Source organism: Caballeronia zhejiangensis (assembly GCF_022879815.1).
Taxonomy (GTDB): Bacteria; Pseudomonadota; Gammaproteobacteria; order Burkholderiales; family Burkholderiaceae; genus Caballeronia; species Caballeronia zhejiangensis.
Window position 1 is genome coordinate 344,766 of record NZ_CP084286.1, and the last position, 55,472, is coordinate 400,237.

General features: G+C 62.9%; 55 protein-coding genes and 1 pseudogene (2 of these 56 cut by a window edge). 27 read left to right on the top strand and 29 right to left on the bottom strand.

Annotation, left to right across the window (positions count from 1 at the left end):
* Positions 1-1,312: the 5' portion of an alanine/glycine:cation symporter family protein gene (locus tag LDZ23_RS27745; RefSeq protein WP_008345922.1), read on the bottom strand. Its footprint begins 272 nt before the window's first position; 1,312 of the gene's 1,584 nt are visible here — the first part of the coding sequence; it begins with the start codon at positions 1,310-1,312; its stop codon lies off the left edge, out of view.
* Positions 1,313-1,577: 265 nt separating this feature from the next.
* On the opposite strand from LDZ23_RS27745, the gene LDZ23_RS27750 reads away from it, so the two are divergent.
* Complete coding sequence (locus LDZ23_RS27750; RefSeq protein ID WP_033536907.1) at positions 1,578-2,066, top strand: DUF2165 family protein; 489 nt, start codon at positions 1,578-1,580, stop codon at positions 2,064-2,066.
* A 7-nt stretch (positions 2,067-2,073) separates the two neighbouring features.
* On the opposite strand, the gene LDZ23_RS27755 is transcribed toward LDZ23_RS27750, so the two are convergent.
* The 6 genes from LDZ23_RS27755 to LDZ23_RS27780 form a co-directional block, all read right to left on the bottom strand.
* The gene (locus LDZ23_RS27755) at positions 2,074-3,021 is read right to left on the bottom strand and encodes a TauD/TfdA dioxygenase family protein (RefSeq protein WP_008345924.1); all 948 of its coding nucleotides are present in this window, start codon (positions 3,019-3,021) and stop codon (positions 2,074-2,076) included.
* Between the two features lie 38 nt (positions 3,022-3,059).
* Positions 3,060-4,076: an ABC transporter substrate-binding protein gene (locus LDZ23_RS27760; protein ID WP_008345925.1), complete on the bottom strand. Its 1,017-nt coding sequence runs from the start codon at positions 4,074-4,076 to the stop codon at positions 3,060-3,062.
* Positions 4,077-4,245: 169 nt separating this feature from the next.
* On the bottom strand, positions 4,246-6,441 hold the full coding sequence (locus LDZ23_RS27765) for a TonB-dependent siderophore receptor (protein WP_008345926.1): 2,196 nt from the start codon (positions 6,439-6,441) through the stop codon (positions 4,246-4,248).
* Between the two features lie 228 nt (positions 6,442-6,669).
* Positions 6,670-7,053 (bottom strand): DUF1801 domain-containing protein, encoded by a 384-nt coding sequence (locus LDZ23_RS27770; RefSeq protein WP_008345927.1) that lies wholly within the window; start codon positions 7,051-7,053, stop codon positions 6,670-6,672.
* 31 nt (positions 7,054-7,084) lie between these two features.
* Positions 7,085-7,624 (bottom strand): DUF4142 domain-containing protein, encoded by a 540-nt coding sequence (locus LDZ23_RS27775; protein ID WP_008345928.1) that lies wholly within the window; start codon positions 7,622-7,624, stop codon positions 7,085-7,087.
* Positions 7,621-7,965, bottom strand: coding sequence for a hypothetical protein (locus tag LDZ23_RS27780; protein WP_162483417.1), 345 nt, complete (start codon positions 7,963-7,965; stop codon positions 7,621-7,623). Before LDZ23_RS27780 ends, LDZ23_RS27775 begins: the two co-directional genes overlap by 4 nt.
* Here LDZ23_RS27780 and LDZ23_RS27785 point away from each other — a divergent pair.
* Complete coding sequence (locus tag LDZ23_RS27785) at positions 7,862-9,577, top strand: ATP-binding protein (protein ID WP_033536880.1); 1,716 nt, start codon at positions 7,862-7,864, stop codon at positions 9,575-9,577. The two genes, LDZ23_RS27780 and LDZ23_RS27785, sit on opposite strands and share 104 nt — an antisense overlap.
* A 3-nt stretch (positions 9,578-9,580) precedes the next feature.
* Here LDZ23_RS27785 and LDZ23_RS27790 read toward each other — a convergent pair whose 3' ends face one another.
* On the bottom strand, positions 9,581-10,489 hold the full coding sequence (locus LDZ23_RS27790) for a LysR family transcriptional regulator (RefSeq protein WP_008345931.1): 909 nt from the start codon (positions 10,487-10,489) through the stop codon (positions 9,581-9,583).
* Between the two features lie 114 nt (positions 10,490-10,603).
* Between LDZ23_RS27790 and metE the strand changes: the two genes are divergently transcribed.
* The 3 genes from metE (at position 10,604) to LDZ23_RS27805 (ending at position 14,028) form a co-directional block, all read left to right on the top strand.
* A complete protein-coding gene (gene metE, locus LDZ23_RS27795; protein WP_244808308.1) occupies positions 10,604-12,895 on the top strand; it encodes a 5-methyltetrahydropteroyltriglutamate--homocysteine S-methyltransferase in 2,292 nt (763 codons plus the stop codon).
* A gap of 131 nt (positions 12,896-13,026) precedes the next feature.
* The gene (locus tag LDZ23_RS27800) at positions 13,027-13,611 is read left to right on the top strand and encodes a glutathione binding-like protein (RefSeq protein WP_008345933.1); all 585 of its coding nucleotides are present in this window, start codon (positions 13,027-13,029) and stop codon (positions 13,609-13,611) included.
* A gap of 81 nt (positions 13,612-13,692) precedes the next feature.
* Positions 13,693-14,028, top strand: coding sequence for a hypothetical protein (locus LDZ23_RS27805; RefSeq protein ID WP_051078958.1), 336 nt, complete (start codon positions 13,693-13,695; stop codon positions 14,026-14,028).
* 4 nt (positions 14,029-14,032) lie between these two features.
* On the opposite strand, the gene LDZ23_RS27810 is transcribed toward LDZ23_RS27805, so the two are convergent.
* The gene (locus LDZ23_RS27810) at positions 14,033-14,410 is read right to left on the bottom strand and encodes a DUF3022 domain-containing protein (RefSeq protein ID WP_008345934.1); all 378 of its coding nucleotides are present in this window, start codon (positions 14,408-14,410) and stop codon (positions 14,033-14,035) included.
* 139 nt (positions 14,411-14,549) lie between these two features.
* On the opposite strand from LDZ23_RS27810, the gene LDZ23_RS27815 reads away from it, so the two are divergent.
* Together LDZ23_RS27815 and LDZ23_RS27820 are read left to right on the top strand one after the other, a co-directional pair.
* Positions 14,550-14,729 carry a hypothetical protein gene (locus LDZ23_RS27815; RefSeq protein ID WP_033536881.1) on the top strand — a complete coding sequence of 60 codons (180 nt, stop codon included), beginning with the start codon at positions 14,550-14,552 and terminating at the stop codon, positions 14,727-14,729.
* Between the two features lie 39 nt (positions 14,730-14,768).
* Complete coding sequence (locus tag LDZ23_RS27820) at positions 14,769-14,990, top strand: hypothetical protein (RefSeq protein ID WP_008345935.1); 222 nt, start codon at positions 14,769-14,771, stop codon at positions 14,988-14,990.
* Between the two features lie 217 nt (positions 14,991-15,207).
* On the opposite strand, the gene LDZ23_RS27825 is transcribed toward LDZ23_RS27820, so the two are convergent.
* The gene (locus LDZ23_RS27825) at positions 15,208-16,479 is read right to left on the bottom strand and encodes an MFS transporter (RefSeq protein ID WP_051078959.1); all 1,272 of its coding nucleotides are present in this window, start codon (positions 16,477-16,479) and stop codon (positions 15,208-15,210) included.
* Between the two features lie 9 nt (positions 16,480-16,488).
* Positions 16,489-16,695 carry a hypothetical protein gene (locus LDZ23_RS27830; protein ID WP_033536882.1) on the bottom strand — a complete coding sequence of 69 codons (207 nt, stop codon included), beginning with the start codon at positions 16,693-16,695 and terminating at the stop codon, positions 16,489-16,491.
* 131 nt (positions 16,696-16,826) lie between these two features.
* On the opposite strand from LDZ23_RS27830, the gene LDZ23_RS27835 reads away from it, so the two are divergent.
* Together LDZ23_RS27835 and LDZ23_RS27840 are read left to right on the top strand one after the other, a co-directional pair.
* Complete coding sequence (locus LDZ23_RS27835; RefSeq protein ID WP_008345938.1) at positions 16,827-18,821, top strand: protein-L-isoaspartate(D-aspartate) O-methyltransferase; 1,995 nt, start codon at positions 16,827-16,829, stop codon at positions 18,819-18,821.
* Between the two features lie 132 nt (positions 18,822-18,953).
* Complete coding sequence (locus LDZ23_RS27840) at positions 18,954-19,376, top strand: RcnB family protein (protein WP_008345939.1); 423 nt, start codon at positions 18,954-18,956, stop codon at positions 19,374-19,376.
* 480 nt (positions 19,377-19,856) lie between these two features.
* On the opposite strand, the gene LDZ23_RS27845 is transcribed toward LDZ23_RS27840, so the two are convergent.
* Positions 19,857-20,561 carry an MgtC/SapB family protein gene (locus LDZ23_RS27845; protein ID WP_008345940.1) on the bottom strand — a complete coding sequence of 235 codons (705 nt, stop codon included), beginning with the start codon at positions 20,559-20,561 and terminating at the stop codon, positions 19,857-19,859.
* Between the two features lie 178 nt (positions 20,562-20,739).
* Between LDZ23_RS27845 and LDZ23_RS27850 the strand changes: the two genes are divergently transcribed.
* From LDZ23_RS27850 to LDZ23_RS27860, 3 genes and pseudogenes are all read left to right on the top strand, one after another.
* Positions 20,740-22,536 (top strand): thiamine pyrophosphate-requiring protein, encoded by a 1,797-nt coding sequence (locus tag LDZ23_RS27850; RefSeq protein WP_008345941.1) that lies wholly within the window; start codon positions 20,740-20,742, stop codon positions 22,534-22,536.
* Positions 22,537-22,545: 9 nt separating this feature from the next.
* Positions 22,546-22,680, top strand: a pseudogene (locus tag LDZ23_RS27855) (hypothetical protein); the annotation flags it as partial.
* The gene (locus LDZ23_RS27860; RefSeq protein WP_244808309.1) at positions 22,677-23,669 is read left to right on the top strand and encodes an SDR family oxidoreductase; all 993 of its coding nucleotides are present in this window, start codon (positions 22,677-22,679) and stop codon (positions 23,667-23,669) included. The pseudogene LDZ23_RS27855 and the gene LDZ23_RS27860, both read left to right, overlap by 4 nt.
* 21 nt (positions 23,670-23,690) lie before the next feature.
* On the opposite strand, the gene LDZ23_RS27865 is transcribed toward LDZ23_RS27860, so the two are convergent.
* Genes LDZ23_RS27865 through LDZ23_RS27875 form a run of 3 tightly spaced genes read right to left on the bottom strand, consistent with a single transcriptional unit; the run spans position 23,691 to position 27,180 of the window.
* Positions 23,691-25,082 carry a hypothetical protein gene (locus tag LDZ23_RS27865; protein ID WP_008345944.1) on the bottom strand — a complete coding sequence of 464 codons (1,392 nt, stop codon included), beginning with the start codon at positions 25,080-25,082 and terminating at the stop codon, positions 23,691-23,693.
* Positions 25,079-26,005 carry an alpha/beta fold hydrolase gene (locus tag LDZ23_RS27870; RefSeq protein ID WP_008345945.1) on the bottom strand — a complete coding sequence of 309 codons (927 nt, stop codon included), beginning with the start codon at positions 26,003-26,005 and terminating at the stop codon, positions 25,079-25,081. The genes LDZ23_RS27865 and LDZ23_RS27870 overlap by 4 nt, the downstream gene beginning before the upstream one ends.
* Complete coding sequence (locus LDZ23_RS27875) at positions 25,972-27,180, bottom strand: zinc-dependent alcohol dehydrogenase (RefSeq protein ID WP_034470047.1); 1,209 nt, start codon at positions 27,178-27,180, stop codon at positions 25,972-25,974. Before LDZ23_RS27875 ends, LDZ23_RS27870 begins: the two co-directional genes overlap by 34 nt.
* A 155-nt stretch (positions 27,181-27,335) precedes the next feature.
* Between LDZ23_RS27875 and LDZ23_RS27880 the strand changes: the two genes are divergently transcribed.
* Positions 27,336-27,920, top strand: coding sequence for a ParB-like protein (locus tag LDZ23_RS27880; protein ID WP_008345947.1), 585 nt, complete (start codon positions 27,336-27,338; stop codon positions 27,918-27,920).
* Positions 27,921-27,923: 3 nt separating this feature from the next.
* On the opposite strand, the gene LDZ23_RS27885 is transcribed toward LDZ23_RS27880, so the two are convergent.
* Positions 27,924-29,177, bottom strand: a complete 1,254-nt coding sequence (locus tag LDZ23_RS27885; RefSeq protein ID WP_235366302.1) for a hypothetical protein — start codon at positions 29,175-29,177, stop codon at positions 27,924-27,926.
* A gap of 608 nt (positions 29,178-29,785) precedes the next feature.
* Between LDZ23_RS27885 and coxB the strand changes: the two genes are divergently transcribed.
* From coxB to LDZ23_RS27925, 8 genes are all read left to right on the top strand, one after another.
* The gene (gene coxB / locus LDZ23_RS27890) at positions 29,786-30,763 is read left to right on the top strand and encodes a cytochrome c oxidase subunit II (protein ID WP_008345950.1); all 978 of its coding nucleotides are present in this window, start codon (positions 29,786-29,788) and stop codon (positions 30,761-30,763) included.
* Positions 30,760-32,745, top strand: coding sequence for a cytochrome c oxidase subunit I (gene ctaD / locus LDZ23_RS27895; protein WP_008345951.1), 1,986 nt, complete (start codon positions 30,760-30,762; stop codon positions 32,743-32,745). The genes coxB and ctaD overlap by 4 nt, the downstream gene beginning before the upstream one ends.
* A complete protein-coding gene (locus LDZ23_RS27900) occupies positions 32,742-33,356 on the top strand; it encodes a cytochrome c oxidase subunit 3 (RefSeq protein WP_008345952.1) in 615 nt (204 codons plus the stop codon). The genes ctaD and LDZ23_RS27900 overlap by 4 nt, the downstream gene beginning before the upstream one ends.
* 1 nt (position 33,357) lies before the next feature.
* Entirely contained in the window at positions 33,358-33,795 is a 438-nt protein-coding gene (locus tag LDZ23_RS27905) for a hypothetical protein (RefSeq protein ID WP_008345953.1), read from the top strand.
* Positions 33,780-35,102 carry a c-type cytochrome gene (locus tag LDZ23_RS27910; protein ID WP_034470050.1) on the top strand — a complete coding sequence of 441 codons (1,323 nt, stop codon included), beginning with the start codon at positions 33,780-33,782 and terminating at the stop codon, positions 35,100-35,102. Before LDZ23_RS27905 ends, LDZ23_RS27910 begins: the two co-directional genes overlap by 16 nt.
* Positions 35,103-35,206: 104 nt before the next feature.
* On the top strand, positions 35,207-35,431 hold the full coding sequence (locus LDZ23_RS27915; protein ID WP_008345955.1) for a hypothetical protein: 225 nt from the start codon (positions 35,207-35,209) through the stop codon (positions 35,429-35,431).
* Between the two features lie 221 nt (positions 35,432-35,652).
* Entirely contained in the window at positions 35,653-36,528 is an 876-nt protein-coding gene (locus tag LDZ23_RS27920) for a glucose 1-dehydrogenase (protein ID WP_008345956.1), read from the top strand.
* Positions 36,529-36,628: 100 nt separating this feature from the next.
* Positions 36,629-36,970 (top strand): hypothetical protein, encoded by a 342-nt coding sequence (locus LDZ23_RS27925; protein ID WP_081851799.1) that lies wholly within the window; start codon positions 36,629-36,631, stop codon positions 36,968-36,970.
* Here the strand turns inward: LDZ23_RS27925 and LDZ23_RS27930 are convergent.
* The 6 genes from LDZ23_RS27930 to LDZ23_RS27955 form a co-directional block, all read right to left on the bottom strand.
* Positions 36,924-37,160 (bottom strand): hypothetical protein, encoded by a 237-nt coding sequence (locus LDZ23_RS27930; protein ID WP_008345957.1) that lies wholly within the window; start codon positions 37,158-37,160, stop codon positions 36,924-36,926. The genes LDZ23_RS27925 and LDZ23_RS27930 overlap by 47 nt on opposite strands.
* A gap of 26 nt (positions 37,161-37,186) precedes the next feature.
* Entirely contained in the window at positions 37,187-38,191 is a 1,005-nt protein-coding gene (locus LDZ23_RS27935; protein WP_008345959.1) for a chemotaxis protein CheB, read from the bottom strand.
* Positions 38,192-38,241: 50 nt separating this feature from the next.
* Positions 38,242-42,405 (bottom strand): CheR family methyltransferase, encoded by a 4,164-nt coding sequence (locus tag LDZ23_RS27940; protein WP_008345961.1) that lies wholly within the window; start codon positions 42,403-42,405, stop codon positions 38,242-38,244.
* Positions 42,406-42,681: 276 nt separating this feature from the next.
* Positions 42,682-43,341 (bottom strand): recombinase family protein, encoded by a 660-nt coding sequence (locus LDZ23_RS27945; protein WP_051078960.1) that lies wholly within the window; start codon positions 43,339-43,341, stop codon positions 42,682-42,684.
* Between the two features lie 189 nt (positions 43,342-43,530).
* Complete coding sequence (locus tag LDZ23_RS27950; RefSeq protein ID WP_008345964.1) at positions 43,531-43,758, bottom strand: hypothetical protein; 228 nt, start codon at positions 43,756-43,758, stop codon at positions 43,531-43,533.
* Positions 43,759-43,925: 167 nt separating this feature from the next.
* Positions 43,926-44,168: a DUF6723 family protein gene (locus LDZ23_RS27955; protein WP_033536913.1), complete on the bottom strand. Its 243-nt coding sequence runs from the start codon at positions 44,166-44,168 to the stop codon at positions 43,926-43,928.
* 268 nt (positions 44,169-44,436) lie between these two features.
* Between LDZ23_RS27955 and LDZ23_RS27960 the strand changes: the two genes are divergently transcribed.
* Positions 44,437-44,691 carry a hypothetical protein gene (locus tag LDZ23_RS27960; RefSeq protein WP_144403779.1) on the top strand — a complete coding sequence of 85 codons (255 nt, stop codon included), beginning with the start codon at positions 44,437-44,439 and terminating at the stop codon, positions 44,689-44,691.
* 5 nt (positions 44,692-44,696) lie between these two features.
* Here the strand turns inward: LDZ23_RS27960 and LDZ23_RS27965 are convergent, their stop codons facing one another.
* Positions 44,697-45,329 carry a LysE family translocator gene (locus LDZ23_RS27965; protein ID WP_008345968.1) on the bottom strand — a complete coding sequence of 211 codons (633 nt, stop codon included), beginning with the start codon at positions 45,327-45,329 and terminating at the stop codon, positions 44,697-44,699.
* A gap of 98 nt (positions 45,330-45,427) precedes the next feature.
* Positions 45,428-46,174, bottom strand: a complete 747-nt coding sequence (locus LDZ23_RS27970; protein ID WP_008345970.1) for a glucose 1-dehydrogenase — start codon at positions 46,172-46,174, stop codon at positions 45,428-45,430.
* Positions 46,175-46,334: 160 nt separating this feature from the next.
* Here LDZ23_RS27970 and LDZ23_RS27975 point away from each other — a divergent pair, with 160 nt between their 5' ends.
* The gene (locus tag LDZ23_RS27975; RefSeq protein WP_008345972.1) at positions 46,335-47,159 is read left to right on the top strand and encodes a class I SAM-dependent methyltransferase; all 825 of its coding nucleotides are present in this window, start codon (positions 46,335-46,337) and stop codon (positions 47,157-47,159) included.
* Here LDZ23_RS27975 and LDZ23_RS27980 read toward each other — a convergent pair.
* From LDZ23_RS27980 to LDZ23_RS27990, 3 genes are all read right to left on the bottom strand, one after another.
* Complete coding sequence (locus tag LDZ23_RS27980; protein WP_008345973.1) at positions 47,156-48,769, bottom strand: FAD-dependent monooxygenase; 1,614 nt, start codon at positions 48,767-48,769, stop codon at positions 47,156-47,158. The two genes, LDZ23_RS27975 and LDZ23_RS27980, sit on opposite strands and share 4 nt — an antisense overlap.
* Positions 48,770-48,857: 88 nt before the next feature.
* A complete protein-coding gene (locus tag LDZ23_RS27985) occupies positions 48,858-48,995 on the bottom strand; it encodes a hypothetical protein (protein WP_235366310.1) in 138 nt (45 codons plus the stop codon).
* 145 nt (positions 48,996-49,140) lie between these two features.
* Positions 49,141-49,995 (bottom strand): sulfite exporter TauE/SafE family protein, encoded by an 855-nt coding sequence (locus LDZ23_RS27990; RefSeq protein ID WP_008345977.1) that lies wholly within the window; start codon positions 49,993-49,995, stop codon positions 49,141-49,143.
* A gap of 123 nt (positions 49,996-50,118) precedes the next feature.
* Between LDZ23_RS27990 and LDZ23_RS27995 the strand changes: the two genes are divergently transcribed.
* Both LDZ23_RS27995 and LDZ23_RS28000 read left to right on the top strand, forming a co-directional pair.
* Positions 50,119-51,009: an IclR family transcriptional regulator gene (locus LDZ23_RS27995; RefSeq protein WP_008345979.1), complete on the top strand. Its 891-nt coding sequence runs from the start codon at positions 50,119-50,121 to the stop codon at positions 51,007-51,009.
* A gap of 961 nt (positions 51,010-51,970) precedes the next feature.
* The gene (locus tag LDZ23_RS28000; RefSeq protein WP_008345981.1) at positions 51,971-52,306 is read left to right on the top strand and encodes a contractile injection system protein, VgrG/Pvc8 family; all 336 of its coding nucleotides are present in this window, start codon (positions 51,971-51,973) and stop codon (positions 52,304-52,306) included.
* A gap of 78 nt (positions 52,307-52,384) precedes the next feature.
* Here the strand turns inward: LDZ23_RS28000 and LDZ23_RS28005 are convergent, their stop codons facing one another.
* Together LDZ23_RS28005 and LDZ23_RS28010 are read right to left on the bottom strand one after the other, a co-directional pair.
* Entirely contained in the window at positions 52,385-52,531 is a 147-nt protein-coding gene (locus tag LDZ23_RS28005) for a hypothetical protein (RefSeq protein ID WP_008345983.1), read from the bottom strand.
* Between the two features lie 1,065 nt (positions 52,532-53,596).
* The gene (locus tag LDZ23_RS28010; protein ID WP_244808269.1) at positions 53,597-54,670 is read right to left on the bottom strand and encodes a porin; all 1,074 of its coding nucleotides are present in this window, start codon (positions 54,668-54,670) and stop codon (positions 53,597-53,599) included.
* A 427-nt stretch (positions 54,671-55,097) separates the two neighbouring features.
* Here LDZ23_RS28010 and LDZ23_RS28015 point away from each other — a divergent pair, with 427 nt between their 5' ends.
* Both LDZ23_RS28015 and LDZ23_RS28020 read left to right on the top strand, forming a co-directional pair.
* The gene (locus LDZ23_RS28015) at positions 55,098-55,415 is read left to right on the top strand and encodes a non-heme iron oxygenase ferredoxin subunit (RefSeq protein ID WP_008345991.1); all 318 of its coding nucleotides are present in this window, start codon (positions 55,098-55,100) and stop codon (positions 55,413-55,415) included.
* A 1-nt stretch (position 55,416) separates the two neighbouring features.
* On the top strand, positions 55,417-55,472 hold the start of the coding sequence (locus tag LDZ23_RS28020; protein ID WP_008345993.1) for a recombinase-like helix-turn-helix domain-containing protein. The gene runs 253 nt beyond the window's last position; the window shows 56 of its 309 coding nt (coding positions 1-56); it begins with the start codon at positions 55,417-55,419; the stop codon falls past the right edge of the window.

Sequence of the window (55,472 nt, forward strand, 5' to 3'; positions counted from 1 at the left end):
ACACGAGCGAGCCGACGACGCGAATGCCGATGATGAAACCTCTGCTTCGTGAAATGAAGTTGGCCGAGATTTCGGCGAACGAAATCATGCCGAGCAACGTCGTGAACGCAAAGAGGCCGTAGCACACGCACATCACGATCTTGACGACATGCGCGACCGAAACCGGCACGAGCGTTTCGACCGATGCGAGATAGACCGTGATCTTCGATGCCCTGACCGACTCCCACGCCTGACCGTCCACCGTGCCGGTCCATACGTGCGCCATCACGACGATGAAGCCGGTCATCGTGCAGATGACCATCGTGTCGAAGAACACGCCGAGGCTCTGCACGAAGCCCTGTTCGCAAGGGTGATCGTTGTCGGCGATCGCCGCGGCCATCGTGATGGTGCCCTGCCCCGCTTCGTTCGACATCAGCCCGCGCTTGACGCCTTGAGCGAGCGCCGTGCCGATCGCGCCGCCGAAGAGCGCATGCGGCGCGAATGCACCGACGATCACCTCATGAAAGAAGTAGGGAATCAGCGGCAGATTGATGACGATGATGACGAGCGACATCAGACAGAAGAGCGTCGCCTTGATCGGCACGAGCACATCGGTATAAGCGGTCACGCGGCGAATGCCGCCCATGATGATGAACGAGCACGCTGCGATGAGCACCGCCGCGATGACGTAATACACCGTCGACTGACGCCCGAGATGCGTGCCGGTCACCGTATCGGCGATGGTGCCAATCGCGGTGAACACGTTGAACGTTTGCGGCGGCACATTGAAAAGCGCATAGACGATGAATACGAGCGACAGCAACGTGCCGACGAAGCGCTTGTCGCCGAGAATGCGCCGCCCATAGAACGGCAAGCCGCCGACGAACTCGTCGTGCTTTTTCTCCTTGAAGAGCTGCGCGAGCGTCGATTCCATGAACGCGGTCGCCATGCCGAAGAACGCGGCCACCCACATCCAGAACAACGCGCCCGGTCCGCCGACGGAAATCGCGCCCGTAATGCCGACGATATTGCCGGGCCCGGCACGCATCGCGAGCCCGAGCATGAACGACGCAAGCGCGCTGACGCCGGTTTTCGACGACTGCCTGCGCAGCATCATGCGAACGATCTTGCCGACGTTCATCGTCTGGATGAAGCGCGTGCGGATCGTGAAGTGAATGCCCACGCCGACAAGCAAAAGGATCGCGAACGAAAACTGCCCGAGCACGGGGATTTGTGAATAAGCCTTGAAATTCGTGGGGAAATCCCACAAGAAATCCGAGACGGGCGCAATGCAGGCAAACAATGCATTCACGGATTGGAAGAGACTTTCCACGCTTGGGCGTTCCTTTCTTGCTTCGGCCTGTCTGAGACAGGGGTTCGGGATGTTGATAAACGAGTCGTCGCGCGTGCCGCAATGGACGCGCAAACGTGTGCGAGGCCGCGATTATACGGGTCGGCGTCGTACATTCATCCGACGATCGTTTCGTGCAGAAAGGCGCTGGCGCAACGAGACAGTTAGTTGCAGCGAGAAATCAAGCTCATCTCATTCTTCTCTTGCACAATCACGTTCCCAACGCTGCTGGAGAATGAAGATGAAGATGACCGAACGCCTCGCGAAACTTCTCGTCGTGGCTTCGATGGCCCTGCTCGCGTCGCTCGTCAGCTTTGGCAATCTGACGGACTACGGCAGCAACCTGCAGTTCGTCGAGCACGTCATGCGAATGGACACGACGTTTCCCGGCAACGCGAACATGTATCGCGCGATCACGTCGCCGGTGCTTCAGCATCTCGGCTATGACGCGATCATTTTTCTCGAAACGCTCACCGCGCTTCTTTGCTGGACAGGCGTCATCGCGATGGCCCGCGCACTGCGCCAGGAGAGCGCGGCCTTCGCGCGAGCCAAACGCTGGGCGATCGCGGGCCTCACGCTCGGCTATCTCACCTGGCAAGTCTGCTTCATGTCGATCGGCGGCGAATGGTTCGGCATGTGGCAATCGCAGCAATGGAACGGCACCGAAAGCGCGTTTCGCTTCTTCATCACGTTTCTTCTGATATTGATCTTCGTGACGCGTAGCGAATCAGGTTGAACGCCGATCAGTTCAACGCGACCGCAGCCGCCGCGCCAACGGGCGTGCCTTCGATCGCCACCGACTTCTGCCCGTCCGGCCCCACGGGCACATCGCCGACGAGCGTCGTGCGATACAACTGGCGATCGAAGTCGAGATCGAAGATATCCGTCGGCGCGAGATGCGCGGTCGTGCGGTTGTCCCAGAACGCGATGCTGCCCGGCTCCCACTTGAATCTCACCGTGAATTCCGGCCGCGTCACATGCTCCCATAGCAGTTCGAGCAACACCTGACTTTCGCGCGGCGCGAGCCCCGCGATGTGCTTGAGAAAACCCGGACTGACATACAGCGCGCGTTCGCCGGTCTCGGGATGCACGCGCACCAACGGATGCTCGGCGACGAGCGTGTGATCCGTCACGGCCTTCGTGAACGCATCGGTGCCGCTTGCGCCTTGCGGCGGCGCGAAACGATGCACGCCGCGCAGCCCATCGACGAACGCGCGCAGCGGCGCAGACAGCTTCTCGTATGCGATCACGAGATTGGTCCATTGCGTATCGCCGCCATAGGGCGGAATCGTGACGCCGCGCAGGATCGATGCGAACGGCGGATTCACCGCGGCAGTCACATCCGTATGCCAGCCCGTCCACGGACGCAGCACCGATTGCCCTTCGAAGCGCGTGGCCTTGCGAAACTTCGAAATCGAGTAAATCTCCGGATGCCCGTCGACGTGGCCGAACACCGGATGCCCCACCGTGAGCTCGCCGAAGTGCGCCGAGAACGCGATGTGTTGTTCGTGGCTCAGGAACTGCTCGCGGAAGAAGACCACGCGCCATTTGAGCAACGCGGCGCGAATTGCTTCGACCTGTGCGGAAGACAAGGGACGCGTAAGGTCGACGCCGCCGATCTCCGCGCCGATATGCGCCGACAGCGGGCTGACAGTCACTTCCGTTTCATTCCCGGTGGCCACTGCATTCATTTCGGATTCCTTTCGATGATGGATAAATGAAAGACGTGTCAACTGCCTTGCGCGCTCGAATCGTCAGCGAAGAAATAGTCGCGCCATGATTTCGGCTCGTGACGAATCACGCCGACCTTATGCAGGAATGTGCCCAGTTGCAGCGTGTTTTGCGGCGTCGTCGCGAAGCTCGCTTCCTTGTCGCTGAGAATGCGCTCGACGAACGCAGGCGAGAGCTTCGACCCGTCCTGACGAATATAGATGGCCGCCGCTTGAGCCTTGTCCTTCTCGACGAGCTTCGCCGCATCGTCGAGCGCCGCGCGCACGGCGGCATAGGTCTTCGGATTGTCCTTGCGCCATTTGTCGGAAGTCACGACAACACTGCCCGTCGACGGTCCGCCGAGGATTTCGGTGGAACTCGTGACCTTGTGGATCTTCGGATCTTCGAGTTCCTGATACTGATAGGGCGCGTTGGAGAAATGCAGATTGACGACCGAGTTGCCCGATAACATCGCGGTCGTCGCATCGGCGTGCGGCATGTTGACTTCGAAACGGTCGAGCCGCGCATACTCGGCATCGCCGAACGCCCTGGCCGACGCCATTTGCAGCAGACGTCCCTGCTGCGACACTGCGACGGACACCACCGCGATGCGATCCTTCTCGCCAATATCCCTGATGCTGCGAATGCGCGGATCGTTCGTCACGAGATACACCGGCACCGCGCTTTGCGCCGCAATGGCCCGAAAATCCTGATGCCCGCGCGTGCGATCCCAGATCGTCATCAACGGCCCGATGCCGATAGTCGCGATATCCGCCGCGCCCGAGAGCAGCGCTTCGTTCACGGCCGCGCCGCCGGAAAGCGTGTTCCACTGCACGTCGATATCGAGGCCCGCGCGCGCGCCGGCCTTCTCGATGAGCTTCTGGTCCTTCGCGACCTTGAGCAGCAACGAGCCGATGCCATATTGATCGACGATCTTCACCTTGCCTTCGGCGTGCGCGCGATGCATCGGTAAAGCACATGCCGCCATCAACGCGAGCATGGCGAAGAGGCGATGCAATGAAGTCGTCGGGATCATGCGGGGATATCGTGGATGAGCGGCGAGCGATCAATGTACTAGCCGCTTCCTCACACGCGAACGAAGAAATCCCGATACGGATAGCTTCGTTCGCGATAAGCGCCAGGGCGGCGCTCACGACGATTCGATGCACTGCGCCGTTCGAAAGACGCAGTGCGGTGCAACATGCTTACCAGTGATAGTTCATGCCGGCGAACACCTGACGTCCGTAACCGAACGCACACCAGCTGCCGTAGTAGCACGACGCGACGTATTCCTTGTTGAAAAGGTTCTGCGCGTTCACATACAGCTCGACGCCCTTGAACTGCGGCATGGCGCGGCCGAGATCGTAGTTCAGCGTGGCATCGACGAGGAAGAAGCTCGACACCTTGAAGCTGTTGTCGCTGCTATACGTCGTGCCGGTGTAGCGTCCGCCCGCGCCCATCGAGAGACCGGCGAGCGGTCCGCGATTGACCGTGTAATACGCCCACAACGAAGCCTGATTCTGCGGAATCGCGGGCAGGAACTTGCCTTCGAGACCGCTGTTGTCCTTCGTGTACTTCGTGCTGAGATACGTGTAGCTCGCCGTGACGTTCAACGAATCCGTGAGGCTCGCCTTCGCTTCGAGTTCGACGCCGAGCGAGCGCGCTTCGCCGACCGCCGATTGGAAGTTCGGGTTGTCCGCATTGACCGTCAGCAGATTCTTGCGCGTCAGGTCGAACAGCGCGGCCGAGAAGAACGCGTTGTAGCCCTTCGGCTGGAACTTCACGCCGACTTCATACTGACGTCCCTTCTCCGGCGAGAACTGCTGACCGTTGATGTCCGTGCCCGCTTGCGGCGTGAACGATTCGGTGTAGCTGACATACGGCGCGATGCCGTTATCGAACACATACGTGAGGCCCGCGCGCCCCGTGAACGCGCGATCGAACTGATGCGACACGACGCCGTACGTCGTGTTGTTCGAATCGCTGCTCGCCCAGTCCTCGCGTCCGCCGAGCGTGAGAATCACGTTGCCCCAGCGCGCCTGATCCTGCGCATACACGCCGTATTGCGTGCCGCTCAGGATCTGGTGATAGCGGTCCGGCGGCGTGATCGCCTGGTTGTAGTTCGGCGCGAACATGTCGAGCGACGGCGCGGTGCCGAAGCCCGCATCGAAGTTGCTCGCATAGTGCTGGTAATCGAAGCCGAACAGCAGCGTATGGTCGATCGGGCCGGTCGAGACGTTGCCTTCGAGCTGATTGTCGAGCTGAATCGTGTTCAGGTTGTCCTTCGACGCAGCCGTGCCGCGATCGAGCGTGCGCAAGTCGTCTTCAAGCGCGCTCGCATAGACGCTCTTGTAGTCCTGCGCGAGATGCAGCAGACGTCCGTTCGAGCGGAACGACCACGCGTTGTTGAGCTTGCGGTCGAACTTGTAGCCGATCGCTTCCTGCACGCGATTGAAGCTCTCGAAGTTGTGATCGCCGTCGTAGAAGTCGCTCGGCAGCTTGCCGTTCGGGTTGTAGAGCACCGTGCCTTGCGGCGGCACGCTGCCGTAGGACGTGCTGTCCGGATCGTGCTGATAGAGGCCGTACAGCGTGAGCGAAGTCTTGTTGTCCGGACGCCACGTGAACGACGGCGCGATCGCGATGCGCTTGTTGTACGTCGATTGCACTTGCCCGTCTTCCGAACGCGCGATGCCGGTGATGCGGTACAGATAGCGATCGTCGCCCGCGATCGGCCCGGAGAAATCGAACTTGGCCGACTTGTGCGCGTAGTTGCCGAACTCGATGCCCACTTCATGCAGCGGCACGACCGTCGGCATCTTGCTTTCCTGATCCAGCAGGCCGCCCGCCGCCGCCTGACCGTACAGCACCGAGACCGGGCCCTTCAGCACTTCGACGCGCTCCATCAAATACGGATCGATCTGCGGCACCGCGTACCAGCCGTTGTCGAGCAGCTTGAGACCGTTCCAGTACTTGTCGGCGTCGAAGCCGCGCACTTTGAGCATGTCGTAACGCGTCGCGATGCCGCCGCGCGTTTCGGGCGTCACACCCGACACATAGCGCACGGCCGCATTGAGCGTCTGCGCGTTCTGCTGATCCATCTGCTCGCGCGTGACGACCGAGACGGACTGCGGTGTCTCGAGGAGCGACGTGCCCGTCTTGAGCGCCGTCGATTCTTTCGCGACGTAGCCTTTCGTCGGACCATACGGTTCATCGGCGTTCTGCGCCGTGACCTTCACCGCGGGCAGCGTGCTTTCGGCCGGCGCGTTCGACGCCGCAGCCGCCGATGCACCCGACGGCGCATCCGCGGACTGTGCGTGGGCGAGCGGCGCTGCCGCGAACAGCAGCAAGGCGGCCAGTTTCAAAGGCCGCATCGCGACCGGGCTCGTCGTTCCTGTCTTCATGCTCATTTCTTTTGGAGGTCCATTGCGTGTGAATGCGAATCGTTATTATTTGCGTCCGCATTGTGACAAGATGTTTTGTCTTTGTAAAGAATCAATTGGAAATCTTAAGTCCAAAAACGACAGTCTCGATCTGCCCGAGCCGCGCCAGACGCGCATGGCCTGGACTGGATTCGTTAATGCGGATGCGGTCGACATCGCCGCCTTCATCGGCGCATAGACGCGCGCAGCTTATCCAGCCGCTTTCTTCTTCGCTTTCGTCTGATTCAACGAGATCGCCGCGCGCACGAGATTCTTAAGCGCGTGTGCATCGATCTTGTCGCCTTCGAAAAAATCGATTGCACGCCGCGCGTTGCCTTCGAGGCTCGCATTGAAGAGCTTGTCGGGGTCCGGCAGGCTCGCCCCGTGCGCGAAGGTGAGCTTCACTTTGTCCTTGTGCGCGTTGACCACCGCGATCATGCCGTCGCGATACCAGACCGGGCTGCCCATGTACTTCCACTCCTCGACGATCCCTTCGTCCGCTGCGAGGATGATCTTGCGCACATTGGCGAAGGTCTCGCCGCGCCAATCCGCGATGCCCGCGATCAGTTCGTCGATACGTTCCGATGCATTCATGCATTTCTCCTGTTTTTATTCGTGAGCGACATCAGCGGATGAGGCCCGGACTGCCTATGGTGATTTGCAGCCTTTGCGCCTGATCGAGATGAAAGATGAATGAAGGACGCGAGCGGATCAGCAAGGTTCGCGCGTCCGCGCTGCGCGCCGTGCGGATATAGCCTTCGACGGTACGCACCAGCTTCTGCAACGAGACGATCTCGTGTTCGAGATACGCTTCGTCGAAGTCGTAGGTGCTGGTTTCATCGAGCTCGGCGATCTCGCTGTTGCTTTGCTTCGTCAATGCGTCGCTCGTCGCGCTGCGTTGCGGCTCCGTGCCGAAGCGCTGCGTCAGCGTCATGATCTCCTGATTGACCTGCGCGTGTTCCGACACGATCCGTTTCGCGTAGACCTGCAGGCTGTTGGAGCGCGTCTTGCGCAACGCGAGATTGGCCGCCGCGATCTCGGCCTGATTGGCGACGAAGACGACGCCGAGCATCTGTTCATCCGTAAGCGAAGGCTCTTGCGCGTACACACGAGCCGTCCAAAAGAGCAACACGAGCAACGCCGCGACGATGCGCTTGCCGTTCATGCGCGCCTCCCGATCATGTCGACGGCGATGACTTTACCTTGAAACATGTGCTTCACCTGTCCGAAACGGTGGCCTTTCGTGTTCGATATGCGAGCCTTCAGGTCGCCCACTCCTCGCAAAGCAGCGTCCAGTATGGAGTGCAGGCCGATGCGTGGACTAAGATGTAGCCTTTGATCCAAACCAAGCTCCTGCCGCTTTTTACGAAGACGGCGGCACATCAACTTTCCCTTCAACTCTATGAACGCCGAAACGGTTTGGCCCGAGCAATCCTTCGACTGTGAAGGCTGGCGCGGCGAGATGGCTTCGCGCATCGCCAGCTTCGACTGGTCGGACACGGCCATGGGCCCGATCGGTCGATGGTCGAAGAGTCTGCGGGCAGCCGTGCAACTTCTGCTTGCTTCGCCTGTGCCGCTCGTCATGCTCTGGGGCCGGCGCGGCACGATGATCTACAACGACGCCTATGCGGGCTTCGCCGGTGGACGTCATCCGTTTCTGCTCGGCAAGCCTGTCGAAGACGGCTGGCCCGAGATCGCCGCGTTCAATCGCAACGTCGTGGACACCTGTTTGTCCGGCGCAACGCTGTCCTACGCCGACAAGCGTCTCACGCTGCATCGCAATGGCCGGCCCGAAGACGTGTGGATGGATCTGCACTACAGTCCTGTTGCAGAAGACGACGGTCATCCGGCAGGCGTGATTGCCGTCGTCGTCGAAACGACTCGCAAGGTACTTGCCGAAGACAAGCTGCTCAAACTCATGCAGACGCTGGAAGAACGCGTCGCGGAAGCGGTCACGGCGCGCGTCGAGGCCGAGGAGCGGTTTCGTCAGGTGCAGAAGCTGGAAGCCATCGGCAATCTGACGGGCGGCGTCGCGCACGACTTCAACAACGTCTTGCAGATCATCTCCGCGAACCTGCAGTTGATCGAACTCGCGACGCGCGACAAACCCGATCTCACACGCAGGCTGCGCGTGATGAGCGAAGCCGTCGCGCGCGGCGGCAAGCTCGCCTCGCAGATGCTCGCCTTCGCGCGACGTCAGCCGCTCAATCCCGCCGTCATCGATCCGGCGAAGCTCGTCGCGGACATGTGCGAGTTCCTGCAACGCGCGCTGCCCGAATCGATCAAGCTGAAGACCACGGTATCGTGCGATGCCTGGAATCTCTTCGTCGATCGCCATCAACTGGAAAACGCGCTGCTCAATCTCGTCATCAATTCGCGGGACGCGATTCATGAAGGCGGCAACATTCAGCTCGAAGTCTCGAACGCGACCCTCGGCGATCAGATGACGACCGGTCTCGCGTTGCCCGCGGGCGATTACGTGAAGCTGGTTGTTACCGACGACGGCGATGGCATGCCCGACAGCGTAAAAGCACGCATGTTCGAGCCTTTCTATTCGACGAAAGCCGAAGGCCAAGGCACCGGCCTCGGCCTGAGCATGGTGTTCGGCTTCGTGTCGCAAAGCGCGGGCTGCGTGGATGTCGAAACGCAGGTGGGCGAAGGCACATCCGTCGCGTTGTACTTCCCACGCTGCACGCAAGTCGAATCGACGAATGCGCACGGCGCGCGCCCGCGTGCATCGAGCGGCGGCGAAGTGGTGCTCGTCGTCGAGGACGATGCCGACGTGCGCCTCGCGACCATCGACATGGTTGCGCAGCTCGGCTACAAGGTGCTGTCGGCGCCGAGCGCGGAATCGGCCCTTGCCGTCCTGCAGAAGCATGGCCACGTCGATCTTCTTTTCAGCGATGTCGTGATGCCCGGCACGCTGCGCGCGAACGAGCTCGCGAAGATCGCGAGCGCGCCGCCGTATAACGCGACCGTGGTGTTCGCATCGGGCTATACGCGCGACATCATCTTTCACGAAGGGCGGCTCGACAAAGGCGTCGTGCTGCTGAAAAAGCCCTTCACGTTCGATGACCTCGCACGCACGATCCGCCATGCGCTCGATGCGCGGCGCTGAACGTCAACGCGACACGCGCGCCTTCGCCCAGTCGGCCTTCTTCGCAAGCGCGATGAACGCCGCGAGATATTCGACGCTGACATCGGCTTCGCGCGCGCCGAGATAAATCTTCTTCGCAATGCCCTTCCTCCCTAGCTTGAGCACGGCGAGCGGCATGCGGTCCGCGTATTCTTCCGCGAGCCAGCGTGGCAGCGCCGCGACGCCACGCGCACTCGCGACCATCTGCATCATGATGTCGGTCGTCTCGATCGTCTTGTGCCTTCTCGGCACGACATTCGCGGGCGTGAGGAACTGGGTGTAGATATCGAGGCGATCGGTTTCGACCGGATACGTGATCAGCACTTCCTGCGCGACCTGCTCCGGCGTGACATGAGCGGCATCGGCGAGCGTGTGCGCTTCGGGAACGACGAGCACCTGCTCGTAATCGAAGACGGGCGTGAAGCGCAAGCCCGGTTTCTTCAGCGGATCGGGTGTCACGAGCACGTCGATGTCGTAACCGAACAGCGCGCCGATGCCGCCGAACTGAAAGCGCTGCTTCACGTCTACATCGACATCGGGCCAGCGCGCGAGATACGGCGACACGACCTTGAGCAGCCACTGATAGCACGGATGACACTCCATGCCGATGCGCAAGGTGCCGCGCTCGCCTTCGGCATATTGCCTCATGCGCGCTTCGGCGAGTTCGAACTGCGGCAGCATGCGATTGGCGAGGCCAAGCAGATACTGGCCCGCCTGCGTGAGCCGCATGCTGCGCCCTTCGCGCGTCCACACCGCCGTGCCCAACTGCTGCTCCAGCTTTTTCACCGTATGGCTCAGCGCGGATTGCGTGAGGTTGAGCACGTCGGCGGCGGCGGTCAGCGAGCCTTGGCGCTCGACTTCTCGCACGACCATCAGATGCGCGCGTTCGAGCATAGGCGTCTCCATGAACAAAGTTAATCGATGCATGAAATTAAACCATTTTTATTCATGCATCGGAAATTCTATCATCGTCGCCATTCACTCTCTTTCCGACGAGAACACGCAACGATGGCCACGACACACAACCTCGGTTTCCCGCGCATCGGCGCAAACCGCGAGCTGAAGTTCGCGCTCGAAAAGTACTGGAAAAAAGAGTCATCGCGCGACGAGTTGAAGGCGGTCGGCGCTCACTTGCGCGAGCGCCACTGGAAGCATCAGTCGCGTCTCGATCTCGTGGCGGCCGGCGATTTCGCGTTCTACGATCAGGTGCTCGACATGAGCTTCACGCTCGGCAATCTGCCCGAACGCGTGCGCGGCTTTCACGGCGATGCGCTCGACAACGCCTTCCGCGTCGCTCGCGGAGGCTCTTCCGAAAGCGCTGAGGAACATGCAGCGTGCTGCGAGGGCGTGGCTGCGGGTGAGATGACGAAATGGTTCGATACCAACTATCACTACATCGTCCCCGAGTTCGATGCGGCGACGCAGTTCACGCTCGATACGTCGCGTCTCGTCGAGCAGCTCGGCGAAGCGCGCGCGCTCGGCGTGAACGCGAAGCCCGTCATCATCGGGCCGGTGACGTATCTCTGGCTCGGCAAGGCGAAGGACGACTCCGACAAGCTCGCGCTTCTCCCGCGCCTGTTGCCCGTCTATGCGGCGCTGCTCGATCACTTCGCGGCGCTCGGTATCGAATGGGTGCAGATCGATGAACCCGCGCTCGTCACCGAACTCGATACGCAATGGCGCGACGCTTTCGTCACCGCTTACGATGCGCTCTCACAACGACGCGTGCGCCTTCTGCTTGCGACCTACTTCGGCCAGTTGCAGGAGAATCTCGATCTCGCGTGCAAGCTGCCGATCGACGGCCTGCATATCGATGCGATCAACGCGCGCGATGACGTCGGCGCCGCCGCAAAGCTGTTGCCGGATTCGTCGGTGCTATCGGTCGGCGCGATCAATGGCCGCAACATCTGGAAAACCGATCTGAACGCCACGCTCGACTGGCTCGAACCGCTGCATGCATCGCTCGGCGACAGGCTGTGGATCGCGCCATCGTGCTCGCTGTTGCATACGCCCGTCGATCTTGCGAGCGAAATGAAGCTCGATGCCGAAATCAGATCGTGGCTCGCATTCGCGCTACAAAAGCTCGATGAACTCGATGTGCTCGCACGCGCCTTGAACGACGGTCGCGCCAGCGTCGCCGATGCGCTCGCGTGCAACGCGGCCGCGATCGCGAGCCGCCGCGCATCATCGCGCGTGCATAACCCGGCGGTGAAAGAAGCGCTCACAAAGATCGACGCGACGCTCGGCCAGCGCGCGAGCGCATACGAAACGCGCGCGCAGAAGCAGGCCGCGATGCTCGCGCTGCCCGCCTATCCGACGACGACCATCGGCTCGTTTCCGCAAACGAACGAAATCCGTCATGCGCGTCGTCAGTTCAGGAGCGGACAGCTCGATGCAACCACCTATCGCGCCGCGATGGAACGCGAAATCACGCGCGCCGTGAAGGAACAGGAGGCGCTCGGGCTCGACGTGCTCGTGCACGGCGAAGCCGAACGCAACGACATGGTCGAATACTTCGGCGAGCGGCTCGACGGCTATGCGTTCAGCGAGTTCGGCTGGGTGCAGTCGTATGGATCGCGCTGCGTGAAGCCGCCGATTCTGTTCGGCGATATCAGCCGTCCGAAGCCGATGACCGTCGAATGGACCCGCTATGCGCAAGCGCAAACCCGGAAGCCGATGAAAGGCATGCTGACCGGTCCCGTCACAATCCTGAACTGGTCGTTCGTGCGCGACGATCAACCGCGTTCCGAATCGTGCCGGCAACTCGCGCTCGCGATCCGCGCTGAAGTGCTCGATCTGGAGGAGGCCGGCGTTCGCGTGATCCAGATCGATGAGGCCGCGTTGCGCGAAGGCCTGCCGCTGCGCCGCGCGCAATGGGATGGCTATCTGCGCTGGGCGGTGGAAGCGTTTCGCATCGCCGCGAACGGCGTGCGCGACGAAACGCAGATACACACGCACATGTGCTATTCGGAGTTCAACGACATCATCGCATCGATCGCCGTTATGGATGCCGATGTCATCACCATCGAAACGTCGCGCTCCAACATGGAACTGCTCGAAGCCTTCGACCATTTCAAGTGTCCGAATCAGATCGGGCCGGGCGTGTACGACATCCACTCGCCGAATATCCCGAGCGAAGCGCAAATCGTCGCGTTGATGACGAAGGCAGCGGAGCGGATTCCGCGCGAGCGTCTGTGGGTGAATCCCGACTGCGGACTCAAGACGCGTCAATGGGACGAAGTGATTCCCGCGCTGCGCAACATGGTCGCGGCCGCGCATACGCTGCGTGCATCGGCGTAAATCGCTTCCTACGGTCAGCATGTTGCGGCCTGCGAGCTTCGTACGGTATAGCGCGACGTCCGCATGGCGGCATTGCGGCATGGCCCTTGCTCGCCGAATACACATATCCTCGTCCAAAGGAGACGCGCATCATGAAGCTCTATTACGCGCCCGGCGCATGCAGTCTCGCCGATCACATCGCGATGCACGAAGCCGGCCTGACCTTCGACCGCGTGAAGGTCGATCTGAAGACCAAGGTGACGGAAGACGGCACGCCCTTCGGCGAAATCAACCCGAAGAGTTATGTGCCCGTCGTCGAGTTCGACGATGGCAAGCGTCTCACCGAAAACGTCGCGATTCTTTCGTGGGTCGCGCAAAAAGCGCCATCGCTCGCGCCTTCCGGCGACGACGGCCATCTGCGTCTGCTGGAAATGCTTGCGTTCATTTCGACCGAGATCCACAAGCAGTTCGGACGCGTGTTCCGGCCGACATCCGATGCGGAAGCGTCGGCGGCGCGCGAGAAAATCGGCCAGCGCTTTGCGTATGTCGCGAAGACGATGCGCGGCGATTATCTCTTCGGCAATGATGTAAGCGTCGCGGATGCCTATCTCTTCACGATGCTGACGTGGGCGCAGAAAATGGGCGTCGATATGCCCGCCGAGCTCCAGGCGTTCTACAAGCGCATGCGCGAGCGCCCCGCAGTGAAACTTGCGTTCGAGCACGAAGGGCTTGAATGAGGGAAACGCGTTGCTGGCCGCAAAGCCCGGAACGCGCCTTGCGCCATGCTTCGTACCAACATCGACATACGGAGGCAGGTCATGCAAGCGAACAGAACCATCGCGATTTCGGCTTTACTGATGGCGCTCTCGGGCGGCGCATTCGCCGCAGCCGATCAGACGCAGCCTGGCGCAAGCCACGGACCGTCGAGCGCGAAGAACGCGCAGGATGCGGCAGGCATCACGCCGAACTCCGGCCACAGCAGCGGGCCGTCGACGGGGCCGTCCGGCGTGGGCGGCTCATCGAATGGAACGAGCGGCGCGGGTGCGGGCACACGCCAAGGATCGGGCGGCATGCAGCCGCGTCTGAACGGCAGCGGCGGCACGAACGGCCAGACGAGCCCGTCGACGACCGGCGGCGGCGCGCAAGGCTGGTAATGCGTCAGGGCGTGTCGGGTGTGTCGAACCAGTCGTCGGCGGCGCGAAGTTCGAGCGAGCATTCGTTCGCGTTCGCCTGACCCGAGCGCGACTGGTCGAACGCACTCCGCACGTGCGCGATCACGCGATCCTGCACGATGAGGCGCTGCGCGGTATCCATCGCGCCATATCGCTCGAACTGACGCGCCGCGATGCGCAACACGACGCTGCAACGCGCATCGAGCGTCGTGTCGCGGCCCGTCTCGATGGCCCACGATACGTTGATGACGATGTCGTAGCCTTCGTCCACCACGCCTACGAACGGCGTCTTCCGTGCATCGAACGCACGCGACAACGCCACCTGCAATTCCTCCACGCGCTGATCCTGATCGGTGTATTTCATTCCTCGCTCTCCCGAATGCCTGTTCGATAATCGCCCAGCAAGCCGCGCTCCTGTCTGTAACGCGAACGGGTCCGTTGCTTGCTGCGCCCGATACTAAGGCGCGCGCCGCGTGCCGCATCACGATTCCGGGAGGCACATCATGACGCCAGACAAGCCCGTGCCGCATGCCACCGCCGACGATATGGACGAACCCGTAGGCGAAGACACGAAGCAGCGTCAACTCGACGAACGCGAAAAGCGCACGCACGACGCATCGGAAAACGAATTGCCGTCGACGCAGGAAAAGAATCCCGTTCCGCCGGATTCCAACGCAACGTAGCCGATGCATCGCGCAGGTCATTCAACGAGGGATCAAATCATGTCTACCGAGACTTACGTTCGCAACGGACATCGCGTCGAGATCACGATCGATCACGATCCAACGGGTCAATGCACCTGGTCCTACACGATCGATGCGGACGGCTTCACCGAAATGCGCGATCGGCCGTTGGAAAGCGCGGACGCCGCGAGGGAAGCGGCCACGACGCACGCGAACGCCAAGGCCGACGCACTGCCCCCCGGCGACGAGGCCGGGGCCTAAGCGCTCCGGCGGTCTTTGATTCGGCGGATCGCCGATGGGATGCGGCGCGCCATCGGGCGGCACGGGATCGTCATCCGGTACGGAAGGATCGGGGTCGACGTCGGGCGGCGGGATTTGCATGCGTTGGTCGGCGTCTGCGGGAAAGCGCGGTGAGTTCATCCTCATCTCCGGTTTGTCGGTCAGATGAACTTCCGCATTCCCCATGCCGCGGCCCTTGTCATGGCAACAACGTCGATGAATCCAGATCGGCGAGCTTGCCGAGTTCTTCGCGCCGCGTATCGCATGCATCGCGCACGCGCTGCCCAAAGCCGATCCAGATCGCGAACGCGACGACAGACAAACTTCCAAGCGTGATGAACGCCGCCGGATAGCCATAGTGATGCGCGATCCAGCCGCCGAGCATCGGGCTCAGGCACGCGCCCGCCGCCTGGACGCCAAGCACCGCGCCCTGCCCCAGATTCACCCGTCCGCTTCCGTGCAGCAGATGCACGACGAGCGCGGGCACCGCGACGGTCTGCAAGCCCGCGCCGATGCCATCGAGCACCTGCACCGGCACGATGCCCCATGAAGGCGCGATCCACGCGGCCGTCATCGCGCGCAGCGGGAGCGTCGCGAGCGTGACGAGGATGATCCACCAGAAGCCCCATCGGCGAATCAGGCGGCTCGCATAGGCCGCCGCGACGAGCATCACGATCTGCGAGATCACGATATTGGCGGCCGTCACATGGCTGGGATCGGCAGTATGCGCCGACGCGACCGCGAGACTGTAGAGCGGCAGCATCGCGGAATTGCCGAGGTTGAACGCCGCGAGCGCGGCCGCCAGCACGAGCAGCGAGCGGTTGCGCAGCAGAACCTGTATGGCATCGGCGCGCGTGTCGGAGGGATCGTCGTTGTCGTCCTTTGCAATGCCGCGCGCGAAATGCCGATGCACCGAGCGCGGCGGAATCCACAGCGCCGCGAAGATGCAGCCCGCACCGAACGCCGCGCTCAACCCGAAGATGTACGGCATGCCGAGCCACGCGCCGAGCCAGCCCGAAAGCGCCGCGGCCGCAATATTGCCCGCGTGATTCGCCACCTGATTGCGTCCGAACTGGCGATCGAAATTCTGCCGTCCGACGATGCCGAGCGTGAGGCCGGCGAGCGCGGGGCCCATCGTCGCGCCCGCGATCGCCGTGGCCACTTGCGACAGCGTGACGGGCCAGAAGCCTTGCCACATCCAGATGATGATCGCCGCGACGATGGACAGCGCGCTCGCGACCGCGACGATGGCGCGCCGGTGCGGCGTGGCATCGACGAGCGCGCCGGCGGGCGTCGTCACGAGCATGCCGACGATGCCGCCGATGGTCAGCACCGTGCCGATGCGGTCCGGCGTCCAGCCGTGCGCTTGCAGATAGATACCGAGAAACGGGCCGACGCCCGCCTGGACGTCCGCCGCGAAGAAGCTCACGGCGATGAGCGGACGGGTTGGCTTCACATTGTGTATTGGCATGTTTTGGATTCAGAGCACGACCTGCACGCTAGGTTCGACGACACCTTCGCTTCGAAGTCCGTAGTATTCCGCGCTCGATGCCGAATGGATCTTAGCGCGCAGCATGAGGCCCGTTAACGCTTGCTTCGGCGCTGGCGTCGATCGACGATCGCTGCCGTCATCGCGCGCGGGGCGCAAGGCGCGATGCTCGCGTGCATCGTTCGATGTGAGTGTCATCCGAGGTATGCGTCTCCTTTATGCCGTGCCGAACGCACAGCAAATCGCATTCCGCGTGCTCGCGAGCAGTGGCGAACTGGGACTGTCGCTTGCTGCCTCTTCAACGTTCTGACCTTTTTCGGGAAATGTTCATGAACACCTTTGAAGAAGCGCGGGAACGCATGGTCGAACGTCAGTTGAAGGGGCGCGGCATCAGGAACGCGCGCGTGCTCGAATGCATGAGCGCCATCGCCCGCGATGCCTTCGTTCCCCCAGCCCTTGCCGAATTCGCCTACGAGGACAGCCCGTTGCCGATCGCCGCGGGTCAGACCATCTCGCAACCGTACATCGTCGCGCTGATGCTCGAAGCCGCCGACCTGCAACCTGGCGATCATGTCCTCGACATCGGCACCGGCTCGGGTTATGCGGCGGCGATCGCGGCGTGTATCGCGGCGCGCGTCGATACGATCGAGCGACATCGCGAACTCGCCGACGATGCCGCCGCCTTGCTCAAGGCGCTCGGGCTCACGAACGTCAGCGTGCATCATGCGGACGGCACGCTCGGCATGCCGCAGCACGCGCCCTTCGACGCGATCATCGCGGCGGCGGGCGGTCCATCCGTGCCCGACGCATGGCGCGCGCAACTCAAGATAGGCGGACGGCTCGTGATGCCCGTCGGCGACGCGCGCGAATCCCAGCGTCTGATGAAATACACGCGCACGGACGACGATGTGTGGCGCGACGAAGACCTCGGCGGCGTGATGTTCGTGCCGTTGATCGGCGCGCAAGGCTGGAGCGACGAACCCGACATTCGCACGGACAAACCCACGCTCGAGGAGCCCGTTGCGCGCACGTTGCCCGATCTGATCCGCGCATCGGCGGTGCGTCTGCCCGCGCTCGGTGCGCCCGACTTCGCACATGCGTTCGATCGTTTCGCGGACAAGCGCGTCGTGTTGCTCGGCGAAGCGAGTCACGGCACCGCCGAGTTCTATGTAGCGCGCGCCGCCATCACGCGGCGTCTCATCGAACGGCACGGCTTCAGTTTCGTCGCGGTGGAAGCGGACTGGCCCGATGCCGCGATCATCGACGAGCACGTTCGCGGCCGTCCGCGCGCGCGACCCGAAGCACGACCGTTCACGCGTTTCCCTACGTGGATGTGGCGCAATACCGAGTTCGCCGCGTTCGTCGCGTGGCTGCGGCAGCACAACGCCGCGTTGCCCGACGAGCGCCGCGCCGCGTTCTATGGACTCGACCTGTATAGCCTTTCCGAATCCATCGCCGCCGTGCTCGCGTATCTCGACGCACAGGACCCGGGCGCGGCGCGCATTGCCCGCGTGCGCTATGGATGCCTCACGCCCTGGCAGAAAAACCCCGCTGTCTATGGACGCGCCGCGTGGCAGGCGGGCTTCGGCACATGCGAGGAAGCCGTCGTCGCGCAATTGCGCGATCTGCTGGACAGACGGCTCGCCACGTCCGCGAGCGATCACGGACTGCTCGACGCGACGCATAACGCGCGGCTCGTCGCATCGGCGGAGCAGTACTATCGTGCGATGTACGGGGCATCGGCGGAAAGCTGGAATCTGCGCGACACGCACATGTTCGACACGCTCGACAGCCTGCTCGATGCATGGGGACCGGACGCGCGCGCGGTCGTATGGGCGCACAACTCGCATCTCGGTGATGCATCCGCGACCGAGATGGGCCGCATGCGCGACGAGTTGAACGTCGGTCAGCTATGCCGCGAGCGCTTCGGCGACGACGCCGCGCTCATCGGCTTCGGCACGCACGCGGGCACGGTCGCGGCGGCATCGGACTGGGAGGAGCCGATGCAGATCATGCAGGTGCGGCCATCGCGCGCCGATAGTTACGAGCATCAGTTTCATCTTGCGGGCGCGAGTCCGTGCCTCGTCGATCTTCGTGCCGGCGTGAACGATGCACTGCGCGACGCATTGGGCGAGGAGCGGCTCGAACGCTTCATCGGCGTGGTCTATCGGCCCGATACCGAGTTGTACAGCCATTACGCGCAAGCCGAGCTGTCGGCGCAATTCGATGCGTTCGTGTGGTTCGATACGACGCGCGCGGTCAGCGCGATCGAGCCTTCACAAGTCACGCACGAGACGCCAGAAACCTTTCCGTTCGGCGTCTGACGCGCGTTTGCGCGTAATGGAGCGCGTAATGGAACGTAAGCGTTGCTTACACATGCTCACGTCATTTTCGTTGCCCATTGCGTACAGTCCGGGCATCCAGAACATCCCTTTGCCACTTCGAGAGGAACGAACATGAAGAAGAGTCGAATCGTCGCCGCACTGGTTTGCGCGAGCATCGGACTGACGACGGGCGCCGTTTTCGCACAGCCCGCACCCGGCGGTCCGGACGGCTATCACGATGCGCATCGCGCACCGGGCGGTCCGGGCGGTCCCACTGCCAAGGGCGGTCCCGGCGCGCCGGGTCATGGTCCGGAGATGAATGGCCGCGACGCGCCCCGCCCGCCGCAGCATGCCAACGATGAGCCGCGTCGCGACTGGCGCAAGGGCGAGCGTCTTGATAACGATTACCGAAGCCGTCAGTACGTCGTCGACGACTGGCGCGGACAAGGCCTGCGTCAGCCGCCGCGCGGTTATCAGTGGGTCGGCGTCGGTGCGGACTATCTGCTGGTTGCGGTCGCGTCGGGCGTCATCGCGCAGGTCGTGTTGTCGCATTGATCTGCGTTGAATGCGCATAAAGAAAAGCCCGCCTGTCGAGGCGGGCAAGATGCGCTTAAACGAGAGGGGGTCGAAGCGCACATCCAACGCGGTACGTTACGAATCGATTCGTGCGACTACAGCTTCCTGCGAATCGTGCCGGGCGAATCGGCGCTTTCCGTGGTCCTTGCCGGCGGGTCCGGCACAGCGACCGTCTGATCGAAAACGAAGCCCATTGCGATGTGCTCGGTGTTCGTGGATCCGCATGCGGGGCACGTATCGTCTTCGAGAGCATCATCTGAATATATGAGCTTGTTGCATGCTGCACAGCGTATAAGCATCTGGACTCCCGAAGTTCCAAGAAGATCGTCTCTCATTTATATGTCAAAACGAACGCACAGCCAATTGTTCTTTATGGGTGCCTTATGGGTCGCCTGTTGGGTCCCCTCTTGGGTCGCCTCGAGCACGCTTTAACCACCACGTTAATTCGCTGTACACCGTTCAGCGGATGATGCTCCACTCGGACTCGATCGCGCCCGCAGCCATCGCGCACTCGCTGAACGGCGGCACCGGCTGCGCATCGGGCGCGCCGTGCCAGCGTACTTCGAAGCGCTCTTCCATCCGTTCCGGTCCCTTCGCCGCGCCCGCAATCGAGGCGAGCCTGCAACCCGCGGCCTGCATCGATTCAGCCAGCGTGTCCCGCGAAAAGACGCCTCTTTCATAAGTTATCCGGAGCTCCGCATGATTCTCGCGCGGTATGCGTCTTTCGACCTCCTTCAGAAACCAGAGCACGACGATCCCGAGCCCGAGTCCCGCCGCGCCGAGTCCAAGCTGACCGCCGCCGAAGCACAGTCCGACCACCGTCACGAACCATAACGTCGCCGCTGTCGTCACGCCTTTGACGAGGCCATCCTTGCGAAGAATCGCACCCGCGCCGATGAAGCCCACGCCCGACAGTATCCCGAGCGGCAGGCGCATCAGATCGATCTGCACGAACGAACCGGGCGTCTTGCCCGCCTGAGCAAGCAACGCGTTGACTTGCAGCATCGCGAGACACGCCGCGAGGCATACGAGCAGCGTGGTTCTCAATCCGGCGACCTTGCCCGATTCGCCGCGATTCAATCCGATGAGAATGCCGGCAAGCACCGCCAGCGATATTCGAATGCAGACATCCGGCCATTCGAGGGTGAGAGGCATGAGCGCCATCGTATGTGTCCTGAAGCAATCGTCCGCGTAAAGCGCTCTAGCAATCATCACGCCCGCATGGATTCATCGCACCTTGCAGCGATTGAAAGACAGCGGCATGGCCATTGCGCGCAAGCCAAACAAGGCGTGCATGCAATGCGGCGCATTCTTTCGATCGTGTTTTCCGGAGACTTCAATCATGGCTATTACCGTCGGCGATTTTCTGGTCGATCGCCTGCATGCATGGGGCGTGCGCCGCATTTACGGTTATCCCGGCGACGGCATCAACGGCGTATTCGGCGCGCTCAGTCGCGCGAAGGGCAAGATCGAATTCATTCAGGCGCGTCATGAAGAGATGGCTGCGTTCATGGCATCGGCACATGCGAAGTTCACCGGCGAGTTGGGCGTATGCATCGCGACATCCGGTCCGGGCGCGGCGCATCTCCTCACCGGTCTCTACGATGCGCGCCTCGATCACATGCCCGTTCTCGCCATTGCGGGGCAGCAGGCACGCGCCGCATTGGGCGGACACTATCAGCAGGAAGTCGATCTGCCCGCGATGTTCAAGGACGTCGCCGGCGCCTTCGTTCAACAGGCGAGCGTGCCCTCGCAGATTCGTCATCTCGTCGATCGCGCGGTGCGTATCGCGCTATCGGAGCGCAAGGTGACGGCGCTCGTGCTGCCCAACGATCTGCAGGATCTGGAATACGAGCCGCCGGGCCGCAAGCACGGCACACTGCATTCGGGCGTGGGCTATCGCGCACCGAAGACGGTGCCTTATGCCGACGATCTGCAACGCGCCGCCGATGTGCTCAACGCCGGCAAGAAGGTCGCGATTCTCGTCGGCGCGGGCGCGCTGGAAGCCACGGACGAAGTCATCGCTGTCGCGGACAAACTCGGCGCGGGCGTCGCGAAGGCGCTGCTTGGCAAGGCCGCATTGCCGGACGATCTGCCCTTCGTCACCGGATCGATCGGCCTGCTCGGCACCGAGCCGAGCTACAAGCTGATGACCGAATGCGACACGCTCTTCATGATCGGCTCGGGCTTTCCCTACGCCGAGTTCCTGCCGAAGGAAGGCGAGGCGCGCGGCGTGCAGATCGACCTCAAGGCGGACATGCTTTCGATCCGCTATCCGATGGAAGTGAATCTCGTCGGCGACAGTGCCGAGACCTTGCGCGCGTTGCTGCCGCTTCTGGAACAGAAGACGGATGGCGCGTGGCGTAAGGACATCGAAGGCTGGATGGACGACTGGTGGAAGAAACTCGAAAAGCGCGCGATAGAGCCTGCGAAAGCCGGCGTGAATCCGCAGCGCACGATCTGGGAGCTGTCGCCGCGCGTGCCCGCGAACGCCATCGTCACGAGCGATTCCGGTTCGGTCGCGAACTGGTACGCGCGCGATCTCAAGGTCAAGCGCGGCATGAAGTGCTCGCTCTCGGGCGGCCTCGCCTCGATGGGCGCGGCCGTGCCCTACGCGATCGCGGCGAAATTCGCGTATCCGGAGCGTCCGGTGATCGCGCTCGTCGGCGATGGCGCGATGCAGATGAACAACATGGCCGAGCTCATCACGGTCGCGAAGTACTGGAAGCAATGGTCGGATCCGCGCTGGATCTGCATGGTGCTCAACAACGAAGACTTGAATCAGGTGACGTGGGAACAGCGCGTGATGGAAGGCGATCCGAAGTTCGAGGCATCGCAGGACATTCCTTCGGTGCCTTATCACAAGTTCGCGGAATTGATCGGGCTGAAGGGCTTTTATGTCGACGATGCCGAGCGCATGGCCGCCGTGTGGGACGAAGCGCTCGCGGCGGATCGTCCCGTCGTGATCGAAGTGAAGGCCGATCCGAACGTGCCGCCGCTGCCGCCGCACATCACGATCGCGCAGGCGAAGGCTTTCGCGACCACGCTCATGAAGGGCGATCCGAACCAGAGCCATGTGATCGTCGATACGGCGAAGCAAGTGCTGGGCGCAGTGCTGCCGGGCCACAAGGACAAGTGATCGTCCATGCATCTGAGGATTCACGACGGCTCGGCATATCCGACCGTCGGCGGCGTGAATCCTTCTTTCACCATTCAGGCGATCGCGCGTTGCACGGCGGACAAAATCGAAGCGCTCGCCGCACGCGGGGAGTTATCGCGATGAGAAAGCCTCGGGTCGTGGTCATCACCGGAGCGAGCGCGGGCGTGGGCCGCGCGACGGCGCTCGAATTCGCCCGACGCGGCGTGGACGTCGCGATGATCGCGCGCGATCGGCAAGCGCTCGAAGACGCCGCCGCCGACGTGCGCGCGCTCGGCGTGCGTGCGCTGAGCATCGCGCTCGACGTGAGCGAAAGCGGCGCGCTCGACAGTGCCGCCGCGCGCGTCGCAGCAGAGCTCGGTCCCATCGACGTATGGGTCAACAACGCGATGCTGACCTCGTTCGCGCGCTTCGCCGATATGCCCGAACGCGATTTCAGGCGCATCACGGACGTCACGTATCTCGGCTTCGTGTGGGGCACGATGGCCGCGTTGAAACGCATGACGCCGCGCAATCGCGGCGTCATCGTGCAGGTCGGTTCGGCGCTCGCGTATCGATCGATTCCGCTGCAATCGGCCTATTGCGGCGCGAAGCACGCGATACGCGGGTTCACCGATTCGCTGCGTTGCGAGTTGCATCATGCCAAGAGCCGCATCCATCTGACGATGGTGCAGATGCCCGCGCTCAACACGCCGCAATTCGACTGGGCCAGGAGCGCGATGCCGCACGCGCCGCGTCCCGTCGCGCCGATCTACGAACCCGAAGTCGCAGCGCGCGCGATATGGTGGGCGGCCACGCATCGGCGGCGCGAGCTGTGGGTCGGCATGTCGTCGGTCAAGGCGATAGTTGCGAATGCAATCATCCCCGGTTTGCTCGATGTCTATCTCGGACGCACGGGCTTTCGCGCGCAGCAGGACCCCGCTCTCTCCAGCGGCGAACGTCCGGGCAATCTCTCGCAACCGGTCACTGAACTGCATCGGGTGCATGGGCGCTTCACGGACGAGGCGAAGCGCGCGAGCGCGTCGTTTTGGGTGGACACGCATCGCGGCCTGCTGCTTTGCGCGGGGCTCGGGCTGGGCGCCATCATCGCGCGCTTGATGCGTCGGCGCGCGTAATGACGATGACCGGCATTCGCTTCATGCGTTGTGATCGTGCGCGGTGATGCCATGACGCGCGCCATGCTTGCGCAGCGCGTCTTCGAAGAACGCGGGCGGCATTGGCTCCGGCAAGCCGTATTGCGGCTTCAGTTCGGCAAGCGCACGATCGAAGCGCACGAAGGTCGCGAAGTCGCGCGGATAACGCCGTGCATCGACACCGAGAAAGCGCCCTTCGCGTTTCGCCTTGGCGGTCAACGCGCGCCATTCGTCGATGCTCGTCACGCCGACGCCTTCGGTGCCATGCGAGAACAGCATCATGTCGATCTCGTCGAAGGACTCGCGTTCGAGAAAGCGGCGCAGCGTCTCTGCCGAAGGGTCGGTGCAGAAGACGAGCCAGAATGGGATCGCGCGCAATCGCAGCGTCGTGTACGGGTCCATCAGAAGGAATGAATCGACGACGAGCCGCTTGGACTCGATCCCCATCTCGCGATACCACGCGCGATACAACTCGGCCGTCGCGAAGCTGAACGCTTCCGGCTCTTCGAAGCGCCATTCGACGACGCGCCAGTTCTTCTGCTTCGCCAGCGCGACGATGGATTCGGTGAGCGCCACGTCATAGCCCCATTCGGCTTCGGGCGCGCGCAGGGTCGGCGCGGGCGCGTCCCATCGCGTGCGCTTCACGCCATAACGCGCGAGATAGCGCGCGACACGCGGCCCGCCTTCGAAGTACTCGCGCTCGGTCGCGCCGCCCAGCGCGCCGAACTGATAGAACGATCGGTCGCCGGTGCGCGTAACGGGCCAGTCGCGCGTGCATCGGACGATATGAAGCGTCGCGTCCGGCGCAAGACTGCGCAGCAGAAACTCGCGATACGCCAGCGGCAGCGCGCGCAGCTTCAACCGGAAGTAGCTCATCGCGGAGAGCATCAGCCGGTCCTGATTCGGATCCTGCATATGATGAATCGCGATGCGCGGATCGGCGCGAAGCAACGCATCGACGGCGGCGAGGCCGTCATCGAAGCCGCTTTGCGCATCGTCGGGATCGCTGAAGGGCGCGCGCACCGGGCACAGAAACGTCTGCGGCAGCCAGGGCACGCCGAGCGCCGCCGCAACGTGCATGAGCGCGCCATTCGACGAACCGATGAACGCGGCATCGTAGGTGCGCTGCGGGTAAAGCCCCGCGATCCATTCGCCGATGCCTTCCACATCGAGACGCCGCGCCTGCCGCGCCGTGATGCCCTCCGACATGCCGCCCACGGTGTACACCCATTCGCGGGCGCGCTTCGGCAGCAGGTTGATCGGCGGCATCAGGCTATCGAGCAGCGGCGACTGGCTCGGGCTGCTGAAGCGTTCGCCATGCAGACACGCGGCGAGCGCCTGCACCATGCCCGCGGCCGAATCGAAGCGGGCAATGCCGCGCGGTGGCTTCGTCATCTCGATGCGCCGCCCTGGAGAAGAAACGCGCGGATCGCGAGCGCGAAGCTATGCGGATAGACATAGTTGAGCGTGTGCGTGCCGCCGTCTATCGCCAGCAACGCGCCGTTCGGCACGCGCGCCGCGACTTCGCTCGCCCACGCGAGCGGCGCGACGGGATCGCGCGATCCGGCGACGACGAGCGTCGGCGCAACAATGCGCGACAGCTTGCGCTCGATGCGATCGCGCATGAGTTCGCGCATCGTCGCGAGCGCGCGCACCACGCCCGCTTTCGCATAATCGATGCGCCCGATCGGCGCCGACGATCTCGCCTGTTCGAGCCGTCCATTGCGCCAGTCGCGACAAACTTGCGTGAAGAGCGAGCGCGCATCGCGATCGACGGTCGGTCCTTGCAGCACGAGCCGGTCGACCGACTCGGGATAGCGCGCGGCGAAATCCGCGAGAATCTGGCAGCCGAAGGAATTGCCGATGAACATCGCCCGCTCGATGCCGCGCGCGCCGAGCCAGAGGCGCAACGCATCGGCGAGTTCGGGCACCGACAGCGCGCCGCCGCGCAGTTTGCTTTCGCCGAAGCCGGGCAGATCGGGCGCGTACACGTCGAAGTCGCTGCGCAACGCGAGCGCGAGCGGCTCCATGTAGCGGCTCGATATCACGAGACCATGCACGAGCACCACGGGCAGGCGCTTCGCGTGGCCACCTTCGCATGCCGCGTGACGCGAGAACATGCGATACGGTCCGGCCTGCGTGTAGCGCGCCGTTATGCCCTTGCGGGCGCTTTCATCGGAAAGTGCGGGCGTGCGCTTGAGGCGCGTCCATTCGATCGCCGCCCAGGCCACGAACGCGCACGCGCCGACGCCCGCGACGATGCGCCATGATGGCCGCGCGGCCGTCACGCGGCGGGATCGAGCGCGACCTTGATCCATCCCGGTTGCCTTTGATCGAATGCCTTGTATGCGTCGATGACGTTCATCATCGGCTCGCGTGTCGACAGCACGCGCAGCGGATCGAACGATCCGTTCCTCACGCGCTCGACGAGTCCGGGCGTCACCGCGCGATGATTGCAGTTGCCCATCTTGATGGTGAGATTCTTGTTCATCGCCACACCGAGCGGAAAGAAGCGGTCGTTCGGCGGATACACGCCGATCACGCCGAGCGTGCCCGCCTTCGCCAATGCAGCCACGCCCCAGTCGAGCGCCTGCGTGGGCGCATCGCCGGGAATCCAGTTGCCGTCGTGTTCGTTGCGCTGCGCCGTGACGGTCCTGCTTTCCGCTTCGCCCTGCTTGACGGCATCCTGCGATGCAGCCGGCCCGCCCTGCGCGTGCACTGCATCGACGCCCACGGCATCGATCACACGATCCACGCCGATGCCGCCCGTCAACGCGAGAATCGTTGCGACGGGATCCTCCTCGTCGAAGTTCACCGCTTCCGCGCCTTGCGCGCGCGCCATCGCGAGACGATCCGTCAGGCGATCCACGACGATCACGCGTCCCGCGCCGAGCATGAACGCACTCGCCACGGCGAACTGGCCGACCGGTCCCGCGCCGAACACCGCGACGGTATCGCCGTCACGCACCTCGGCAAGTTGCGCCCCGAAAAAGCCCGTCGGAAAGATATCGGACAGCAGGATCGCGCGTTCGTCGTCGATATTCTCCGGCAATTTGATGAGGCTCGCATGGGCTAGCGGCGTGCGCGCGTATTCGGCCTGCAATCCGTCGATCGGCCCCGTCGACTTCGGTCCGCCAAAGAACGCCGTGCCTGCCGCCGCGCCATTGGGATTCGCCGAGTCGCACTGCGCCGTGTAGCCCGTGCGGCAATACGAACAGCAGCCACACGAAATCGTCGATGGAATCAGCACGCGGTCTCCCGGCTTCAGGTTGCGCACGCCGCGACCGACCTGCTCGATCACGCCGACGCCCTCGTGGCCGAGTATCGTGCCCGGCACCATCCCTGGCAGCGTGCCGCGCACCATGTGCAGATCGGTGCCGCAGATCGCGCTCGCGGTCAGGCGCACGATCGCGTCCTGATCGTGACGAATCGAAGGGTCGGGCACGTTATCGAGCGATATATCGCCTATTCCATGAAACACAACCGCTTTCATTGCACACTCCTTGAATGGCCGGGTCCGTGTGCGATTTCAGCAATGGATGCGCCCGCGCACCGCATTAGGGACTTTCGTTTCAGCGAGAAGCAACAGCGGGTCCAGACCGGGTACGGCGCTTGCCCGCATGTTCGACACACATCGAGGAATGCGCCATGAATACGCTGCGCATCGACGATCTGCATCCGACGCAGGCGACGCACGGAGAACGGCAGGTCCGCCGCAAAGCCGAGGAATATCGCGCGCTGCGCGCACATGAACTGGCAATGTCGATAGCCGCGAAGCCGATTGCCGTCGTGCTCGGGCCGGGAGGCGAGCCGTATGTCATCGACCATCATCATGTGGCTTGCGCGCTGGCCCGCATCGGCGTGCAGGACGTGCCGTTCGTGCTGGTGCGGGACTTGTCGTCGTTATCGCGCGCGGCGTTCTGGCTGACGATGGAGAACGAGGCGTGGGTGCATCCCTACGACGCGGACGGCGGCCGCATCGCTTTCAAGGACATGCCGGTGCATATGCGGGACGCCATCGACGACGATTTTCGCAGCCTTGCGGCCTTCGTGCGCAGCGCGGGCGGCTACGAAAAAACCGACGTGCCGCTTGCCGATTTTCGCTGGGCGGACTTCTTTCGCGCGCACTTCCCGCGACCGCGCGCCGATGCGCAATTCGACGCGCTGCTCGAACGCGCCGCCGGTCTGGCCCGCAGCGACGCGGCTCTCGGCCTTCCCGGTTTCATCGGATGATCTTCAACGCGGATTCGCCGCAATGAAATTCTTGAGCGCGGTATAGACGGGTTTCTTCGTCACGCCGTCGTTGAGCATGATGCCGTAAGGGCCCTGACCGGTGGGCGGATCGTCGTAAAGCTCGTAGACCTGTATCGACTGAATGTTGTATTGCGGCGCGATTGCGAGAAGCCTGCCCATCATGTCGTTGGCCATGTAAGTGGCCGCCTGATCGACGGTGCCGGGAAAGTCCGGACGCATGCCCACTTCGTTGATCCAGATCGGCTTGCCGAACGACAGCAGCGTGCCGACTACGTTGTAGCAGCGGATTCCGCATGCGTGCGTGATATCGCCCTGCTCCGAGTACCAGTGCCACGCGGTGATGTCCCACGTCACGATGGGATGTCCGCTCGTGCCGTCGGGTTGCGTGCCGTTGGCGAGCATCGTATCGAGGCCGAGGTGCATCCACGTATTGCCGCCGATGATGATCTTGCCGACAGCATCCACCGACTTGATGCCCGCGATCAACCCGCGGATCACGCCGCGCGCGATCCGATAACAATCGTTGTGGTAATCGGCCGGATTCACGCCGTCGACCGCACCGACGAGACATGTCGGTGCAAGTTCGTTGGTGACTTCGTAATAGGCATATTGCTGCACGCTGACGATTTGCTGAGCGAGCGTGAAGCTCGCCTGATAAGCCGAATTCTCATCGGCGAAGTTGAGGTCTTGCAGGATCACCGGATAAACCATCACGCCGGATTGCGCCATGATCTTCGCGAACTTCGCGAGATTTTTCGCGCCGGTTACGTTGGAAATGTCGTTGCGGTACATCGTCATGTTGAGGTCTTTCAGTTGCGCGGCTTGTTGCTCCGGCGTCGACGTCTGATATGGACCGACCCAGTTGGCATGACCGTTCATGCCATAAAACACGCTGCCCGCAGGCGCAATCACAGGCTTTGCGGTGCTGCTCGTGCCGCCGGGGCTGCTCGCCGCCGACGGCGCCGATGCAACCGCTGGCGCCGATGCAACCGCAGGCGCCGACGCTCCGCCGTCCGAAGGGCTCGACGCCGCTATGGGACTCGATGCACCCGAAGGACTCGATTGCGCGCCACCGGTCGTGCTCGCGCCGCCAGTTTCACCGCCGCCACCGCCGCCGCATGCGGCCAACAGAAGCGCGATCGCGAAACCCGGCCATATCGAAAGCCGCCCCGCTGAAATAATGCGCCGCGATTTGAAGATATGAGCAACGGATCGAATGAAAGTAATGGCTTTCATGGCGCGTTCGGAATATTCAAAATGAATATCGAGCGGCCGGTTCATTGCCGGAATTGAAACGCCCGCGTCGCGCGGCGAAATGCGAGCGCGAACAGGCACAGCCGCGTTCGACGAATGACGAACGCGGCCCCGCTTCGATACGAGAGATAAGACGACGCCCCACTGACCGATGCGCGCAAACGCGATGGCGCGAGCGTGGCAATCGCCGGACGCAACAAAGGGCCTTCGGGCTGCGTTTCAATCGAGCGCGCGAAGGAGAATCGGAAACCATCGAAAGACACGAACATGCATGGACATGCATGTCGCAAATACGTTAGTACATCATAACGTCGGTGCGCGCTTATTCAAGCATTGCGAGTGAATCGGCGAAGAATACTTATCGAATCGATAAGATCCATTGGACTGATGAAAACGCTTCGCGAAATAAAGCGCATTACATGCGTTGCGCCGTAAGGCTATCGTTGGGATCGTGGATTGCTCGGGGAACGAAGCCCCGCGCGCCCGTCTGGCGTGCCGGAACCTCACTGCGAGCCAATCTTTCAAGGAGATACATGCGGATGCCTGCTACGCACAAAGCGATCCATTGTGCCAGCCGGAGCACCCGCGCCATGATCGCTTTTCTCGCCGCATTCGTTTGTCACGCGAGCGCGCGCGCCGACGCGCCGCTCAATTACTTCCTCCACGCCGACGGTCCCGCCGCCACGCCGACGATGCGTCTCGGCTGGGCGCTCGCGGCACTGGCCGTCGCCGTCGCGCTGATCGTGAGCGTATTGCTCGTCGGCGCGATCATCCGCAAGCGTCCGCCGCCCACGAAGCGCGATGCATCGCACGTGCAGGGCGAAGGCGGCGGCATGCGCTGGGTCTGGATCGGCACGGGCATCTCGTCGGTCGCGCTTTTCGTCGCGCTCGCCTATGTGCTGGTGACGCTCGAATCGGTCGCGTCGCCGAGAAAGGAGCCCGCGCTGACCATCGCGGTCACGGCCTACGACTGGTGGTGGAAGATCGACTATGCGGGCGTGACCACGGCCAACGAGATTCACATACCGGTCGGCGAGCCTGTGAAAATCGAATTGCGCAGCGCCGATGTCATTCATGCGTTCTGGGTGCCGCGTCTCGCGGGCAAGACTCAGACGATACCGGGTGTCGTCAACGAGCAATGGATTCAGGCGGATCGCGCGGGCGTGTATCGCGGGCAATGCTCGCAGTTTTGCGGCGCGCAACACGCGCATATGGCCTTCGAAGTGATCGCGGAACCGCGTGCCCAATTCGATGCGTGGTACGCGGCGCAAGCGCGCCCGCATGCCGCCGACGCCACCGCGAGCGCCGGGCAGCGACTCTTTCTCGATCGCTGCGCGGGCTGTCACGCCGTGCGCGGCAGCGATGCGAACGGCACGCAAGCGCCCGATCTCACGCATCTGAATTCGCGCAGGCTCATCGCCGCCGGCACGTTGCCGAACACCGAATCGAATCAACTCGACTGGATACGCCATGCACAGCGCATCAAACCGGATTCGCTGATGCCATCGATCGCGCTCACAGCGGCCGAAGCCGCCGCGCTCTCCGCTTATCTTCGGACACTGCAATGACCGAACACGCCACGTCCCCGCCGCCGCTGCAACGCACGCTCGCGATCGGCCGCATCGAACCCGGCAGCGCCGAAGAACGCAAGCTGCGCGAGACATGGGAAACGCCACCGGGATGGCGCGGCTGGCTTTCGACCGTCGATCATAAAAGCATCGGCTTGCGCTATCTCCTCACCGCGTTTGCGTTTCTGATCGCGGGCGGCATCGAGGCGCTCATCATGCGCGTGCAGCTTGCGCGCCCGGACTCGACGCTGCTCACGCCCGAGCAATACAACCAGCTCTTCACGATGCACGGCGTGACGATGATCTTCCTTTACGCGTTGCCCGTGCTCTCCGGCTTCTCCAACTATCTGTGGCCGCTGATACTCGGCGCGCGCGACATGGCGTTTCCGCGCCTGAATGCGCTGTCGTACTGGATCTTTCTTTTCGCCGGACTCTTTCTGTATGCGAGCTTTCCGTTCGGCGAAGCGCCCAACGCCGGCTGGTTCAACTATGCGCCGCTTGCCGGTCTCACTTACAACACCGGTCCCAACATCGATGTCTATGCGCTCGGCATGGTGCTGCTCGGCATCTCGACGACAGTCGGCTCGATGAACTTCGTGGTCACGTTCCTGCGCATGCGCGCGCCGGGCATGTCGCTCGATCGCGTGCCGGTGCTCGTGTGGGGCACGCTCACCGCATCGGGCGGCAACCTGCTTGCAGTGCCATCGGTGAGTCTCGCGTTCTTTCTGTTGTGGCTCGACCGGCGCATCGGCACGCATTTCTTCGACGTCGTCAACGGCGGCCGCGCGCTGCTCTGGCAGCATCTCTTCTGGATCTTCGCGCATCCGTGGGTGTATGCCGTGGTGCTGCCCGCGATGGGCATCGTCTCCGATGCGCTCCCGGTCTTCTGCCGCAGGCCGCTGGTCGGCTATCTGCCGGTCGCGCTGTCGACTGTCGCGACGATGGTCATCGGCTTCGTCGTATGGATCCATCACATGTTCGCGACGGGCATTCCCGCGCTCGCGCTGTCGTTCTTCGGCGCGGCGAGCATGGTGATCGCGATACCGAGCGCGGTCGCGACGTTCGCATGGATCGCGACGATATGGACGGGACGTCCCGTGTTTCGCGTGCCTTTTCTGTATTTCGCGGGCTTCGTGTTTCTCTTCGTGATCGGCGGATTGTCGGGCGTGCTCACCGCAGCGGTGCCTTTCGACTGGCAACTCACGGATACCTATTTCGTCGTCGCGCATCTGCATTACGTGCTGCTCGGCATCAACGTGTTTCCCGTTATCGGCGGCATCTACTTCTGGTTCCCGAAATTCACCGGGCGCATGATGAGCGAGAGGATCGGGCGCATCGGCTTCTGGATTCTGTTCACGGGCTTCAATATCGCGTTCTTTCCGATGCACATCGCGGGCTTGCTCGGCATGCCGCGACGCATCTATACGTACGCGCCCGACATGGGCTGGAACACGGTCAACATGATTACGTCGATCGGCGCGTTCCTGTTCGCGTTCGGCGTGCTGATCTTCATGTGGGACTTCGTGTACAGCCTGCGGCGCGGTCCCGTTGCGGGCGATAACCCCTGGGATGCGCCCACGCTCGAATGGGCGACTTCATCGCCGCCGCCGCCGTATAACTTCGCGATCGCGCCGCGCATCGCGAGCCGTCATCCGCTATGGGAGGAACGCATTTCCGGCAAGATGCGTTCGCGGCTCGACGAAGGCTACATCCTCGACAAGGGACGCGAGGCGCTCGGCACCACCGCGCTCGACGGCGATCCCGACGTCATTCTCAAGATGCCGGAAGACTCGTATGCGCCTTTCTGGCTCGGCGTCGCGTCGCTGGTGTTCTTCTCGGGCCTCGCATTGACCGCATGGTGGCTCGCGGCGCTCGGGTTGATCGGATGCGGCGCGGCCATCGTCGTATGGTTGTGGCCGCGCCGCGAACTCGGCCAGCGCGACGATACGCCCGAGCCGCACGAAACCGGAGCGACACCATGAGCGATTTCGCGGAAGCGTTGCCCGAACGCGCGCGTCTGCCCATCGGCAGTCCGGGCGAACGCTCGGGCGGATGGTGGGGATGTCTCACGCTCGTCGCGACCGAAGCGGCGCTCTTCGGCTATCTGATCTTCTCGTATCTGTATCTCGCTTCGCAGACGACACAACACTGGCCGCCCGAAGGCATGCCGAAGCTCGGCCTCGGCATTGCGAACACCTGCATTTTGTTGTCGAGCAGCGTGTTCGTATGGGCAAGCGAGCGCTTCGTGCGGCGCGGAAAACGCGGCATGGGCGTGCTGATGCTCGCTATCGCGCTTGCGCTCGGGGCGATCTTCGTCGGCATACAACTCAAGGAATGGGCCGATCATCCCTACGGCCTGACGACGCATCTCTACGGCTCGCTCTACTTCACGATCACCGGCTTTCACATGATGCATGTGCTCGTCGGCCTCGTCGTGCTCGCGTTCCTGCTGCTATGGACCGCGCTCGGCTACTTCGACCGGGCGCGTTCGGCGGCGCTGACCATCGGCGGCTTGTATTGGCATTTCGTCGATGTCGTATGGCTCTTCATCTTCGCGACGCTGTATCTGTCGCCCTACGTGCTGGCGAAATGAAATGAACGACGCATCGCCCATCGACGAAAAGCGGCATCCCGTGCGTCCGGGCGGCATGGCGCTCGCGATCGGTCTCCTGCTCGCACCCGCCGCGTGGATGACGCAGACGACGCTCGCGCAGACCATCGCCGCGTGGGGCTGCTTCCCGCATGAGCGTCCGGTGAACGCGCCCGCGATGCCTTGGCTCGAGCACGGCATCGTGCTGCTGGCGCTGGTCGCGTTGCTGCTGGGCGTCGCGGGCGGCGTCGTCGCGTGGCGCAACTGGCGGCGTACGGGCGAGCTTGCATCGACGCTGAAAGAGCATGGAACGATCGACAGACATGCGGCCCGCGATGCGTTCATCGCGCGGGCGGGGGCGCTCGCGAGCGCGCTCTTCGTGTTCGCGCTGATCGCGACGGATCTCGCGTGGCTGCTCGTGTCGCCATGTGGAGGACGCTGATCGTGACGACGTTCGGACGCCGCGCGCTCTTCTGCGCTTTCACGCTGATCGCATCGATGCCGCTCGCTCGCGGACAGACGCCCGATCTCGTCACGCGCGGCGCGTATCTCGCGAAGGCCGCCGATTGCGCCGGCTGTCATACCGCGCCGCCCGCGCCCGGCAAACCGCAGCCGCATCCGTTCGCGGGCGGCCTGCCGATGGGCTCGCCCTTCGGCACGATCTGGTCGAGTAACATCACGCCGGACCCGCAACATGGCATCGGGCGTTATAGCTACGAGGACTTCGCGCGCGCGTTGCGTGAAGGCGTCGCGCCGGGCGGCAAGCATCTTTATCCGGCGATGCCTTATCCATCGTTCTCGAAGGTCAGCGACGGCGACATGCGCGCGCTCTATGCGTATTTCATGCACGGCGTGGAACCCGTCGCGCAAGCCGCGCCCGAAACGCATCTGCCGTTTCCGTTCAGCCAGCGCTGGGCGCTCGTCTTCTGGAATCTCGCCTTCAGGCCGACGGAACCGTTCACGCCCGATCCGAAGCGCGAAGCGCAATGGAATCGCGGCGCCTATCTCGTGCAATCGCTCGGGCACTGCGGCGCGTGCCATACGCCGCGCGGACCTGCCTATAACGAACGCGGCTATACCGAATCGTCGCGGACGTATCTCACGGGCGGCACCAACGATCACTGGTACGCGCCGAACCTGACCGGCGTATCGGGCGCGGGACTGGGCCGCATTGCACCCGACGACATCGCCGCGTTTCTCAAGACGGGGCACGGCGCGGGTCTCGCCACCTTCGGCAGCATGGTGCAGGTGGTCGAAGACAGCACGCAATATCTCGACGATCAGGATCTGCTCGCGATCGCGTCCTATCTGAAGAGCCTGCCGGCGAACGGAAACGGCGGCACCTACGATGCGCGCTCGCGCGCGGCGCAACAGAGCGTGGCCGCATTGCGCACCGGCGACGACGAGCGTCCCGGCGCGGGTCTCTATCAAAGCGCATGCGCGCGCTGTCACAAGAGCGACGGCGCGGGTGAAGCGTTCAAGTATCCGCGGCTTGCGGGCAATCCGGCCGTGCTGTCGGAGAAGCCCGATTCGCTCGTGCGGATGGTGCTGCAGGGCGGCAACGCGCCATCCACGGAACATGGGCCGCAGCCGAAGAAGATGCCCGCGTTCGCCGACAAGCTCACCGATACGGAAATCGCCCGCGTGCTGACCTTCGTCCGCTCGGCATGGGGCAACGATGCTTCGCCTGTCACGACGCGCGACGTGCGCAGCATGCGCGATGCGGTCTCGAAGCGCGCGCAACCTTGAATTGACGAAGCGAAAGTGACCGATTCACTGCGCCGCATCGGCGATTCGCGGCGCGTTGTACCATGGTTGACTGGACAAAATTTCCTACTACGCGAACGTCCGCCATGGCCAACACCAAAGCTTTAGAGGAACTCGCGCGTCTTGACCTGCATATCGAGAATTGCGGGCGGCGCATCGTCGAGCAGACGGAACGCCTCGAATCGCTCCGACAGTGCGGATGGAACACCGACGACTCGGAAAGCCTGTTGCGCAATCTCATCACCAGCCTGCGCGCGCTCGATCAGCTTCGCAAGACCGTGGTCAAGGAAGTCGACGAAGCGGACCACTGATCGCCATTTCCGCGCGGATTCCGCACGCCGTGTTTCGATTCCTGGAACGCTCGATGCTGACACGACCGCATGACCGCGCATGCGGTCGTCTTTCTAACCAGCACCGGAGTCGTGAATGAAAACACTCGTCAATGAAAGAGCGCGCAGCGCCGCTCGTACAGGCGCCCTCAGGGAAAGCCGGGCCACGGTCGTTCTTGAAGCGGCAGCGTAAGGAGCACGACATGAGCAATGCCACCGATAGCGGATACCCACGCCCGCCGATGCCGGCGCAACAGCAGGACAATCGCCCGGGACTCACCGGCCCGATGGACCCGCCGCCCGATCACGGCGAATCGAGCTACAAGGGCAGCAACCGGCTCGCCGGCAAAGTCGCGCTCATCACGGGCGCGGACAGCGGCATCGGCCGCGCGGTGGCGATCGCCTATGCGCGCGAAGGCGCGGACGTCGCCATCTCCTATCTCAACGAGCATGACGACGCCGAGGAAACGAAGCGCTGGGTCGAGAAAGCCGGACGCCGCGCGCTGCTTCTGCCCGGCGATATCACGGATCGCGAGCATTGCAAGCAGATCGTCGCGAAGACGGCCAAAACGTTCGGGCGCATCGACGTGCTCGTGAACAACGCGGCGTATCAGGCGACTTACGACAAGCTCGAAGACATCAGCGACGACGAATGGGACAAGACCTATTCGACGAATATCGGCGCGATGTTCCGCATCACGAAGGCCGCGCTCGCGCATATGAAAGAAGGCAGTTCGATCGTCAACACGACGTCCGTCAATGCCGATGCGCCGAATCCCGGACTGATCGCGTATGCGAGCACGAAGGGCGCGATCCAGAACTTCACGGGCGGGCTTGCGCAACTGCTGGCCGAGCGCGGCATACGCGCGAACTGCGTGGCGCCGGGGCCGATCTGGACGCCGCTGATTCCATCGACGATGCCGCCTTCGAGCGTCGAGAACTTCGGCAAGCAGGTGCCGATGAAGCGCCCCGGACAGCCTGCGGAACTCGCGGCGCCTTATGTGATGCTGGCATCGGACGAGGCGAGCTACATATCGGGCGCGACCATCGCGGTAACGGGCGGCAAGCCGATTATTTAGCGCGGCCGGGGCACAGCGAATGCTGTATTGAAAGCATGAAAGGCTTCGCGCAAACCCGCGCGAAGCCAATGACAAGAGCGGGCGATGAGCCCGAACAATCATGCAATCCGACATGTTGAAGCTGGCCCGTGAATCCGGAATGACCGTTCTGCTCGACGGCAGGATCGGACAGCAGGCGTACATGAGCGTCAGCGGATCGGCGGATGCGCTGCAAAAATTCGCTCACGACGCGCACGCTTCGCTATCCAGGGAGCCGCGACGCAAGGCACGCGCGGCACGCTCGCCCAGCCTCAATTCGCTCGTCATGGCGCGTATGCGCGAGTGCATCGCCGCACGCGCGTTTCGCGGCGTCGGCACGCTGCATCGCCGCCGGCAGACCCCGCGCGGAGCACGTCCTACGTTAAGATCCCGCTCTTCCACTGCGCGATGCGAGCCACAATGAGCGAGCGATGCTGCATCATGGCCGTCAGCGTGTCTTCGAGCGTGCTGAGCAGCCTGACCGCATCCGTCGTGTCGTGTCCGCCGGAGCGCAGTTGCTCGATGATCTTGCGCTGACGCTCGATGCGTTCCTTGCCTTCGTTGATATCGCGATCAGCCTGGACAAGCGCCAGGCTCTCCGCTTCGAGATCCATTCGATCCTCCGTTTCCCGTCAGTTCGTCAGTTCGCGGATGAAGATGCTGTCTGCACCGCTTCGCGCAACAATTCGACGAGACGTTCCGCTTCGTCGATGCGCGCCTGCTCGATTTTTATCTGATCTTCATTGCCCGACCGCTCCGCCCAGCGCTGCCGCTCTTTCGCAAAGATGACGCGCTCGTGCACCGCGCGCATGGCCGACCAGATCGCCGTCTCCGAACGCGCTTCGATGCCCTCCTCCAGCGACAGCCCGGTGAACGCATGTCCGGTATGGCAGCGATAGCGCATCGGATGATCGTCCTTGATGCGCCACAGCGCGCCGCCGCAATCGGGACATGTCAGCGCCGACCGCTCGCCGACTTCGTCGAGCGAATCGATATCCGACAGGCGGCTGGCTGCGAGGCGAGCCTCTTTCTCGAACACGTTCTTGTTCATCTGCGCTCCCTCGGAAGCTTCGTCGGACGACATCCCGTGCACCGCCGCCTGAATGCACCGCGAGAGTTCGCGCTCGACACACAGCAAGTCGGCGCCGCACGATTCGAGTGCGGCACGCGGCATGCTCGGCGCTTCGCAATCGTCCGGATTCTGCACGATGGCGAAACCGCGTTGGGCGCGGATGTTGGCGAGACCGGCGGCGCCATCGTCGAGATCGCCGCTCATCACGACGCCGACGACACGCGCCCCGTATTCCATCGCGGCACTGCGAAACAGCGGATCGGCGGCGGGCCGCGAGAAGTTTTCCTTCGCACCCTCGCTGAGCCACACGCGCCCTTTCGACAACACGAGATGCCGGTCCGGCGGCGCTACACGGATGGTTCCATGTTCGACCTTTTCGCCATGCGTTGCATAACGCGCGATCAACCGTCCCCAACTCGTGAGCAGGTCCGGCAGCATGCTGGCGTGACGGCCGATATGCAGCACGACGAACACCGCAGCCGGAAGATCGGCGGGAAGCGCGCTAACGAGCGCCCTAAGTCCCTGAAAACCGCCTCTCGATGCACCGATCACCACGATGTCCCGTTCAGCCATAGCGCCTCCTGTCTGATCTGGGAAGCAATCGGCGGACCGGCGCCGGTGCTTCAGCCGCCGCGCTCCTTCTCGCGCCCCGGCTCGAGCAATACATCGAGTGTATGAAGCAGCTCCGAAAAATCAACCGGCTTGGTCAGATGCGCGTCGAAGCCCGCCTGACGGGCCGCGCGCTTATCCTCGTCGCGGCCGAACCCCGTCAGTGCGATCGCCTTCACATCCGCGAGCGTCGTGTCTGCGCGCACGCGCCTGATGAACGTGTAGCCGTCGATGCCGGGCAACTGGATATCCGATATCACCGCATCCACGGAACCCTTGCCGAGCAGTTCGAGACCCTGCTCGGCGCTCGATGCGATCTGCACCGACGCCTGCTCGAGCTCGAGCAGCGCGGCGAACGATGCGGTCGCTTCGACGTCGTTGTCGACGAGCAAAAGGCGCGCGCCGCTGACGGGCCGCGCGCGGTCCTCGCTGCGCGGCGGCACGGCCTGTTGCGTCGCGGCGGCGGGCAGCCAGACCGAGACCGTCGTGCCGCGGCCGAGGCCATCGGAACGCGCCTCGATGCGCCCGCCGTGCATGTCGACGAGCTGCTTCGCGAGTGCAAGGCCGATGCCGAGCCCGGACGATGTCGGATTGCGCCCGCCTTGCCGGTACATGTCGAAGATATGCGGCAGCGCGGACGCCTCGATGCCCTGCCCGGTATCCACGACATCGATACGCACCATGCCGCCGTCGCGCGCGATCCGCAGATCGACGGAACCGCCGCGATCCGTGAACTTCAGCGCATTGGAAACGAGGTTCCAGAGAATCTGCTCGCAACGCACAGAATCGGCGAATGCGTAGATCGGCTCCGCGCGATTGCTCGCGAGCAGCGCGATTCCACGTTGCACGGCTTCCGTTTCGGCGACATCCGCGATGCGCGCGAGTACGCCCGCGACATCCACCGGCGCGATGCTCAGCGCGAGCTTGCCGGTGCGAACGCGCGAAAGATCCAGCAGATCGTCGATGATCTGCGCCTGCCCGCGCACCGCGCGGCGGATCGAATCGGCGGTTTCCTGCACCACTTCGATACCGCGCGTTTCCGGCAGGCGCGGCAGGATTTCCGCCTTCATGCCGATGAGATTCAGCGGATGCTTGAGTTCGTGCGACAGCATCGCGATGAAGTCGTCCTTCAACTGGTTCGACAGCGACGCCTTCTCGCGCTCGGCGTGCTCGTGCGCGAGCGCTTCGCGGTTGGCGTCCTCGCGCATTTTGCGCTCGGTCAGATCGCGCGCGATCTTCGCGTAACCCGTGAACGACGGATCGGAGATCGGCGTCACCACGCCGCTGCAATACACGCGGCGTTCGTCGCGCGTGATGTGCCAGCGTTCGTCGTCGGCGCGTCCGTCGCGTTCCGCGAGTTCGCGCTCGTTCGCCGGCACGTTCGCCGCGCGGTCTTCGGGCGAGTAGATGAGCGAGATGTTCCTCCCGACGACTTCCTTCTCCGAGAAGCCGAAGATGCGCTCCGCGCCCGCGTTCCAGGTGACGATCGTGCCGTTCGGATCCTGCACGATGATCGCGTAGTCGGCGGTCGATTGCGCGACGAGCCGCAGACGCTCTTCGCCGATGCGCGCCGTCTCTTCGGCCACATGCCGCGCCGTGACGTCGATGAGCGTGAGCACCGCGCCGTCGATGCGGTCATCGGCCGTGCGGTACGGCAAGAGGCGCATCAGATACCATTTGCCGTCGTGGCTCTCGACTTCGCGCTCGATGAGCTTGAGCGTATCGAAAGCCTGCTTCACGTCGTCCGCGAGCGAGGAATAGCGCAGCGAATGCGTGATGTCGAAGAGCGAGCGGCCGATATCGACGTCGATCAGCTTGAACACGCGCGTCGCGCTCGTCGTAAAGCGCTTGACGCGAATCTGCTTGTCGACGAACACCGTGGCGATTTCCGTCGCCGCGATGATGTTCTGCAGGTCGTCGTTCGCCTTCGCCGTGTCCTCGACGCGCGCCTGCAATTCGGCGTTGACCGTGGTCAGTTCCTCGTTCACCGATTGCAGTTCTTCCTTGCTGCTTTCGAGCTCTTCGGTCGCCGAGCGCAGCTCTTCGTTGATCGCCTGCAATTCCTCGTTCGACGCCTTCAGTTCCTCGACGGTCGTCTCATGCTGCTCGATCGTCGTCGCGAGTTGCTCGCGCGTGTGCTGCAGTTCGCGTTCCAGTTGCAACAAGAGCGGATCCTGGCCGCGTTGCTCGGGCAGTCCTTCGTCGGCCATGTGCTCTTGCACCTCGTCGAACAATACGAGGAAAAAGTCGGCGTTCACGCCGGTGTCATGAAATGGACGCACCGTCATGTTGACCCAGACGGCGCGGCCGTCCTGAGTCAGCTTGACGCGCCGCGCCTCGACGCTGCCGCCCGTCTGATGCGCGCGAAAGAGCGTCGTGCGCAGGTCGAGCCGCAACTCGGGCAGCACGAGCGCCATGATGTTTGAGGACAATTCGCCGCCGCCGTGCCGCAGGAATCGCCCGGCCGTCGTGGACAGATGCACGATGTTCGAATCGCGATCGACAACGACGCTAGGCGGCGCATATTCTTCCAGCACGCGCTGATGCAGCGCCGCGAAGGAGAAGCTGCGGCGCTCCGGCGTTTCGGGCCCGGCGGCCATGCTCACCGGCGCGGCGGTCGTCATCAGCTCTTCGCGCGGCCCGATGTTCGTGGGGCCGAGCGAAGGAAACGAGACCGGCGGCTTCACGCGGTTCAGCACGGTGCGCGCGCGATAGATGCGGCTCTTCTTGTCCACGATGGTGAAAAGATCGTCGGCGGTATCGGCGGATTCGGCCGTGCCGAGAAAGAGATAACCGCCCGCCCGCAGCGCGAAGTGAAAGAGCTCGAGCACTTGCCGCTGCACCGCGCGATCGAGATAGATCAGCACGTTGCGGCAGGAGATCAGATCGAGATGCGAAAACGGCGGATCGCGCAGCAGGCTGTGCGCGGCGAACAGAATGCGCTCGCGCACCGATTTGACGATCTGGTAGCGTCCGCCTTCGTGCTTGAAATAGCGGCGCAAAAGCTCAGACGAGATATCGGTCGCGATCGAGCCGAGATAGGAGCCGCTGCGCGCCTGCGCGATGGCGGGCTCGTCGATATCGGTGGCGAAGATCTGATAGGTCGCCTCGAAACCGGCGGTTTCGCGTGCCTGCGCGAGCATGATCGCGAGCGAATAGGCTTCCTCGCCGGTCGAGCAGCCGGGCACCCACACGCGTATCTGCGACTCGCCCTTGGTCGCGTCGAGCAACTGCGGCACGACATCGCGCCGCAGCGCGTCGAACGCCTCGCGATCGCGAAAGAACTGCGTCACGCCGATCAGCATGTCGGCGAGCAGCGACGTGGTCTCGTCCGGATTCGAGCGCAGATGATCGCGGTATGCGCCGATATCGCGCAGCCCGTTCACCTGCATGCGCCGCTCGATGCGCCGCAGGATGGTCGCGCGCTTGTAATGACGGAAATCGTGTCCGGTGCGAACGCGCAGCTGCATGAGGATATCGCCCAGCGCGCGCTCGGCGCTGCCCGCCGTGGGCGGCGTTTCCTTCTCGGCCGCTTCGTTGGCCTCGGCGATCGGCAGGTGGATTTTCTTGGCGTTGTTCCAGAGATCCAGCAGCTTCTCGGGCATCTCCGCCGCCGGCAGGATGAAATCGACCTGGCGCGTGGTGATCGCGTGTTGCGGCATTTCGGCGAAATGCGCGTCTTCCGGTTTCTGCGCGACGGTGATGCCGCCCATCTCCTTGATGCGCGAGAGTCCCGCCGCGCCATCGGAGCCCGAGCCGGACATCACGATGCCGATCGAACGCGTGCCGTGCGCCGAGGCGAGCGTGGCGAAAAAGTGGTCGATGGTCGTGGGCGCGCCGTTGGCGGCGCGATCCACCGCACGAAGATGACCCTCCGACATTTCCAGATGCTTGTCGGGCGCGTTGATATAGATATGATTCTTCTCGATGGCCGTGGTCGCGGAGACCTGCTTGACCGGCATGTCCGTCACGCGTTGCAGGACTTCATCGGCGCGGCTCAGGCGATCCGCCGGCAAATGCACGATGACCACGAACGCCATGTCCATTTCGGCCGGCGCGTTATCGAAGAAATTGAGCAATGCTTCGATGCCGCCCGCGGACGCGCCCATGCCGACTACGGCGAAAGGCAAGGGTTCGAAGTTCTCGGATGCCGCCGCCTTCGATCGACTGCTGGTCATGTCTCCGAATCCTCCGGGTTCATCCCTTGTTTCCGATCACCGCGCATATTGTTTGAGTTCACTCGTGAGCCATGTCGTTGTAATGAAAACGCGGCGCGGGACGCGCGTCGCGCCTCTTGAGGCATCGATTGTAGTGTACGCAACGCGACCATTCGGCGCGCGGGTTTCAATTCGACGCGTTTGGCACGCGTCGTCAGACATGGAAGCATAAAACCGGCCGCTGCGTCAGGACACGCAGGGAGAGAAACGTCGCCCGGAGACGAACCGTGCGTCGCGCTACTTCGCGTCGTTGGCGGCGAGCGGCTCGGGTCCGTCCGGAGCCTCGATGACCGCATGCACCGCGCGCTCTTGCGGCGGAGCGGCGTGCGCGTTGCGCAAGCGCATGATGGTCTGCCGCGACGTGTTGAGCGAGCGGGCGATCTCGGTCACGGTGAGGCCGGCGTCGAGACCGAGCATCGCCTGACGTTGCTGCGCTTCAGAAAGCGAACTCGGGCGGCCCTGCGCGACGCCACGCTCCTTGGCGGCGCTCGCCGCCTCGCGCGCGCGGCTGCGGCGCGTGACGCGTTCGAGCTCTTCCGCGAGCCGCAGCGTCTCAACGAACGCGAGACCTTCCTTCGAGCACAGATCGCTCTTGCCGTACGCGAGACAGATCGTGGCGATGCCGCGCCGCTCCAGCAGGCCGATCGTCGCGACGACGTCCTGCACGCTGTTGCCGAGACACCAGAGTCTCGTCGTGATCATCGTGTCGCCCGCCTGCAGCCGTCGCAACGCGCGCTGGAACGCGGGGCGCGCAGCCGCGGCGATCGTGCAGCTGCAGCGCTCGACGAAGACCGCGCTCATATCGACGAGAAAACCCGCGGAGTCTATCTCCAGCAAGTCGCGCTCGTGGGTCGGTACACCTCTGCTTTCCTCGAAAACGTATACGACGGTTGCCATCGGTTCGGCCTTTTTCCGGTGCAAAGATCGTGCGCGAGCCATAACGGACAGACGCACGGATGCCTGCAGTATGACAGTCCGAAACGCGCGTTCAAGGTACGAAACCCGTTATTTTCGGACTTTCGGACGCAGTCGAAGGAACGAGCGGGATCCCGCTCGACTTGTTTCGAAACGATGCGAACGATCGTTTCAGGCGGCGGCTGCGGAATGCCACAGACGGCGGTCCACCTCGTCCTTGCCCGCGACGAGCGCGAACGCACGGGCTTCCTCGACGGACGCGAAATGTCCAAGCACGCCCGTCGCGCGCTGGGGCCCTCCGGTGTCGGAGATGATCGTCATCGCGGCGTAGAGACCGCCGTCGAATGCGGCCATCGGCATGATGACGAAGCCGCGATAGGTGACCTGAGGCTGGTTCATGGCGTGCCCTCTCTCTTTATCTAATGACCGTCCCTTGCTCTTTCGGGCAGTGTGAATGCCCGTAGGCTGTGCGCAGATTGTCCATCAGAAGAATGAGCCGACGATCAGGGGAAACCATAATCAAATATCGTACGAAAGTAATCCCTTTAGGCGGCACGACCGTACGTTCACAACTCCGGGCGCGCCAGGTCGGCCTTCACGAGCTCGTCGCCTCGGTCGAGCGCGGCGGCGACCGCGGCCGCCTTCGACGGAAACGGACCGATGCTGTCGGCGCCGTCGAATGGAAACAGCAGCTTGCCGTCGGTTTTGCGCACGACCTTGAGCGTGCCGAAAAAACCGCTTGCGCTGCTGCCCCGGTACGAGGCGTAAATTTGAAAGTCGTCCTCGCTGGTTCCGGGCGTAGGCGTCATCGTGCGCGTCGGATACAGGACCAGCTTAGGGCGTCGGCCGCTCGATTGATTCACTGGAATCACCGCTTCTCATGTCGATGATTCATTGTGGGACACCGCACATGCGCTCATCGTGTACTTAACGCATCCCTTCGCGCCGCTGTTGCGAAGGGGGTCGACGGCATGTCCATTGCTGCATGCCAAGACCCGAAAACCGGGCGACTTGCGCATAAACCGTGCGAAGTCCCGATGCCCGAGACCGATAACAAGAACGATGAAGGAAGCGCAAATGCGGGCCACCATCCTCTCCCACGAAGTACCGTCGGAAGTATCGTCCGTGGAGGTGCATCGCTTCAGCTTCAGGATCGACGACGAGCCGTCGCGACCCATGACCGAATTCATATCGCTGCGCACGGCGCGCGTGCTCGTGCAGCACTTCGAGGATGGCAACGCGTTCATCCGGATGCTGCGGGCGATCGTCGCCGCGCGTCGCGACGAATACGACGACCTGCTCGGACGCGTGTATACGGATCATCCCGGCTGAAAGGATCAGCGGCGCGCTTCGGTCGCCATTCTCAACGCGAGGCCGGCGAGCACGGTGCCCATCAGCCAGCGTTGGAACAGCAGCCATGCGGGCTTGCGCGCGAGAAAGAGCGCGATGGTTCCGGCGGTCATCGCGACGATCGAATTGACGGTGATGCTGAGGATGATCTGCACGACGCCGAGCACGAGCGACTGGCCGAGCACGCCGCCGTGCGAAGGATCGATGAACTGCGGCAACAGCGACAGATACAGCACCGCGATCTTCGGATTCAGCAGGTTGGTGACGAAGCCCATCGTGAAGAGCTTGCGCGGGCTGTCGATCGGCAGATCGCGCACCTGAAACGGCGAGCGTCCGCCGGGCTTCACGGCCTGCCACGCGAGATAGAGCAGATAGAGCGCGCCGCCGAAGCGCAACGCGTCATAGGCGAAGGGGATTGCGATGAGGAGCGCGGTGATGCCGAACGCCGCGAATAGCATGTAGACCACGAAGCCGAGCGCGACGCCGCCGAGCGAGATGAGTCCTGCGCTGCGGCCCTGACAGATCGAGCGCGAGATCAGATAGACCATGTTCGGCCCTGGCGTGAGCGCCATGCCGAGCGCGACCAGGGCGAAAGCGAACAGTTGCGGCGTATGAGGCATCGACGGACTCCGGCGGAAATAATGTCGATGCATTCTGCCGCGCGGTTTTCCACGACGCCAGATACGGAACCGGCGTCGCCCGTCGATACACTTCGTGTTTAACGCATGCCGCCGCTTGCAATGAGACTTTCGCCGGTCATCCAGCGCGCGTCGTCGGATGCGAGGAACACCGCGATCGATGCGATATCGTCCGGCTGACCGAGACGTCCGAGCGGCGTTTGCGCGAGCGCGGCCTTGTCGAAGTCGGAATCGATGATGCCCGCGCTATGCGTGCCTTCGGTCACGACGACACCCGGATTGATCGAGTTCACGCGAATCTTGCGCGCGCCCAGCTCGCGTGCGAGCACGCCCGTGATCGCATCGACGGCGCCTTTGGTGCCGCTGTAGACCGCGCTCGTCGGCGGCGTGATACGCGTCACGACCGAACTCACGTTGATGATGCTCGCGCCTTCGCCGAGGTGTTTCGCGGCGGCTTGCGTCGTCAGCAGCGTGCCGAGGACGTTGATATTGAACTGTCTATGAAAGTGCTCTTCGGTGATCTCTTCGAGCGCGGCGAATTCATAGACGCCCGAGTTGTTCACGAGGATATCGAGGCGTCCGTAGGTCTCGATCGCCGCATTCACGATGCCCTGCGCATCGGCCGCTTTCGACACGTCGCCGCCCACGGCGATCGCCTTGCCGTTCGATGCCGTGATCTCCGCGACGACTGCATCCGCGCCCGCCTTGCTGCTCGCATAATTGACGACGACCGACGCGCCTTCTGCCGCGAGCGCCTTTGCAATCCCGGCTCCGATACCTTTCGATGCGCCCGTGACGACCGCGACCTTGCCTGCGAGTTTGCTCATGATGGAATCCTTGAAGAGGTTATTTAATGCCCGGATGCGCCGTTGCGTTTTGCAAGAGCGGCGCGACAGGATGAAATGTAGCCATCTCCGCCAAGGCGATAAAGCAGCGTAGAGTGAAAAGACTTGAGGCCTCACGCGAATAATCGATCGGAGACGGCGCATGAATACGACTATGCCTCGCACGGACGTTCAGTTCGCCGGTCAGATTCCCGAGCTTTACGAGCGGCTTCTCGTGCCGATGCTCTTTGCGCCCTACGCCGAAGATCTTGCAGCGCGCGCGGCGGCGCTCGCTCCATCGCGCGTGCTGGAAACGGCAGCGGGCACCGGCGCCGTCACGCGCGCGATGGCGCTTGCATTGCCCGCTCATGTCGATATCGTCGCGACCGATTTGAATCAGGCGATGCTCGATCGCGCCGCGACGACGCCCATCGGACGCACCGTGACATGGCGGCAGGCGAACGCGTTGCAGTTGCCTTTCGACGATGCAAGCTTCGATATCGTCGTCTGTCAGTTCGGCGCGATGTTCTTTCCCGACAAGCCCGCGGCTTTCGCAGAAGCGCGTCGCGTGCTGCGGCCGGGCGGCGCGCTGCTCTTTAACATATGGGATCGCATCGAAGAGAACGCGTTTGCCAATACGATCACCGATGCACTCGGCCATCTCTTTCCCGATGATCCGCCGCTTTTCATGAAGCGCACGCCGCACGGCTACTTCGATCGCGGAGCGATTTCACGCGATCTCGCATCGGCGGGCTTCGACGCGATGCCGCGTTTCGAAACCGTCACGCGACGCAGCCGCGCATCGTCGGCGCAAGAGGTCGCGCTCGCCTATTGCCAAGGCACACCGTTGCGCAACGAGATCGAATCGCGTGCGGGCGCGAGTCTGGACGAAGCGACATCGATATGCGCGCAAGCCATCGCCGCGCGCTTCGGCTCCGACTATCCGGACGGGAAGATTCAGGCGCACGTCATCGAAATCCGGCGCTAACCGAGCACGCGTCCGAGCCATGCAATCAACGCATCCGGCGAGCAACGCGCGCTTCTACAACCGATATGTCCGTCCGGCCGCACGACCCACGCCATGCCGTTCTTCGCGCCGAAGGCATCGGCGAATTCGCGCGCTTCGTCGCTCAACGTCCGATACGCTTCACACGCAGGCACGAACGACGCCGCCTTCGCAACGTCCGGCGACACGATCAGCACCGCGCTCGCCGCCGTGCCGAGTGCGGCGCGCCACGCATCGACCGTTGCAGCGAACGCGGCGACGCGTGCGCCATCGGCATCGTCATCGATATAGCCGATGAGCGTGTGACGTCCGCGTCCGAGATGATCGTGCAAGCGCTGCGCATGACCGATGAACGCCTCCACGAGACCGCCGGCTTGCGGTGCACGATCGCCGGGCGCGGGTAATTCGGGCGTCATGTCGATGGTTTCGTCTGCAACTATCGAGCTGCTGCCGCGATAACTCACCAGCAATTGCGTCTCGCGCATCGCGGGCTTGATCTCGCCGTGCGCGAGAACCGTGTTCAGCGCGCGGCTCGTCGATTCGACGACATCGAGCCCGACTGGCCGCCGCTCCGCTTCGTAACTGTCGAGCAGCGTCTGACTCGCGAGACCGCGCGACGCGAGCGTGAGTTTCCACGCGAGATTGTGGACGTCCTGCAAGCCCGTGTTCATGCCCTGCCCGCCGACGGGCGGATGAATATGCGCCGCATCGCCTGCGAGAAACACGCGGCCGCGCGAATACTGCTGCGCGATCCGGTAACTCACGCGATACACCGACGACCAGCGCATCGACGAAAGCCGCGTGCCCTTCGGCAGGACCGGCAGCATGATGCGCTCGATCTCGTCGAAAGCGGGCGTGGCGTTCGGCGCGTGTCTGGCGGCATCGTCGGGAAGCAGGACCATCGACAGACGATAGCGATGCACCGAACCGCGCACCGGCAACGCGGCGAGCGTCGTCGATGCGGCCCTGTCCTCACCCGACACATTGAAGCGATACATCCTTCCGCGCGGCAGATTCCAGTCGACATCGACATCGGCGAGCATGAAGGTCTGCGGATACTGATCTCCTTCGAACGCGACGTTCAGATGACGACGCACCGTGCTGCGCGCGCCGTCGCAGCCGACGAGCCAGCGGCATCGAACCGTGCGGCTCTCGCCACATGCGTCCTGTACGCATGCGTCGATGGCATCGGCCGATTCGCTGAAATCGATGAGCGTCGCCCCGTATTCGACGTGCCCGCCGTTGCGCGCGAGCGCCGCTTCGAGAATGCGTTCCGTCTCGAACTGCGCGAGCGAGAGCGCGCCGTACGGCAGCCCGGCGCGCGGCACTTCGGCGCTGAACGCGGGCGCGCCGTCCTGATACGTGTCGGCGCCGGTCAGCCACACGCCCGCATCGATCGCGTCGCGCGCGATGCCGATATCCTCGAAAATCTCAAGCGTGCGCGCCGTGACGCCCAGCGCCTTCACGAAAAACGCGCGCTCGTCGTGTGCATCGATGATGCGCACGTTCACGCCATCGCGGCGCAGTTCGGCAGCCAGCATGAGGCCGACGGGCCCCGCACCGGCGATCAGCACATCGGTCGAATCGAACATGATGCGTTTTCTCCTGAGGAAACCGGCGAATGTCATCGACTGCCGTCAGGGAGAATAACCGCTGGATGCGCGCTCGTGGCGATGTGCATCAACCGGCGAGCGGCCCGAGACGCATGCCGATCGCGCAGCCCGCCGCGATCACGAGAAGCACGGTCGCGGCGATCGTCGCGTAGAGGAAATCGCGTTGCCGCGCGAACACGGCGAGCATCAGCACGACGCGCAGCACCGGCAGCAAGATGAAGAGCGCGACGCCCGCCGTCAGAAGTTTCGTGCCGGCGAAGAGACCCGCGCCGATCAGCGCGCACGCGGCCCACGTGCCGCACGTAGAAAACCGGCGAGCAGGCGATCGAGCGTTTTCGGCGTGAGGTCTTTCATCGCAGCAGATCGATACCGATGCCTTGCATGAACATCTGACAGGCGACGAGCAGCAGCATCGACAGAAACAGCAGGCGCAGGCGCTCGCCGCGCACTTTCATCAGCACGCGCGCGCCCGCGATCGCGCCGATCACCGAGCCGAGCGCGACCGGTCCCGCGATCGCGCTCACGATCTCCCCGCGCAGAAAATACGCGCTCGCGCTCGCGGCGGCCGTGACGCCGATCATGAAGTTCGACGTCCCCGTCGATACCTTGATCGGCAGACGCAATGCGTTGTCCATCGCCGGAATCTTCAGGATGCCGCTGCCGATGCCGAGCAGCGCGGAAACGAGTCCTGCCGCGTACATCAACGTGAGGCCGACGGGCACGCGGCGCACTTCGTAAGGGATGTCGCGACGCAAGGTTCTGTCGGGATAGCTGGAATGAAGGCCGAGCGCGGCGGCGAGTCCGTTCGATGGAATCGGCCCCGACGTGCCCGCCGGATCTTCGCGGCGGATGAACATCTGCCACGCCGACACCAGCAGCACGCCCGCGAAGAGGAAATCGAGCGCGGCCACCGGTACGAAGCCCGCGACGAACACGCCCGTCAGCGCGCCGAGCGTCGTGCCGGTTTCGAGTACGACGGCGAGCCGCACGTTCGTCAGACCGCCGCGCAGAAACGCGGCCGCGCCGCCGCAGGAACACGCGATCACCGACACGATGCTCGTGCCGATGGCGGCGTGCATGTCGATATGGAAGAACATCGTCAGGATGGGCACGATGAACAGGCCGCTCGCCATGCCCAGCATGCCGCCCGCCGCGCTCGCGCCCAGGCCCGTGCAAAAGAGCCAGAATGTGGCTTCGAAACTCATCGTCAAAGCATCGGTGAGGTATCGCCAAGAAATCAATATAACATGTTATGACGAGCGGCAAAAGCCGACGATGCGTGGTCTCGCGCTATGATTGCCCATTGCACGACGACAACGACAGCCAACATGGCCCGACGAAGCAAACAGGAAGACATTCAGGCGGAGACTCTCGACACGACGGATGAGGACGCGTCATCTGGCGGCGGTTCCAGCTATCTCGTGCCGGGCCTCGAACGCGGCTTGCGCATCCTCGCCGAATTCTCGGCGCGCGAGCCGGTGCTGGCCGCGCCGGAGCTCTCGCGGCGCATCGGCATTCCGCGCACGACGACGTTCCGTCTGCTGCAAACGCTCGAAGCGCTGGGCTTTCTCGAACGCGTGAACGGCGATCGCAGTTTCCGGCTCGGCGTCGCCGTGCTGCGGCTTGGGTTTGAGTACGTCAACTCGCTGGAGCTGACCGATTTCGGCACGCCGATTCTCGAACGTCTGCGCGATGCGACCGGACTTTCGACGCATCTGCTGATCCGCGATCAGCGCGATGTCGTGTTCGTCGCGAAAGCGCAGAGTCATGAGCCGCTGTTCAGCTCGGTGAAGGTGCATGTCGGTACGCGTCTTCCTGCACATGCGACCGTGCATGGTCATGTGCTGATGGGCGATTTGTCGATGGCCGCGCTGAAGGCGCTTTATCCCGAGGCTCAACTGGAGAAGTATACGGAGCGGACGCCCGCGACTATCGAGGAGCTTTACGAACGCGTGGAAGAATGTGCTTCGCTCGGGTATGGGCTCAGTGAAGCATCGTTCGAGCGGGGGATTTCGGTCGTTACTGCGCCCGTACGGGATCATTCCGGCGCGATCGTCGCGGCGGTGGCGGCGACCGTGCCGCGGTCCGATATCGGCGCCGATGATGAGAAAGCGCGGCTTGTCGCGAAGGTATGTGGCGCTGCGGTCGAGCTTTCCATGCGGCTGAATTATCGGCCTTCTGAGGGGGATCGTACTGTGGGGCGCGCTGCGAGTGCTTGAGGTTTTCTCTCGCCGGATCCCGTTTTCTTTTTGGTCTATTAGCACTGCCCCTGTGCGGGGCGGCGGTCACTTTCTTTGCTGCAAAGAAAGTAAGTTTTCTTGTCTACGAGTTTAATATTAAAAGAATTTCTCGACCGTCGAATACCGCGAGCGTACACATTGCTAGACACTAGGAGTGTCGAGCAAAGACGCCGCATCGACGCTTTCGCGCATTCCGCCAAGTTCGGTCCTGAGACAAGCCGCGCTTGTTACGTCGCGCATTTCATAGACGCTGTCTTCATGGTTGCGCATTATGTCGACGGTTCTTTGAAGCGTGCGAAATAGCAGTCGCATGGCAGCGATACGTGGATCGAGTGTAGAAGGCTCGGAATACGCTGAGGAAGGTTGTCGCCGTGAGGATGCGTGTGAGACTGCCGATTGTTTTTGATGTAGCACCGGTCTAGCTCCTGTTTTGGACAAACCCGGAGCCGCCCCTGTCTCTCAGTTGGGGGGGTGGAAACAATGACAGGGTTGGAAGACCGGGACGCTACACCATTGCCAGCAACCCTCGCGGGTTCCCTGCCACGTCCCGCTCTTAGGCCCGACAAAGCATCGAGCGCCGTTGGTCAGATGGCGCACGTGGTCTAGCTGCGCTCCATGTCGAAAGAGCGCGACGAACGTCAGCCGGCATTGCGCGGGCTCACGGGTGCAGAGTGTCTTCAAAACCGCCGAGTCCTGGCTGGCGCTACCACGCGCCAGCGATGTAATTATGCGTCGCACCTGCGCGAAATCATTTTAAGAGAAATCCGACCTTGTATTGCTGCTTCTTGGCAGTGTCTTTGGCCTAAGGGTTTTTTTTGCTTCCTCTCGAAATAATTCCCGCCTACGTTTCGCCGGTCGTGCGCTGAATCCGTATGCGCCCGATTAGATAGGAATGTTTATCAGGCCATGGCCTGACAGCATCTCGATGCAGGGAATCCGAATGGAAGCACAATCAAAGCGATCCACCGCCCTCGCGCGCTGGATCACGGGCAGGCAGAACTACTATCTCAAGGTGCGAGGCGCACCGCCGAGCGATGGCCTCTCGATCATCTCCGTCAAGGCGATCGAGCGGCTAGGCAGTCCGTATCACATCACGATTGAACTGACTGCCAATGTGGAACTGGCGCGCGCCGACTATCTCGGGCACAACGCGACATTCAGCATCGAGCCGTTACCCGGCGACGGCACGCCGCGCGAGTGGAACGGCAACATCACGCGCTTTACGCGAACTCGCAAGACGCGCGACTTCTGCGCGTATCACGGCTCGGTGGGGTAAGGGAAATGGTCGAGCGTTGATGCGCGGCTCGACCTTCGCGACGAGCACCCCAAAGGCCCGCCTCGCGCGGGCCCCTACTTATGCGCGCTCGACGTCCTCGCTCGCTTCGTGTTGCGCCTCGCCGCCGTCCAACTCGCGCAGTTCAACGACGCCTTCAGGTTCCGTCGCGTAGACTTCCGCCTCTCCCGGCGTGAGCGTCGAATCGTTCAGCGTGTCACCGTCCACGATGACCCGAATATCTGAAACTGCCCTGGTTCTCGATATGCACCTTCATTGCTTTGTGTCCTTGGGGTTAGCGTTGCTGCGGGTGGATGAGCCGATCGATCGAGTTCGAGCCGCTTTCATGCTCAGGTAACTGCACGCCGCCGTGTCCGCCCGTATTGGCGATGGTGTTGTGATCGCTTCTATGTAGACGAGCGTGCACCTGTGAAAAATAAGCGCGGCTAGCAGAGCTGCGGCGTAGCGGATGCACATAGCAGAGCGACGCTTTACGAGAGCGCTCCGAAAGCCTTCCACGTTCCCGGCGTGCCTGCTGCGGTGCAGGTTCACCCGGCGACGGCTGTTCCGGCTGGGTTGCTATTGGTCATGGTGTCACCGATGACCCACGTTCCGGAGGTCGGCGGAGCCGTGCCTCGCAATACGCGCTGCCCGGGCAGCCGGTTCCCGCTGTCGAAGGACTGAAATGGCGCTACCGCTGTCGTACTGTCGATAGCTCAATTCCGAACGGCATAGCGGGCACACTGAAATCGTTGCCCGCGACATCAGCGAGTGCCACGGCCCCCGCTTGAAGATTGATAAGCCCAATCGGATATTGCGTATCGCCTGGGTAGGTCCGCACGTTCCCCATAATCGATAGCTTGCTGATGGTCACAGTTGCGCTCGTCGAGGAAGCGCCAACCGTGACCGCGCGCTCGTCGCTCGCGCCCGAGCTGTTGACGTTCAGAATGGCGTTACCGTCAACAACGATCGCTTGAACTGTGCATGCTGCCGCTGGCGCACACGCGACACAACCCGCAACTTCGCACTCTGCGATGGAAAGCAAGGTTGAGCGGGTCGGCTTCGCCTTCATCGGTTCGCGAGGAGATGCTCGATGTGCCCGTCGAAGCGTGCCGGGTTCGGGCCGCTGCGCGAGCCGCGCATCGCCGCCCAATCCAGAACCTGACGGACCGTACCATTTCCGTGGTAATGGTTAATTTTGCAAAGAAAGTAGGCGCCGCCCCGCACAGGGGCAGTGCCAATAGACCGACGCGAACACGGGATCCGGCGAAAACCAAAACCAAAACCAAAAAATCAAAACGAGTGATGAATCCCCGCCAGCACGATGACCTGATTCGCCGTACTCGACACCCCAGCGGTAAAGAAAGCCGCCTTCACCCCCCCAGTAGCATGCTCATAAAGCGCATTGACATAAAGCTGCGTCGACTTCGACAACATATAGATATCGCCGATTTCGAACTGCGTCCATCGTCCGCCCGCGAACGTCGTCGTCGCCGCGCCGCCCGCGATCCAGTTCCACGCGACCGGTTTAAAGGTCAACCCCGCATCGTATGACTGAAACGTATCGGACTGCCCGTTCGATTGCAGCTTCACGCGCGTATAAAGCGCATGCACGACGAACTTGCCGATCTCATACGACGCACCTGCGCCCATCTCCTCCTGCTTGTCCGCCATGTAAGTCGCCGCCGGCTGACCCTGAAACGTCGTCAGACCGGTCGTCGCGATCGCGGGCGTGCGATTGTGCTCGTTCGAATACGTGGCCGCCGCCTTGAACGGACCGTTCGCATACGTAATGCCGAAGCCGTAGTTGCGGCCCGTCGAGAAGTTCGTCGTGTTGCCGAGGCCCATCATCGCGCCCGCAGAGAAGCCATAGAAGTTCGCCGAGCGGGATTTCACCGAGTTGTCGTAGGGCACCACGCCCGTATCCGCCAATTGATCGATGTTGCCTGGATGGAACGCGTACCAGCTCGCCGCGAGATACGCGGTCGATAGCGGTCCGAGCATGTCGAAGCTGAACGGCGTCTGATGACCGAGCGTCAGCGTGCCGACGTTTTCCTGCTCGAGCCCGAGATACGCCTGCCTATTCCAAAGCGTGCCCGCCTTCGCGAAGTTGCCCGTGTTCGTGTAGAAGCCGTTCTCGAGTTGCGCGACGGTCTTGAGCCCGCCGCCCAAATCCTCGACCACGCGAAAGCCCCAGCGATCCGGCTGCATGTTGCCCTGCTCCTCCATCCACTTCGGATGGCCGCCGACGTTGTTGATATACGCGATGCCGGCATCGAGACTGCCATAGAGCGTGACCGTGCTTTGCGCGGCCGCACCGGTCGCGACCCCGGCCCCGATGAGCCCCGCTGCGATGATGTGCTTCACCCTTCGTTCTCCTGATCGTGTGGTTCGAGCGCGGGCCTCGCCCGCTTTCCTGTTCCTGCTGATCGCAGTTGTTGCCCTTCCCCCAGCAAGACGTCCCGCCACTCGTTTACGTTCCATATCTGGATCAACGTCCTGCCTATGGAAAGTATAGTGAGCTTTCCCGCGCCAAAAAAATAAATTTGTGATGAAGCCGGGTAGACCCTGAGACGACGCGCACACGGCGCATCTGCCGGGCAAAAGGGCTTACGGATCAATGACAAACGGGCGTTCTTACTTCATCCGCGAGCTTTGAACCGCGTCGACTTAAGTGTTTTCACCTAGATATCTACTTTTATATTTTTTCCGAGCCAGTCGACTCCTATAATCACCATACACGAACTGTCGTTCCTTTAGTGGAACACAGACGAACCAGAGGAAAGGGTGAAAGATGTCTGAACAATGGCGCTGCGCCGGGCATGCCGGCGATCTGTCGGAAGACGCACCAATCGAATTCAAGCTCGATGACGGCGCGGAAATCGGAATCTACAAAGTGGGCGACGCGCTGTATGCGCTCGAGAACGTCTGCCCGCACGCATATGCGTTGCTGACGCAAGGCTTCGTCGATGGCGACACCGTCGAATGTCCGCTGCACGAAGCGGTGTTTCACATCCCCACGGGCAAATGCCTGAAAGAGCCCGGCGGCCGCGACCTGAAGACGTATTCGGTGCGCCTCGCCGGCGAGGAAATTCAGATCAAGGTGGCGTGACATGGAAAAAGTCGTGAACTTCAACCCGCATCTCAAGCCGTGGCTCGCGCCGCAGCC

What these genes read in the sequence shown, in the direction of transcription:
- LDZ23_RS27750 (WP_033536907.1), top strand. Translation starts at nt 1,578, where the DNA reads ATGACCGAACGCCTCGCGAAACTTCTCGTCGTGGCTTCGATGGCCCTG.
- LDZ23_RS27755 (WP_008345924.1), bottom strand. Translation starts at nt 3,021, where the DNA reads ATGAATGCAGTGGCCACCGGGAATGAAACGGAAGTGACTGTCAGCCCG.
- LDZ23_RS27760 (WP_008345925.1), bottom strand. Translation starts at nt 4,076, where the DNA reads ATGATCCCGACGACTTCATTGCATCGCCTCTTCGCCATGCTCGCGTTG.
- LDZ23_RS27765 (WP_008345926.1), bottom strand. Translation starts at nt 6,441, where the DNA reads ATGAAGACAGGAACGACGAGCCCGGTCGCGATGCGGCCTTTGAAACTG.
- LDZ23_RS27770 (WP_008345927.1), bottom strand. Translation starts at nt 7,053, where the DNA reads ATGAATGCATCGGAACGTATCGACGAACTGATCGCGGGCATCGCGGAT.
- LDZ23_RS27775 (WP_008345928.1), bottom strand. Translation starts at nt 7,624, where the DNA reads ATGAACGGCAAGCGCATCGTCGCGGCGTTGCTCGTGTTGCTCTTTTGG.
- LDZ23_RS27785 (WP_033536880.1), top strand. Translation starts at nt 7,862, where the DNA reads ATGAACGCCGAAACGGTTTGGCCCGAGCAATCCTTCGACTGTGAAGGC.
- LDZ23_RS27780 (WP_162483417.1), bottom strand. Translation starts at nt 7,965, where the DNA reads ATGGCCGTGTCCGACCAGTCGAAGCTGGCGATGCGCGAAGCCATCTCG.
- LDZ23_RS27790 (WP_008345931.1), bottom strand. Translation starts at nt 10,489, where the DNA reads ATGCTCGAACGCGCGCATCTGATGGTCGTGCGAGAAGTCGAGCGCCAA.
- metE (WP_244808308.1), top strand. Translation starts at nt 10,604, where the DNA reads ATGGCCACGACACACAACCTCGGTTTCCCGCGCATCGGCGCAAACCGC.
- LDZ23_RS27800 (WP_008345933.1), top strand. Translation starts at nt 13,027, where the DNA reads ATGAAGCTCTATTACGCGCCCGGCGCATGCAGTCTCGCCGATCACATC.
- LDZ23_RS27805 (WP_051078958.1), top strand. Translation starts at nt 13,693, where the DNA reads ATGCAAGCGAACAGAACCATCGCGATTTCGGCTTTACTGATGGCGCTC.
- LDZ23_RS27810 (WP_008345934.1), bottom strand. Translation starts at nt 14,410, where the DNA reads ATGAAATACACCGATCAGGATCAGCGCGTGGAGGAATTGCAGGTGGCG.
- LDZ23_RS27815 (WP_033536881.1), top strand. Translation starts at nt 14,550, where the DNA reads ATGACGCCAGACAAGCCCGTGCCGCATGCCACCGCCGACGATATGGAC.
- LDZ23_RS27820 (WP_008345935.1), top strand. Translation starts at nt 14,769, where the DNA reads ATGTCTACCGAGACTTACGTTCGCAACGGACATCGCGTCGAGATCACG.
- LDZ23_RS27825 (WP_051078959.1), bottom strand. Translation starts at nt 16,479, where the DNA reads ATGCCAATACACAATGTGAAGCCAACCCGTCCGCTCATCGCCGTGAGC.
- LDZ23_RS27830 (WP_033536882.1), bottom strand. Translation starts at nt 16,695, where the DNA reads ATGACACTCACATCGAACGATGCACGCGAGCATCGCGCCTTGCGCCCC.
- LDZ23_RS27835 (WP_008345938.1), top strand. Translation starts at nt 16,827, where the DNA reads ATGAACACCTTTGAAGAAGCGCGGGAACGCATGGTCGAACGTCAGTTG.
- LDZ23_RS27840 (WP_008345939.1), top strand. Translation starts at nt 18,954, where the DNA reads ATGAAGAAGAGTCGAATCGTCGCCGCACTGGTTTGCGCGAGCATCGGA.
- LDZ23_RS27845 (WP_008345940.1), bottom strand. Translation starts at nt 20,561, where the DNA reads ATGGCGCTCATGCCTCTCACCCTCGAATGGCCGGATGTCTGCATTCGA.
- LDZ23_RS27850 (WP_008345941.1), top strand. Translation starts at nt 20,740, where the DNA reads ATGGCTATTACCGTCGGCGATTTTCTGGTCGATCGCCTGCATGCATGG.
- LDZ23_RS27860 (WP_244808309.1), top strand. Translation starts at nt 22,677, where the DNA reads ATGAGAAAGCCTCGGGTCGTGGTCATCACCGGAGCGAGCGCGGGCGTG.
- LDZ23_RS27865 (WP_008345944.1), bottom strand. Translation starts at nt 25,082, where the DNA reads ATGACGAAGCCACCGCGCGGCATTGCCCGCTTCGATTCGGCCGCGGGC.
- LDZ23_RS27870 (WP_008345945.1), bottom strand. Translation starts at nt 26,005, where the DNA reads ATGGATCAAGGTCGCGCTCGATCCCGCCGCGTGACGGCCGCGCGGCCA.
- LDZ23_RS27875 (WP_034470047.1), bottom strand. Translation starts at nt 27,180, where the DNA reads ATGAAAGCGGTTGTGTTTCATGGAATAGGCGATATATCGCTCGATAAC.
- LDZ23_RS27880 (WP_008345947.1), top strand. Translation starts at nt 27,336, where the DNA reads ATGAATACGCTGCGCATCGACGATCTGCATCCGACGCAGGCGACGCAC.
- LDZ23_RS27885 (WP_235366302.1), bottom strand. Translation starts at nt 29,177, where the DNA reads ATGAAAGCCATTACTTTCATTCGATCCGTTGCTCATATCTTCAAATCG.
- coxB (WP_008345950.1), top strand. Translation starts at nt 29,786, where the DNA reads ATGATCGCTTTTCTCGCCGCATTCGTTTGTCACGCGAGCGCGCGCGCC.
- ctaD (WP_008345951.1), top strand. Translation starts at nt 30,760, where the DNA reads ATGACCGAACACGCCACGTCCCCGCCGCCGCTGCAACGCACGCTCGCG.
- LDZ23_RS27900 (WP_008345952.1), top strand. Translation starts at nt 32,742, where the DNA reads ATGAGCGATTTCGCGGAAGCGTTGCCCGAACGCGCGCGTCTGCCCATC.
- LDZ23_RS27905 (WP_008345953.1), top strand. Translation starts at nt 33,358, where the DNA reads ATGAACGACGCATCGCCCATCGACGAAAAGCGGCATCCCGTGCGTCCG.
- LDZ23_RS27910 (WP_034470050.1), top strand. Translation starts at nt 33,780, where the DNA reads ATGTGGAGGACGCTGATCGTGACGACGTTCGGACGCCGCGCGCTCTTC.
- LDZ23_RS27915 (WP_008345955.1), top strand. Translation starts at nt 35,207, where the DNA reads ATGGCCAACACCAAAGCTTTAGAGGAACTCGCGCGTCTTGACCTGCAT.
- LDZ23_RS27920 (WP_008345956.1), top strand. Translation starts at nt 35,653, where the DNA reads ATGAGCAATGCCACCGATAGCGGATACCCACGCCCGCCGATGCCGGCG.
- LDZ23_RS27925 (WP_081851799.1), top strand. Translation starts at nt 36,629, where the DNA reads ATGCAATCCGACATGTTGAAGCTGGCCCGTGAATCCGGAATGACCGTT.
- LDZ23_RS27930 (WP_008345957.1), bottom strand. Translation starts at nt 37,160, where the DNA reads ATGGATCTCGAAGCGGAGAGCCTGGCGCTTGTCCAGGCTGATCGCGAT.
- LDZ23_RS27935 (WP_008345959.1), bottom strand. Translation starts at nt 38,191, where the DNA reads ATGGCTGAACGGGACATCGTGGTGATCGGTGCATCGAGAGGCGGTTTT.
- LDZ23_RS27940 (WP_008345961.1), bottom strand. Translation starts at nt 42,405, where the DNA reads ATGACCAGCAGTCGATCGAAGGCGGCGGCATCCGAGAACTTCGAACCC.
- LDZ23_RS27945 (WP_051078960.1), bottom strand. Translation starts at nt 43,341, where the DNA reads ATGGCAACCGTCGTATACGTTTTCGAGGAAAGCAGAGGTGTACCGACC.
- LDZ23_RS27950 (WP_008345964.1), bottom strand. Translation starts at nt 43,758, where the DNA reads ATGAACCAGCCTCAGGTCACCTATCGCGGCTTCGTCATCATGCCGATG.
- LDZ23_RS27955 (WP_033536913.1), bottom strand. Translation starts at nt 44,168, where the DNA reads ATGACGCCTACGCCCGGAACCAGCGAGGACGACTTTCAAATTTACGCC.
- LDZ23_RS27960 (WP_144403779.1), top strand. Translation starts at nt 44,437, where the DNA reads ATGCGGGCCACCATCCTCTCCCACGAAGTACCGTCGGAAGTATCGTCC.
- LDZ23_RS27965 (WP_008345968.1), bottom strand. Translation starts at nt 45,329, where the DNA reads ATGCCTCATACGCCGCAACTGTTCGCTTTCGCCCTGGTCGCGCTCGGC.
- LDZ23_RS27970 (WP_008345970.1), bottom strand. Translation starts at nt 46,174, where the DNA reads ATGAGCAAACTCGCAGGCAAGGTCGCGGTCGTCACGGGCGCATCGAAA.
- LDZ23_RS27975 (WP_008345972.1), top strand. Translation starts at nt 46,335, where the DNA reads ATGAATACGACTATGCCTCGCACGGACGTTCAGTTCGCCGGTCAGATT.
- LDZ23_RS27980 (WP_008345973.1), bottom strand. Translation starts at nt 48,769, where the DNA reads ATGTTCGATTCGACCGATGTGCTGATCGCCGGTGCGGGGCCCGTCGGC.
- LDZ23_RS27990 (WP_008345977.1), bottom strand. Translation starts at nt 49,995, where the DNA reads ATGAGTTTCGAAGCCACATTCTGGCTCTTTTGCACGGGCCTGGGCGCG.
- LDZ23_RS27995 (WP_008345979.1), top strand. Translation starts at nt 50,119, where the DNA reads ATGGCCCGACGAAGCAAACAGGAAGACATTCAGGCGGAGACTCTCGAC.
- LDZ23_RS28000 (WP_008345981.1), top strand. Translation starts at nt 51,971, where the DNA reads ATGGAAGCACAATCAAAGCGATCCACCGCCCTCGCGCGCTGGATCACG.
- LDZ23_RS28015 (WP_008345991.1), top strand. Translation starts at nt 55,098, where the DNA reads ATGTCTGAACAATGGCGCTGCGCCGGGCATGCCGGCGATCTGTCGGAA.